Genomic DNA, 57,671 nt, shown 5'->3' with positions numbered 1-57,671 from the left:
TCACTGATCGCACTAATGAAAACCTGGGCGTTGGTTTCTTTTAACCGTTGCGCTAACAGCGCACGCCGATGGCTATCCAGCTCGGAAGCAAAATCATCAAGAAGGTAAATACACTGTTTGCCCGTTGCTTCTGTTAGATGAAGTCCTTGCGCTAAACGTAATGCGCATACCATCAGTTTAAGTTGTCCACGCGACAACACATCTTCAACAGGCGTACCAGCCACCTTCATTCGTAAATCAGCCTTATGCGGACCATTTACGGTATAGCCAAGCTGACAATCACGCTCAAAATTACGTTTTAGCAGCTCAGCATAAGGGGTTTCTTTCTCCCAACCACGGTAATAAGACAACTGGATTTCATACTCAGGTAAAAAACCTTGGCAGATTTCAGCCGCTTTTTGTTTTACCGCAATAAGGTATTCGTCTCGCCATACACTGATTTCTTCAGCTAACACTGCTAACTCTTGATCCCAATAACTGAGTTCACGGTAGCTGCGTGCTGTTTTTAACAATGCATTGCGTTGTTTGGTGAGTCGCTTAATACGGCTCCAAGCATTATAGAACTTCGGTTCTATATGAAACACACCCCAATCAATAAAAGATCGACGATATTTCGGCCCACCAATCAAAAGCTCAAACCCTTCAGGTGTGATCAATTGCAGGGGCAATACTTGGGCTAATTGCGATAGCTTTTGACCACTTTCACCAGAAACTTTCACTTCCGTTGTGCCATCACGTTTTTTATTGATGCCCAGCGGAAGTTCTAATTGATTGTCAGTCAGTACGCGCCCATGAATAAACAACTCTTGTTGCTCATGACGAATAACACGACTGGTAAGGTGGCTTCGGAACGAACGACCATGTCCCAGATAATGGATAGCTTCCAATACACTGTTTTTTCCACTGCCGTTCGCGCCAACCAAAAAATTGAAGCGTGGTGACAAAGCTAAGTCACACGCTTCAATGTTTCTGAAGTCTTTAACGATTAAACGAGTAAGTGCCATGCTTTATAATCTAATTGGCATCACAACATACATCGCTTCATCATTGGCGCAATCTTCAACTAATGCACTGGCATTAGCATCGGTTAGCGACAAACGTACTTGGTCACATTTTAAGGTGTTAAGCACATCCAATACATAGCTAACGTTAAAACCGATTTCTAGGTCATCTCCCTGATAATCAACATCAAGAAACTCTTCCGCTTCTTCTTGCTCAGGGTTATTGGCGGTTATACGCATTTCACCTTTTGACAAGTTAACGCGCACACCTCGGAATTTTTCGTTTGATAAGATAGCAGCACGTGAAAATGCTTTACGCAATTCGTCACAACTTGCTTCTACAAACTTATTGCTGCTTTGTGGCATAACGCGGCGGTAATCAGGAAAACGCCCATCCACTAGCTTCGAGGTGAATACAAAATTATTCACGGTTGCTCGGATATTCGAATTACCAATTTGGATATCAACCATTGCTTCGGCGTTATCTAGCAAGCGTACCAATTCCAATACGCCTTTACGCGGCACAATAATCTGCTTAGTTGCTAGTTCTTGCGCTAAGTCGATCGCGCATACCGCCATACGGTGGCCATCTGTCGCAACCGATCGTAAATGGCTGCCGTCAGTTTCAAATAACATGCCATTTAAGTAGTAACGTACATCTTGATGTGCCATTGAAAATTGCGTGCTTTGGATAAGTTGGCTCATGCGACCTTGCGGTAACGTGAACTCAACTTCACTCTGCCAATCTTCAATATTAGGAAAATCAGCGGCAGGCAATGTCGATAGTGAGTAACGACTACGACCAGAACGGATTAAAATACGATCGCCTTCAAGCGTAACGGCAATCTTGGCGCTATCAGGCAAGCCACGACAAATATCGAGAAACTTACGAGAAGGCACAGTCACTGCACCAATTTCAAAATCAGCTTCTAGTGCTAATTTTGCAATCAGTTCGACTTCTAAATCGGTTCCTGTCATCGACAGGTATCCCTCTTCCACTTTAAGCAGAATGTTACCTAAGATAGGTAAAGAAGGACGACCGCCTAAAGCACCAGATACCTGCTGCAAAGGCTTTAATAAATGTTCGCGTTCGACGGTAAATTTCATATCAGGTCGATAATGTTCTTATTAGGTTTGAATAATCTTCTTTTATATCGTGGCTTTCTTCACGCAACTGCACTATTTTTCGGCAAGCATGTAAGACTGTGGTGTGATCTCGCCCACCAAAAGCATCACCGATTTCAGGAAGACTGTGATTAGTTAATTCTTTTGCCAGTGCCATCGCCATTTGACGCGGTCGCGCCACGGAACGTGAACGACGCTTCGACAGCATGTCTGACATCTTTATTTTATAGTATTCAGCAACAGTCTTCTGAATATTATCAATGGTAACAAGCTTTTCTTGCAGCGCGAGTAAATCACGTAAGGCTTCACGCACAAAATCTATCGTAATTGCACGACCCGTGAAGTTGGCATTAGCGATAACACGATTCAATGCGCCTTCAAGCTCACGTACGTTTGAACGTAAACGCTTAGCAATAAAGAATGCCACTTCATCGGGCAGTCGAATATTATGATTTTCAGCCTTCTTCATTAAGATAGCGACCCGAGTTTCTAACTCTGGTGGCTCAATCGCAACAGTTAATCCCCAACCAAAACGTGATTTCAAACGATCTTCTACCCCATTGATTTCTCTAGGGTAACGGTCGGATGTCAAAATGATCTGTTGGTTACCTTCAAGCAAAGCATTAAAGGTATGAAAAAATTCTTCTTGTGAACGTTCTTTATTAGCAAAGAATTGAATGTCATCAATCAATAATGCATCAACACTGCGGTAATAACGCTTAAATTCTTCAATGGCGTTATTTTGCAGGGCTTTCACCATATCTTGAACAAAACGTTCAGAGTGCATGTAAACCACGCGCGCATTGGGCTTACGATCAGCAATCGCATTGCCAACCGCATGTAATAAGTGCGTTTTACCCAACCCCGTGCCGCCATAAAGAAACAATGGGTTATACGCAGCACCAGGATTATCAGACACTTGACGACACGCAGCCAAACCCAGTTGATTCGATTTACCTTCAACAAAATTATTAAAATTATGTTTAGGGTTCACATTCGAACGATAACCTGATTTCGATTCAGGTTGCACGGGTGATGGTGCCGGCTCCCATGAGCGTGATGGCGCATCATCTTGCAATATTTTCGTTGCAGGTGATGGTTTTCGCACTAACGTCACTGCTGGTGCGGCTGGTGCGATGTTTTGAGAAGGTGGTACAACAACTTGTCGGCTGCCCACTTCAAAACGCAAGATCGGTATATCCGTCCCACAGAATTCATTCAGTAGACGGTTAATATTATTAAGGTACTTATCCCTTACCCAATCGAGAACAAAACGATTAGGCGCAAAAAGGGTCAGCGTATTATCGTTTAACTCAGCTTGTAGGGGTCGCACCCACATGCTGAATTCTGTCGCAGGTAGCTCTTCTTGAAGACGTTGAAGGCACTGCAACCATAGCGAAGATGACAAGTTCGACTCCACACTGAGTAACAAAACACAAAAAGGGATATAATTTTATACCTGCTGGCTCTGGATCACCAGCAAAGAGATCGCAGATCCAGTGAATAAGATCAGACTTATTCACACAAACTGCACAATCAAGCATTGGATCAACACAATTTACCCAGACATTACCCACAATACTATTAACATTGAGCTAAGATCCATCAAACCTAACTCTACGTTATGTAAAATAACTCTAAGTTATTTAAAAAAACCGAAGCCTACCAAGTAGGATGGCAGAAATAGATAATGATGTAAGCCATACATGGAGTAAACAGGATGAAAAGCTGGGTAAAGACAACATTTACAGCGGTAGCACTAACTTTAGCGGCAAGCCAAACAGTAATGGCGGCAACAGATGTTAAAGTTGGTATGTCAGGACGCTATTTCCCTTTTACTTTTGTAAAGATGGATCAACTTCAGGGTTTTGAGGTCGATTTATGGGATGAAATCGGCAAACGTAACGATTATAACGTTGAATATGTTACCGCAAGCTTCTCTGGTTTATTTGGCTTACTAGAAACGGGACGTATTGATACCATTTCAAACCAAATCACGATTACTCCCGAACGCCAGGCTAAATTCCTTTTTGCTGAACCTTACGTTATTGATGGTGCGCAGCTGGTAGTACGCAAAGGCAATAACGATATTAAATCGACAGCTGATCTTGCAGATAAAACAGTCGGGGTCAACTTAGGTTCTAATTACGAACAGCTATTGCGTCAGCTTGATAATGCCGCACAAATCAACATCAAAACCTACGATGCGGGTATCGAGCACGATGTTGCTTTAGGCCGTACCGATGCATTTGTAATGGATCGCCTTTCTTCAATTGAGTTGATTAAAAAAGCGAATTTACCACTAGAATTAGCAGGTGAACCATTTGAGACAATTGAAAATGCGTGGCCTTTTGTGAAAAATGAAAAAGGCGAGAAGCTACGTAATGAGGTCAATACAGCACTAAACGCAATGCGTGAAGATGGCACACTGGCTGACATTTCAGTGAAATGGTTTGATACAGATATCACCAAATAATATGTAAAAAGTTAAGCTTCAATTCATTTATCGCTAATAAGGCTCACCAATGGTGAGTCTTTGTGTCTCTGACAACATCCACAATCAACGGACAAGTAGCCATCATGGGTTTCGATTTCAATTATATGCTTTCTCTGATGCCAATCTTGATGAAGTACCTTGGTACAACACTATCGATGGCAGTATGGGGACTAGGATTTGCACTAATCATCGCGATAACGTTGGCGTTAGTACGAGTTTATAAGCTGCCAGTATTAAACCAGCTGAGCCAGCTTTATATCAGTTTCTTTCGCGGAACCCCCTTGCTTGTGCAACTGTTCCTACTTTATTACGGTTTGCCCCAAGTCTTTCCGATATTTATTGGTTTAGATGCTTTCAGTGCATCGGTTATCGGATTGAGCTTACACTTCGCTGCTTATATGGCAGAAAGTATTCGAGCAGCCATTATTGGGGTCGATCGCAGCCAACGGGAAGCAAGCCTTGCCATTGGCATGACAGAAATGCAGGCAATGCGCCGTATTATTTTACCGCAAGCTACTCGTATCGCTTTGCCGTCTCTAATGAATTATTTTATCGATATGATTAAATCAACCTCACTCGCCTTCACGCTTGGGGTCGCTGAGATTATGGCAAAAGCACAAATGGAGGCATCTTCTAGCTTTAAATTTTTTGAAGCATTCTTGGCTGTTGCCTTTATTTATTGGGGATTAGTGCTTGTACTAACGCAAGTACAAAATTGGGCTGAAGCAAAACTCAATAAGGCGTATGTACGATGATAGACATAAAAAAACTCACCAAACGCTTTGGCGATAGCACCGTCTTTTCAGATCTAGACTTAACTATCACCAAAGGTGAAATTGTGGTGGTGATTGGCCCATCAGGTACCGGAAAATCCACGTTATTGCGCTGTATTAATTTTTTGGAAACCGCGAATCAAGGCAAAATCACCATTGATGGTGTGACGGTTGATACAACTCAAGCCAAAAAGAACGATATTTTAGCGTTACGACGTAAAACAGGCTTTGTTTTTCAAAATTATGCGTTATTTGCTCATTTAACGGCACGGCAAAACGTGGCAGAAGGTTTGATCACCGTAAAAGGCTGGAAAAAAGACACGGCTTACCTGCGAGCTCAACAAATTCTTGATGATATTGGGCTTGGTGATAAAGGAGATGCCTTTCCGGCAGCACTTTCTGGTGGTCAGCAGCAACGAGTGGGGATCGGACGCGCAATGGCATTAGAAGCCGAATTATTGCTATTTGATGAGCCAACATCCGCTTTAGACCCTGAATGGGTCGGTGAAGTGCTTACATTAATGAAAAAATTGGCAACTCGTCATCAAACCATGTTAGTGGTTACTCACGAAATGCAATTTGCACGCGAAGTTGCTGATAGAGTGATCTTTATGGCCGATGGTGAATTCGTAGAACAAGGCAAACCAGAGCAGATCTTCACCACTCCAAACGATCCAAGATTAAAAAAGTTCTTAAATCAGGTCGGGATCAGCGAAGGATCCTTGCGCTCTGGCTCACAAAAAGTATAATTCACCGCCCATACGACAATATGGGCATAATTATTGACTCTTTGGCAGTCAGTGATTACAATTCCGCCTCTTTGTTAGAGGTCGAGGATATTTTTATATCCGAAACTAAATAACAAACTTAAAAACTGATCAGTTAATTTAAGGTAATACCAATGAAACGCACTTTTCAACCTTCAGTTCTAAAGCGCAAGCGCAGCCACGGCTTTCGTGCTCGCATGGCAACTAAGAACGGTCGCGCAACAATCAATGCACGTCGTGCAAAAGGCCGTAAGCGCCTTTCTAAGTAATCTCTGATTATTTTGAATAAGCTAGCCTTCTCTCGGGAGTTACGTTTGTTAACTCCCGAGCATTATAAAAAAGTCTTCCAGCAAGCTCATCGTGCTGGCTCTCCTCATTTAACTATTCTAGCCCGTCCTAACGACCTCAATCATCCTCGTCTTGGTCTTGCTGTTCCCAAAAAACAAATTAAAACTGCCCCAGGTAGAAACCATTTCAAACGTATTGTTCGAGAAAGTTTCCGCTTAAAGCAACATGATTTGCCAGCAAACGATTTCGTCGTGATTGCAAAGAAAAGTGCCAGTGAGTTGAGCAACGAAGAGTTATTTAAGTTGTTGGATAAATTATGGCATCGCCTGTCTCGCCCTTCGCGTGGCTAGCCATCCGGCTGGTCCGCCTTTACCAACTGATAATAAGTCCGCTACTTGGACCTCGTTGTCGTTTTACTCCTACATGTTCTCAATATGCTATTGAAGCAATAAAAATGCATGGAGTCGTAAAAGGTTGTTGGTTCGCGGCGAAACGTCTATTAAGATGTCACCCTTTAAACAACGGTGGTTTTGACCCCGTTCCGCCAACCAAGCATAACGACAGAGATAATTAACGATGGATTCCCAACGCAATATTCTGTTAATTGCCCTACTGTTTGTCTCTTTCCTACTGTTTCAACAGTGGAATATGGACAACAGCCCACAGCCGCAAGGCCAGGGTACAGAGCAACAAGTTAACAATAGTGGTGATGTCCCTTCACATTCAGGTGATGGTCAACCAATTCCTGATCAAGAAACAACATCTAAAGACGTAATCACTATCAATACCGATGTACTGGCTCTTTCTGTCGATACGCTAGGTGGTGATGTTACTGAAGCTAAGTTATTAGCTTACGATAACGAATTAGATTCAGCTGACCCATTCATCCTTCTTAAGGACGAGGCTGGTCACAGCTATATTGCACAGTCAGGTCTAATCGGTGCTAATGGTATTGATTCCGCTAACGGTCGTGCACAATTAGCTGTAACAGCAAAAGATTTTACGCTGGCTGATGGTCAAGACGAACTACGTGTACCAATGACATACGTAAAAGATGGCATTACATACACCAAAACATTCGTTCTTAAACGCAACAGCTATGCTGTTGATGTTGAATACACCATTGATAACCAATCAGCTTCTGCAGCAAGTGTACAAATGTATGCACAGCTCCGCCAGAACCTGATGGACGATGGCAGTAGCCTTACGATGCCAACGTACCGTGGTGGCGCATATTCAACAGATACAACCAACTATAAGAAGTACAGCTTCGATGACATGCAGGACAAAAGCCTGAACATGACAACGACGAATGGCTGGGCAGCAATGCTGCAACACTACTTCGTATCAGCTTGGATTCCTCGTTCAGAAGAAGCATCAAACCTATTTACTCGTGCTAGCAATGGCCAGGGGTATATTGGTGTCCGTCTACCAACCACAACAATTGCAGCTGGTACAGAGCAAACCATTACTTCTACACTTTGGGTCGGTCCTAAACTGCAGAAAGAAATGGAAGCAACAGCAGCTAATCTAAACCTAACAGTTGATTACGGTTGGTTATGGTTTATCGCAAGCCCGTTACATAAACTACTGTCGTTCATTCAGAGCATCGTAGGTAACTGGGGTATCGCGATCATGATGCTTACTTTCATCGTTCGTGGTGCGATGTACCCGCTAACTAAAGCGCAGTACACCTCTATGGCTAAAATGCGCATGCTTCAGCCTAAGCTGACTGCAATGCGTGAGCGTCTAGGCGATGATCGTCAACGCATGAGCCAAGAAATGATGGAACTGTACAAGAAAGAGAAAGTTAACCCGTTGGGTGGCTGTCTTCCTATTGTATTACAGATGCCAATTTTCATTGCATTGTACTGGTCACTGATGGAATCAGTTGAATTGCGCCACTCACCGTTCTTCGGTTGGATTCACGACTTGTCAGCACAAGACCCGTACTACATCCTGCCATTGTTAATGGGTGTGTCGATGTTCATGATTCAGAAAATGAGCCCGACAACTGTAACGGATCCTATGCAGCAGAAGATCATGACATTTATGCCTGTTATGTTCACATTCTTCTTCTTATGGTTCCCATCCGGTCTAGTTCTATACTGGTTAGTATCGAACGTAGTTACCTTGATCCAGCAAACGTTAATTTATCGTTCTCTGGAAAAGAAAGGTCTACACACCAAATAGCATGACCAGCTAAGTTATTGAAAGGCGACCTAAGGGTCGCCTTTTTTATTGGGCTATTGGTCATAATCCCCTCTTTCCACCTATATTCTAAGCTATTGCCATTATGCGGTAAGTCAGCAATTACTAGGCTTTCCTATCGACTCTGTTTACAATTACTGCGAATTTTTTAAGCCAAGCCAAAGATATGAATGAACATACAGATACCATCGTTGCTCAAGCTACACCTCCTGGTCGAGGTGGTGTAGGCATCATTCGCGTTTCAGGTCCAAAGGCTAAAGAGGTTGCTCTTGCTGTTGCTGGTCGTGAATTAAAAACGCGTTACGCCGAATATCTTCCTTTTAAAAATGAAGATGGCACCGCTCTGGATCAGGGCATCGCACTCTTTTTTAAAGCTCCTAACTCCTTCACCGGTGAAGACGTCCTTGAATTACAAGGACACGGCGGCCCTGTTCTGATAGATATGATGATTCGCCGTATCCTGAAGCTTGATGGCATTCGCCCTGCACGTCCGGGGGAGTTCTCTGAACGCGCCTTCATGAACGATAAGCTTGATTTAACCCAAGCAGAGGCTATTGCAGACTTAATTGATGCCAGTTCAGAAGAAGCGGCTAAAAGTGCCTTCAAATCTCTTCAAGGAGTATTTTCAACCAAAGTGAATGAGCTGGTGGAAGCCGTTATTCACCTACGCATTTATGTTGAAGCTGCTATCGACTTTCCAGAAGAAGAAATCGACTTCTTGTCTGATGGTAAAGTAAGTAATGACTTACATGCCATCATCGATACTCTTAAAGCTGTACGCCGAGAAGCGAATCAAGGTTCAATTATTCGCGAAGGGATGAAGGTTGTTATTGCTGGTCGTCCTAACGCAGGCAAATCAAGCTTACTGAATGCACTATCAGGTAAAGATTCCGCAATTGTTACCGATATTGCTGGTACAACACGTGATGTACTACGTGAACACATTCATATCGATGGCATGCCATTACACATCATCGATACCGCCGGTTTACGTGAAGCATCCGATGAAGTGGAGCGCATTGGTATTGAACGTGCTTGGGAAGAAATTCAACAGGCAGATCGCGTATTGTTCATGGTCGATGGCACCACAACCAACGACACCGACCCGAAAGATATCTGGCCAGATTTTATTGAACGCCTACCAGCAAGCATGGGCTTAACCGTTATTCGCAATAAAGTGGAATTAACAGGGGAAGCTGCAGGAATTTGCCATGTCAACAACCCTACACTTGTCCGTCTATCTGCCCTTACAGGTGAAGGCGTTGATAGCCTACGTGAACATTTAAAAGAATGTATGGGCTTCTCAGGTACAACTGAAGGGGGCTTTATGGCACGCCGTCGTCACCTCGAAGCACTGGAGCAAGCCGCTCAACACTTAGAAATAGGTAAAGAACAGCTAGAAGGTTTTATGGCTGGCGAAATACTGGCAGAAGAACTTCGTCTTGCTCAGCAATATTTAAGTGAGATCACTGGTGAGTTCACCTCTGATGATCTTCTAGGAAGGATCTTTACTTCTTTCTGTATTGGTAAATAATTCGATCACACCCCGATCATGTCCATAGGGTATTTATTGCCCTGTGGATGCTTTTCTCCATACGTTATTTCACTCAATTCCCTACATTTAGTCTCTTTTATCTCCCTCACTAAACAGTACAATCAAGGTCATTATCTCCAATACAGAGGACAGTATGAGCAATATAACCTTAATCACAGGCAGCACATTAGGTGGCGCTGAGTACGTCGCTGACCATTTATCAGAGCTATTAGAGCAAGATGGTCATAGTACTGAAGTCGTTAATCACGCTAATTTGAGTGAACTCAATACCGATTCAATCTGGTTATTAGTCTGTTCAACGCATGGAGCGGGTGATTTCCCAGACAATATACAGCCCTTTATTAATCAGCTCACAGCGCAAAAACCAGACTTATCAGCCCTGAAATATGGCGTAATAGGTTTGGGAGATAGTAGCTACGATACGTTCTGTGCGGCGGGAATTAACATCGATAATTTACTGAATTCTCTCTATGCAGTGAAGCTTGGTGAACGATTAGATATCGATATTTCACAACACTCTGTACCTGAAGATGCAGCTGAAAGTTGGTTCGTCGAGTGGAAAAAACACCTTTGTAGTAAAAATTAGCCTCAAAATTACCCAATATTTAGGCTGATTTGAAACTATTTTCTGTGGATAACTATAGATCTAAACGGTGATCAACCCATAGTTATCCATTGAATAACTTTATCCCCATTCTACCCCTGTGTATAAGTAGTCGTTTTGATCCCAGCTAATCCTTATGATGATCAAAGCTACTCCACAACTAATGATCTACAGTAACACCATGATCATTAGGATCATTTATCGGTTATCCACACGATCGGGCGATCCTAATAATAGATCTAATAGAAGATCTCTAAATAAGATCTTATATATAATAAGCAAACCACTTTGAGCTGATCAAATGATCTTCACTAAAGATTCTTTCTTCATCAGAAAAAGGATAGAATAATCCCCCTTTTGCTCGTAGTAACTCACTGGCTCTTTGATTACCTGAGGTAGTTTCATGTTTTACCAGGAAAATTTTGATGTCATCGTTGTTGGTGGGGGTCATGCCGGCACTGAAGCCGCATTAGCCGCAGCCAGAATGGGACAAAAAACCTTACTTTTGACACATAACATCGACACGTTAGGTCAAATGTCTTGTAACCCAGCAATTGGCGGGATCGGGAAAGGACACCTGGTTAAAGAAGTGGATGCCCTTGGCGGTTTAATGGCCAAAGCCACCGACAAAGGCGGGATCCAATTTAGAACGTTAAATTCGTCAAAAGGTCCAGCTGTTCGTGCCACACGTGCACAAGCAGACCGCGCACTTTACAAAGCCGCTGTACGTGAAGCACTTGAAAACCAACCAAATTTAATGCTTTTTCAACAAGCTGTTGATGATTTGATCGTTGAAAATGATCGTGTTATCGGTGTCGTTACTGAGATGGGATTAAAATTTCGGGCGACATCGGTTGTATTAACCGTGGGGACATTCCTGGGTGGTAAGATCCACATTGGATTAGAAAATTACAGCGGCGGTCGTGCTGGTGATCCACCTTCGATCGCACTGGCATCACGTCTGCGTGAGTTACCTTTCCGTGTTGATCGTTTAAAAACAGGAACGCCACCACGCATTGATGCTCGAACGGTCGATTTTAGTCGCCTTCAAGCGCAGCACGGTGATAATCCAATTCCCACTTTTTCGTTTATGGGTAAAACGTCGGATCATCCACGTCAGATCCCATGTTATATCACTTATACAAACGAAAAAACGCACGATGTTATTCGCAATAATCTAGATCGTAGCCCAATGTATTCTGGGGTAATTGAAGGTATCGGCCCGCGTTACTGTCCGTCAATTGAAGATAAAGTCATGCGTTTTGCTGACAAAAATAGTCATCAAATCTTCATTGAACCAGAAGGGTTAACGACTCACGAATTATATCCAAACGGTATTTCAACCAGTTTACCGTTTGATGTTCAGATACAAATTGTGCGTTCAATGGATGGTTTTGAAAATGCTGCCATCATGCGTCCTGGTTATGCGATTGAATATGATTTCTTTGATCCTCGTGATTTAAAGCAAACATTTGAAACGAAGTTTATCGACGGTTTATTCTTTGCTGGTCAAATAAATGGTACAACCGGCTACGAAGAAGCGGCTGCACAAGGTTTACTTGCCGGTATGAATGCAGCCCTTCAGTCGCAAGGCAAAGAAGGTTGGTGTCCTCGTCGTGATCAGGCCTACATGGGTGTATTGATTGATGACTTGTCTACCATGGGTACCAAAGAACCGTACCGTATGTTCACATCTCGCGCGGAATACCGTTTGTTGCTGCGTGAAGACAATGCTGATTTACGTTTAACTGAAATCGGTCGTGAACTTGGTTTAGTGGATGATGATCGTTGGGCTCGCTTTAACCAAAAAGTTGAAAATATCGAACAAGAACGTCAGCGTTTAAAAGATATTTGGATCAACCCAAACTCGGATCATGTTGATGAAATCAATAAGATCCTTAAAACACCGATTGCACGAGAAGCTAATGGCGAAGATCTTTTACGTCGCCCTGAGATAACGTATAAATTATTAACGCAACTTGAAGACTTTTCACCTGCTCATATTGATACACAAGCCAGTGAGCAAGTTGAAACTCAGGTGAAATATCAGGGTTATATTGATCGCCAGAAGGATGAAGTTGAAAAGTCACTGCGTCATGAAACCACAAAATTACCCTTCGATTTGGATTACAGTATCGTCAAAGGCTTATCAAATGAAGTCATTGCAAAGTTAACCGATGCAAAACCAGAAACAATTGGTATGGCTTCTCGTATTTCAGGTATTACCCCTGCTGCAATCTCTTTGTTGCTGGTCTACTTGAAAAAGCACGGTATGCTGAAAAAAGGCGAATAGGAATTATCAATGAAACAACGTTTAGTGCAGTTAATCGCACAAACTGAATTACAAGTCACAGAACAACAAGTTCAACAGCTTGTTGGTTATGTAGAACTGCTTCATAAATGGAATAAAGCGTACAATCTAACATCTGTGCGCGATCCTCATGAGATGTTAGTGAAACATATCATGGATAGTATTGTGGTAAGTGCTCACCTTCAGGGCGAGAACTTCATTGATGTTGGTACGGGACCGGGATTACCGGGTATTCCGTTAGCGATTATGTGTCCAGAGAAAAACTTTACGCTACTTGATAGTTTGGGCAAGCGTATTCGTTTTATCAAACAAGTGGTACATGAGCTAAATATTGCCAATGTAACCCCAGTGCAAAGCCGCGTTGAAGAATTCCAACCGGAACAAGGTTTTGATGGAGTGATCAGCCGCGCATTTGCATCAATGAATGATATGGTATCTTGGTGTCACCATTTACCAGCGGAAAATGGACATTTTCTGGCTTTAAAGGGTCAATTTAGTGAACAGGAAGTGGCAGAGTTACCTGAGTGGTGTTCTGTGACTGAAGTCAAATCTTTGCAAATCCCTGAACTAGAAGGGGAGCGTCATTTAGTTATTTTGACAGCAAAAGAATAAAGGATGAGGTTTTTTCGTGGGAAAAGTCATTGCTATAGCAAATCAGAAAGGAGGCGTGGGTAAAACCACGACTTGCGTTAATTTAGCTGCTTCATTAGCGGCAACGCAACGAAAAGTCTTAGTTATAGATTTAGATCCGCAAGGTAATGCAACGATGGCGAGCGGCGTTGATAAATACCAAGTGGATGCAACGGCATATGAACTTTTAGTCGAAGAAACCCCGTTTAACGATGTAGTCATTACTGATACCACTGGGGGCTATCATTTGATAGCTGCCAATGGTGATGTTACGGCGGCAGAAATTAAGCTGATGGAAGTATTTGCACGTGAAGTCCGCTTACGTAATGCTTTAGAGGTAGTTCGTGATAACTATGATTTCATATTTATTGATTGCCCTCCTGCCCTTAATCTTCTTACAATCAACGCTATGACTGCTGCTGATTCTGTTTTAGTGCCTATGCAATGTGAATATTTTGCATTGGAAGGTTTAACGGCATTAATGGATACCATCAGTAAATTGACAGCCGTTGTGAATGCAGATCTTAAAATTGAAGGTTTGTTGAGGACAATGTTTGATCCTCGAAATAGGCTGTCAAATGAAGTATCTCAACAGCTTAAGAAGCATTTTGGTGATAAAGTGTATCGTACTGTTATTCCGCGTAATGTACGTCTTGCTGAAGCACCGAGCCATGGTCGCCCTGCAATGTATTACGATAAATATTCAAGTGGTGCAAAAGCTTATTTAGCCTTAGCCGGTGAAATGATTCGCCGTGACGAATTGGCACATAACGCAGATGCTATCAACGCATAAGGGTTGATCATGAACATGAGTAAACGAGGTCTAGGAAAAGGCCTTGATGCATTGCTAGCAACGAGTTCTGTTGCGCAAGCAAAACAGCAAAATGCGGAAAAAGCACAATCATTATCAGTAGATGGTACGTTAAGAGAACTGCCTATTCATCTGCTCCAGCCTGGAAAATACCAACCGCGTAAAGAAATGTCGGATGAAGCACTTGCAGAGTTAAGTGATTCTATTCGTGCGCAAGGTATTATCCAGCCTATTGTTGTGCGTAAATTAGCATCTCAACAGTATGAAATTATCGCAGGTGAACGACGTTGGCGTGCTTCTCGTCAAGCTGGGCTTCAGAGTATCCCTTGTATTGTTAAGGATGTTAATGACCGCGCAGTAATTGCCATCGCTCTGATTGAGAATATTCAACGTGAAGATCTTAATTCGATTGAAGAAGCGCAAGCATTAGAACGCTTACAAAGTGAGTTTTCTCTGACGCATCAGCAAATCGCGGAAGCGGTAGGTAAGTCTCGTGCAGCGGTGTCTAACTTGCTGCGTTTGAATCAGTTAGAAGCACCGGTAAAGCGTATGCTTGAGCTGCGTCAGCTTGATATGGGGCATGCACGTGCCCTTCTTAGTTTGGACGCTGATATGCAGTTAGAAGCTGCAGAAACCGTTGTGACTAAAATGCTGAGTGTGCGTGATACTGAAAAGTTAGTAAAAAAACTGCTTAACCCGGTTATTGAACGTGTTAAACCTGCTGATAATTTAGAGGTTAAAGAACTAGAAAATAGTTTAAGTGAACGATTGGGTACTCAGGTAGCAATTAACCACCAAAAAAATGGTAAAGGCAAGATTGTTATCAGTTTTGATGAAGCGCACAAATTTAAGCAACTTATTGCAATCTTTGATCGGGAAGTGTGATCTTCGATGTGTGTATTTTGTTGCAAATTTTACAACGACGTGATCAAGTTATTGTGTTGTAAAATCTTACTCTTTTTTTTGCTGCTATTAGATTGCATTCAATCTAATGAGCCGTATAATTTTCGCAGTTTTCCCAGCACGACAATTGTGTAGTGGAATGGACTCGAGGAACGAATACATGGTATCGGCGCTAGTTAGACCAGGACGCCAATTGGCGAAGCGGTTACTGTTATTGCAAGCTGGCGTCGTTTTAACAACGGCATTAATGGCAGTATTTGCTGTCAGTGTTGACTGGGGAATCTCGGCATTAATTGGTGGTGGCATCTTTGTGATAGCCAACACGGTTTTTGCCACGTGTGCTTTTCTCTTTAGTGGTGCTCGCAAGGCACGACTGGTGATGGCATCATTTTTTGGTGGGGAAGTGTTAAAAATCCTTATCACAGTCATCCTATTTGCCATTGTTTACCTGTATATGGAGGTGGAACTTGTTCCCCTCAAGCTGACCTATTTGCTGGTTCTTGGAATTAACATCTTTGGGCCAGTTTTATTTATTAACAGCAACAAATAGGATGAGTTATGGCTGCGCCAGGTGAAGCGCTAACGCCGTCAGGCTACATTACTCACCACCTGACCAATTTGGCAGTGGGTGATGGTGGCTTCTGGACGGTGCATATAGATAGCCTATTTTTCTCTGTATTGACTGGCCTTATCTTTTTAGGGCTTTTCCATTCAGTAGCAAAAAAGGCGACATCAGGAGTTCCAAGTAAGTTACAGTGTTTTGTGGAAATAATGGTTGAATTCGTTGATAACAACGTTAAAGATACTTTTCATGGCCGCAACCCATTAGTAGCACCTTTGGCACTTACTATTTTCTGTTGGATTATGCTGATGAATATCATGGACTTAGTTCCAATTGATTTTCTTCCGTATGCCGCAGAACATGGTCTGGGTATTCCTTATCTTAAGGTAGTACCAACTGCAGATGTTAACATCACCATGGCAATGGCGCTGGGCGTATTCGCATTGATGATTTATTACAGCATCAAAGTGAAAGGTCTGGGCGGCTTTGCTAAAGAACTGGCTCTTCATCCGTTCAATCACCCAATTATGATTCCGTTCAACTTGCTTCTTGAGATTGTTTCGCTACTAGCGAAGCCTATTTCACTTGGTATGCGTTTGTTCGGTAACATGTTTGCAGGTGAGGTGGTGTTTATCCTGATCGCGGCATTGATGCCGTGGTGGGCTCAATGGCTAGGTTCGGTACCGTGGGCAATTTTCCACATCCTAGTCATTACGATTCAAGCATTCGTATTCATGATGTTGACTATTGTGTACCTGTCTCAGGCACATGAAGACAATCATTAACAATAACGATTATTTGTAAATTTTTTTGTTCAATTTTTTACTGGCATTTTAGCCGACAACTATAAACTGGAGATAGTGATGGAAACTTTACTAAGCTTTTCTGCAATTGCCGTGGGCATCATTGTAGGTCTTGCTTCCCTTGGTACAGCGATCGGCTTCGCACTTTTAGGCGGTAAATTCCTTGAAGGTGCTGCACGTCAGCCTGAGATGGCACCAATGCTACAAGTTAAGATGTTCATCATCGCCGGTCTTCTTGATGCGGTTCCAATGATCGGTATCGTAATCGCTCTACTATTCACATTCGCAAACCCATTTGTTGGTCAGCTAGCTGGTTAATCAATAGCTGTTTTTAACCTTATGGTTTATTACAGTCGCAAATGGACCCATAGCAACCCTTTTTAAGGAGATGCGTTGTGAATATGAATGCAACTTTGCTGGGTCAGGCTATCGCTTTTTTCTTATTTGTCGTGTTCTGCATGAAATATGTATGGCCACCACTTATGGAAGCGATTGAAGAACGTCAGACAAAAATTGCTGACGGTTTGGCTGCAGCAGATCGCGCAGCCAAAGACCTGAATCTAGCGCAAGCGAATGCTTCTGATCAATTGAAAGATGCGAAACGTACTGCGAGCGAGCTTATTGAGCAAGCAAACAAACGTAAAGCTCAGATCATTGATGAAGCGAAAATGGAAGCGCAAGCTGAGCGTAAGAATATTCTTGCTCAAGGCCAAGCTGAAATCGAAGCTGAGCGCAATCGCGCTCGTGATGATCTGAGAAAACAAGTTGCAACTCTAGCTGTGATTGGTGCTGAGAAAATCATTGAACGTACGATTGATAAAGACGTTCATGCTGATCTTCTTAACAAAGTCACTGCAGAACTGTAATTAAAGGGGCAAGCACATGTCGGATATGACTACTATCGCACGCCCCTACGCTAAAGCAGCCTTTGATTTTGCGGTTGAGAATGGTGAGCTAGTCCAATGGGCTGAAATGCTTACTTTTGCTGGTGAAGTAGTAAAAGATGAAGCTATGCAAGATATCTTGGATAGTGGATTTGCTGCTGAAAAGCTAACTGAAATTTTTGTTTCAGTTTGCGGTGAGCAACTCAACGAATTCGGTCAAAACTTGTTAAAAGTTTTGGCTGAAAATGGACGCCTTAAAGTACTACCTAATATCTGTGACGAGTTCTTGTTCTTGAAAAATGAACATGAAAAAGTTATCGAAGCTGACGTGATTTCTGCGGTGGTTTTAGATGATGCTCAGCTTGCAGCTATTAGTGCGAAACTTGGTAAGCGTCTTGAACGTGAAGTGAAGCTGAACTGCAGTGTAGACGAGACCCTGATTGCTGGGGTCGTAATTAGAGCTGGAGACCTGGTAATCGATAACTCAGTACGCGGTAAATTAACCCGTCTGAACGATACTTTGCAGTCTTGATTTAGGGAATTGGAGCATGCAACTTAATTCCACGGAAATTAGCGAACTGATCAAACAACGTATTGAAAATTTCAATGTTGTTAGTGAAGCACGCAACGAAGGTACCATCGTTTCAGTAAGTGACGGTATCATTCGTGTCCATGGCCTTGCAGACGTAATGCAAGGTGAAATGATTGAATTACCTGGTGGCCGTTTTGCACTAGCACTTAACCTTGAGCGTGACTCGGTTGGTGCTGTTGTAATGGGTCCATATGCTGACCTTCAGGAAGGCATGAAAGTAACAGGTACTGGTCGTATTCTTGAGGTTCCTGTTGGTCCTGCGCTACTTGGTCGTGTTGTTAACACACTGGGTGAGCCGATCGATGGTAAAGGTTCGATTGATACAGATATAACTTCTCCTGTAGAAGTTATTGCACCAGGTGTTATCGATCGTAAGTCAGTTGATCAACCACTTCAAACTGGTTACAAAGCTGTCGATTCGATGATTCCAATTGGTCGTGGCCAGCGTGAGCTGATCATCGGTGACCGTCAAACAGGTAAAACGGCGATGGCAATCGATGCCATCATCAACCAGAAAGATTCTGGTATTTACTCTGTTTACGTTGCTATCGGCCAGAAAGCTTCAACTATTGCTAACGTAGTTCGTAAGCTGGAAGAACATGGCGCACTGGAAAATACTATCGTTGTAGTTGCATCTGCTTCTGAAGCAGCAGCACTACAATACCTTGCACCATACTCTGGTTGTGCAATGGGTGAGTATTTCCGTGACCGCGGTGAAGATGCGTTGATCGTATATGATGATTTGTCTAAGCAAGCAGTTGCTTACCGTCAGATCTCTCTACTTCTTCGTCGTCCACCAGGCCGTGAAGCTTACCCTGGTGATGTTTTCTATTTACACTCTCGCCTTCTAGAGCGTGCATCTCGTGTAAGCGAGCATTACGTAGAAAAGTTCACTAACGGTGAAGTTAAAGGTAAGACCGGTTCACTGACTGCGCTTCCAATTATCGAAACGCAAGCTGGTGACGTATCGGCATTCGTACCGACGAACGTAATCTCCATCACTGATGGTCAGATCTTCCTACAGAAAGAGCTGTTTGACGGTGGTCTCCGTCCAGCTGTTGACCCAGGTATTTCTGTATCTCGTGTAGGTGGTTCTGCTCAAACCAAGATCATTAAGAAACTGTCTGGTGGTATTCGTACTGCTCTTGCACAGTATCGTGAACTAGCAGCATTTGCTCAGTTCTCGTCTGACCTTGATGCGGCAACTAAAAAGCAGCTTGATCACGGTCAGAAAGTGACTGAATTGATGAAGCAAAAGCAGTATGCACCTATGTCTGTATTTGAACAGGCTGTGGTTATCTTTGCTGCTGAAAAAGGTTATTTGAATGACATCGAGCTGACTAAGCTTGCTGACTTCGAAGCTGCGTTGCTTTCTTATGCTAAAGGTCAATTTGCTGAGCTAGTATCTCAGGTTGATGAAACGGGTGCGTGGAACGGTGAAGTCGAAGCTCAGTTCGTTAAACTGGTTGAAGATTTCAAAGCTACCCAAACTTGGTAATTGGTTGGTGATCGCGTTTGCGATCACCTACTAACGGAGAGTAACGATGGCCGGCGCAAAAGAGATTCGTAACAAGATCGGTAGTGTTAAAAACACGCAAAAGATCACTAAAGCGATGGAGATGGTTGCAGCGTCTAAAATGCGTAAAACGCAAGGCGCAATGGAATCATCACGTCCATACGCACAAACTATGCGCAAAGTGATCGGTCATATCGCCCTTGGTAGCCTCGAGTATAAGCATCCTTATCTTGAGGAGCGTGAAGCCAAGCGTGTAGGTTATGTCATTATTTCTACAGACCGTGGTTTGTGTGGTGGTTTGAACATTAACTTGTTTAAGCGTGCTATGGCAGATATGAAAACGTGGTCTGATAAAGGTGCAGAAGTGGATCTAGCGTTAGTTGGCGCTAAAGCTACAGCATTCTTTAATAGCTACGGTGGCAACGTTGTCGCTCAGGTTTCAGGTTTGGGCGATAGTCCAACAGTTGAAGAGCTGATCGGTACTGTTGGTGTCATGTTAAAGAAATATGATGAAGGCCAATTGGATCGTCTGTACTTAGTTTACAACCAGTTTGTAAACACCATGGTTCAGGAACCAGTGATCGATCAATTGCTACCTTTGCCTAAGTCAGAAGACGAAGAAATGCAGCGTAGCCACTCTTGGGATTATATTTATGAGCCCGAGCCTAAACCTCTGCTAGATACTTTACTGGTTCGCTATGTTGAATCACAAGTGTATCAAGGCGTGGTTGAAAACCTTGCGAGTGAGCAAGCGGCTAGAATGGTTGCGATGAAAGCTGCAACAGATAACGCTGGAGATATTATTAACGATCTACAGCTTGTGTATAACAAAGCCCGTCAAGGTGCTATTACACAAGAACTGTCAGAAATCGTTTCTGGTGCATCTGCTGTTTAAGGCAAAGAATTAATAAGTTTAGAGGATTAACGATGGCTACAGGTAAGATCGTACAGATCATCGGTGCGGTAGTCGACGTAGAGTTTCCACAAGACTCCGTACCACGGATCTATGACGCCCTTAAGGTTGATGCGAAAGAGAACGGTATTTTAATACTGGAAGTTCAGCAGCAACTTGGTGGCGGTGTTGTTCGTGGTATCGCAATGGGTACTTCTGATGGCCTACGTCGTGGTTTGTCTGTTGAAAATACAGGCCGCCCAATTGAAGTTCCAGTTGGTACTGCGACTCTAGGACGTATCATGAACGTTCTAGGTCAGCCAATTGATGAGTGTGGTGAGATCGGTGAAGAACAGCGTTACGCTATTCACCGTGAAGCACCAAGCTATGAAGAACAGTCTAACGCGACTGAACTGCTAGAAACTGGCGTTAAAGTTATCGACTTGATTTGTCCATTCGCTAAGGGTGGTAAAATCGGCTTGTTCGGTGGTGCTGGTGTAGGTAAGACTGTCAACATGATGGAACTTATCAACAACATCGCACTTCAGCACTCAGGTCTATCTGTATTTGCAGGTGTAGGTGAGCGTACTCGTGAGGGTAACGACTTCTACTTTGAAATGCAGGAAGCGGGTGTTGTAAACATCGAGAACCCATCGGAATCAAAAGTTGCGATGGTTTACGGCCAGATGAACGAGCCTCCTGGTAACCGTTTACGTGTTGCTTTGACTGGTCTAACGATGGCAGAGCGTTTCCGTGACGAAGGTCGTGACGTACTACTATTCATCGATAACATCTATCGTTATACCCTTGCGGGTACTGAGGTTTCGGCTCTACTAGGTCGTATGCCATCAGCGGTAGGTTACCAGCCAACATTGGCTGAAGAGATGGGTGTACTTCAGGAACGTATCACGTCAACGAAGAGTGGTTCTATCACGTCTGTTCAAGCGGTATACGTACCTGCGGATGACTTGACGGATCCATCACCAGCAACAACGTTTGCGCACTTGGATGCAACGGTTGTACTTTCTCGTCAAATCGCTTCTTTGGGTCTATACCCAGCGATCGATCCATTGGATTCTACATCTCGTATGCTAGATCCATTGGTTGTTGGTCAAGAGCACTATGATATTGCCCGTGGCGTTCAAAGCTTGCTACAGCGTTATAAAGAGCTGAAAGACATCATTGCAATTCTAGGTATGGATGAGCTATCAGAAGATGATAAGCAAGCCGTATCTCGTGCACGTAAGATTGAGCGTTTCCTAACTCAGCCTTACCACGTTGCTGAAGTATTTACTGGCGACCCTGGTATCTACGTATCACTTAAAGATACGCTACGTAGCTTCAAAGGTCTTCTTTCAGGCGAGTACGATGACATCCCAGAACAGGCATTTATGTACTGTGGTGCTATCGAAGACGCATTGGAAAACGCGAAGAAACTTTAAGCTGAGTAGGAGGCGACATGGCAGCGATAACCTTCCACCTTGACGTTGTAAGCGCAGAGAAAAAATTATTCTCTGGTCGAGCTCAAAATGTTCAGGTGACCGGTAGCGAAGGTGAACTGGGTATACACGCAGGACACACACCGCTGCTGACCGCTATCACGCCGGGTATGGTTCGAATCACCAAGCAGAATGACGAGGAAGAAGTTATTTATCTTTCTGGTGGTATGCTTGAAGTTCAGCCAAGTACAGTAACTGTACTTGCTGACACCGCTATTCGTGGTGAAGATTTGGATGCTGCTAAGGCTGAAGAAGCGAAACGCCAAGCTGAGGAGCGAATCCACAATCAGCATGGTGATATCGACTTTGCTCAAGCGGCCAGTGATCTGGCTAAAGCAATCGCTCAGCTACGAGTAATCGAGCTGACGAAGAAAATGCGTTAATTCAACGCATGGCAAAAAAAGCGACCTTAGGGTCGCTTTTTTTATATCTAATATTTATCTCACAGGTATTTTTAGACCAATTCTTTGAGCTTATGAGGTGTTATATGCGTCAAAATACCGTTAATACTTAGAGAAAATTAAGAGATTACTCTTAAATCTCATTAATTAGAGCGCTACAATGCTTGCAGTTTCGATTTCATATATGCATCAAAAAGGATAACTATCATGAGCTTTAGCGCTGTGATTCTAGCTGCGGGAAAAGGCACCCGCATGTATTCAAACCTGCCTAAAGTACTTCACACGCTTGCTGGTAAGCCTATGGCAAAGCACGTCATTGATACTTGTAGTGATCTTGGTGCCAGTCATATTCATTTAGTGTATGGCCATGGTGGCGATATGATGCAGCAAGTGCTCGCTGATGAGCCAGTAAGCTGGGTACTGCAAGCAGAGCAACTCGGTACTGGTCACGCGGTTAATCAAGCTTCTTCTGGTTTAGCTGATAATGAAAAAGTACTGATCCTATACGGTGATGTACCCTTGATTAGCGGTGATACATTAACTAACTTACTCGATGCTCAGCCTGACGGCGGTATTGCGCTGCTGACTGTCGTTCTTGATAACCCGACAGGTTATGGTCGTATTGTTCGTCGAAATGGTCCGGTTGTGGCGATTGTTGAACAAAAAGATGCAAGTGAAGAGCAAAAGTTGATCAAAGAAATTAATACCGGTGTGATGGTCGCAAATGGTGGCGACCTGAAGCGTTGGTTAGGTCAGCTGAAAAATGAAAACTCACAAGGTGAGTATTACTTAACTGACATTATTGCGATAGCGCATGATGAAGGCCGTGCTGTTGAAGCTGTCCATCCTGTGAATCCAATTGAAGTTGAAGGTGTTAATAACCGGATTCAACTGGCCCGACTAGAGCGCGCATATCAAGCTATGCAAGCTGAACGTCTATTAGAGCAAGGCGTAATGCTACGTGATCCGTCACGTTTTGATCTTCGTGGTAAGTTGCAATGTGGTACGGATGTTGAAATTGACGTTAACGTGATCATCGAAGGTAACGTTTCAATCGGTAACAATGTACTTATTGGTGCGGGCTGTGTGCTAAAAGACTGTGAGATTGATGATAACAGTGTTATTCGACCTTACAGCGTGATTGAAGGTGCGACTGTCGGTGAAGATTGTACCGTGGGTCCATTTACTCGCTTGCGTCCTGGTGCCGAGCTGGTGGGTGACTCTCACGTGGGTAACTTCGTTGAAATGAAGAAATCACGTCTTGGGCGTGGCTCTAAAGCAAACCATCTTACGTATTTAGGTGATGCTGATATCGGTGATCGAGTCAATATCGGCGCTGGTACCATTACCTGTAATTATGATGGTGTGAATAAGTTTAAGACTGAAATTGGCGATGATGTCTTTGTTGGCTCTGATACCCAATTAATCGCTCCTGTTAAAATTGCCAAAGGAGCTACTATTGGGGCTGGTGCAACGATTAACCGTGATATTGGCGAAGGTGAGTTAGTCATTACTCGCGCTCCAGCCCGTACTATTAAAGGTTGGAAACGCCCAGTAAAGCAAAAATAATATAGTCACTGTATCGTTACAATGAAAAAAGGCAGATTTCTATCTGCCTTTTTTTCGTCTGTTGCTCCCCGTGTTTCGTGATAGTAGCCACAAAGCAGTCTCTTCTGATTTAATAAATACGGCAATATTCCTTCTTCGTATTGATCTTATTTGTTTTGTTTTGCTATTATTAAGTTTCAGTTCGAAACCTAATACTAACGAATCAAAACATAATGTCTAAAAGAAACACTCAGCAACGTCGCCACACTATTGTGAGCTTAGTTAATGAAAAAGGTGAAGTTAGCGTTGATCAGCTCGCGACTTTCTTTGCTACTTCAGAAGTTACCATCCGTAAAGACCTTACCGCATTAGAAACTAATGGCTTATTGCTACGCCGCTATGGTGGTGCTATTGCGATGCCTTCAGAAATAGTTTCTGCCAGTGTTGAAGACAATGTTTCGATTCGTAAGTTAGCCATTGCTAAAGCGGCCGCTTTACGTATTCGAGACCATAATCGCATCATCATCGACAGTGGTAGTACTACCGCCTCGCTCATTAGTTTATTAGGCAGCAAACAAGGTTTAATTGTAATGACGAATTCGTTGAATGTGGCGAATGCCTTAAATGAGCTTGAAAACGAACCTACATTGCTGATGACGGGAGGCACGTGGGATCCCCATTCAGAAGCTTTTCAAGGTCAAGTGGCGGAATCAGTATTGCGGTCATACGATTTTGATCAGTTGTTTATTGGTGCTGATGGCATTGATATTGCTCGTGGTACTACAACGTTTAATGAATTGATTGGCTTGAGCCGAGTCATGGCCGACGTTTCCCGTGAAGTTGTCGTAATGGTTGAATCTGACAAAATTGGTCGAAAAATTCCCAACATGGAATTGCCGTGGAGCAATATCAGTACGCTGGTGACTGATGATGGTTTAAGCGCTGAAGCGAAAGAACAAATAGAACATCAAGGGGTACAGGTTATCTGTGCCTCAGTTGAATAAAATTTAGGAGATAAAGATATGTGTGGGATTGTTGGTGCAGTAGCACAACGTGATGTGGCTGAAATTTTAGTTGAAGGTTTACGTCGTCTTGAATACCGTGGTTATGATTCAGCTGGTGTTGCTATTCTGGATACAGAGTGCAATTTGCAACGTGTTCGTCGCTTAGGCAAAGTAAAAGAACTGGCAGATGCTGTTGACAGTAATCCAATTACTGGTGGTACAGGTATTGCTCACACTCGTTGGGCTACACATGGCGAACCGTCAGAAGCGAATGCTCACCCACACGTATCTGGCGAAAATATTGCGCTGGTGCATAATGGAATTATCGAAAACCACGAAGAATTACGTTCATTACTTACTGAGCGTGGTTATTCTTTTGCATCTCAAACCGATACTGAAGTGATTGCTCACCTTGTTGAGTGGGAATTACGCAGTGCTAAAACATTGCTAGAAGCGGTACAGAAAACTGCAGCTCAATTAGAAGGCGCATACGGTACCGTAGTGATGGACCGTCGTGATCCTGAACGTTTAGTTGTGGCTCGTTCTGGCAGCCCATTGGTTATTGGTCTAGGTATTGGTGAAAACTTCTTAGCGTCTGATCAATTAGCCTTATTAAATGTGACCCGCCGCTTTATGTTCCTTGAAGAAGGTGATGTAGCTGAGATTACACGCCGTGAAGTGAATATATTTGACCTAAATGGTGAGCCTGTTGCACGTGAAGTACATGAGTCTAATTTGCAGCAAGATGCGGCAGATAAAGGTCAATACCGTCACTTTATGCAAAAAGAGATCTACCAACAGCCAAGCGCATTGATTAACACCATGGAAGGTCGTATCAGCAATGACACGGTAATTGTTGAAAGTATTGGTGCTGGTGCTGCTGATATTTTACGTAACGTAGAACACGTACAAATTGTGGCGTGTGGGACCTCATATAATGCGGGTATGACTGCACGTTACTGGTTTGAAGCATTAGCCGGTGTTAGTTGTGACGTAGAGATTGCCTCTGAGTTCCGTTACCGCAAATTTGTAACTCGCCCAAATAGTTTACTGATCACCTTATCGCAATCTGGTGAAACTGCAGATACGTTAGCGGCATTACGTTTGGCGAAAGAGAAAGGTTACATGTCAGCAATGACAATTTGTAACGTCGCAGGCTCGTCGTTAGTACGTGAATCTGATCTGGCATTTATGACACGTGCCGGTACTGAGATTGGTGTGGCATCAACCAAAGCCTTTACCACCCAGCTAGCAACAATGTTGATGTTCGTAACGGCGCTGGGTAAACAGAAAGGTGTCATTGATCCGAAAAAAGAAAAAGAGATCGTTACTTCTCTTCATCAGTTACCTGCTCAAATTGAAAAGGCATTGGCGTTTGATAAGCCGATTGAACAACTTGCAGAAGATTTTGCCGATAAGCACCATGCTTTATTTTTAGGTCGTGGCGAGTTTTACCCGATCGCAATGGAAGGTTCTTTGAAATTAAAAGAGATCTCTTATATTCATGCTGAAGCGTATGCTGCGGGTGAGCTTAAACATGGTCCTTTAGCACTGATTGATGCTGATATGCCTGTGATTGTAGTTGCACCGACCAATGATTTATTAGAAAAGCTTAAATCAAATATTGAAGAAGTGCGTGCGCGTGGCGGGTTGCTGTACGTGTTTGCTGATAGTGACGCTGGTTTTGAAGAGTGTGAAGGCATGAAAATTATCACTATGCCAAAAGTGGATGAATTCATCGCACCGATTTTTTACACGATACCAATGCAGCTATTGTCTTACCACGTAGCATTGATTAAAGGCACTGATGTTGATCAGCCTCGCAACTTAGCGAAAGCGGTTACTGTTGAGTAAAAGCACTTATCAATAAGTGTTTCACTATTGAGAAAAAGGCGCCAATTATGGCGCCTTTTGTCGTTTCTAAGCCCGTATAAATATGCTGGGTCTATTCTCTAATACATCAGTGACGCATTTATTGCGAAATGAAAATACCATAATGTATTTTTACTTTCTGCAATCCAATATAAGAATAAGTTGCTGATTTTTTAATTAAGTCTTTGATTTGTTAGGTTGGTAAATCAATCTGCAAGTTGGCTTACTACATGCAAGTGTTGTCATGGTTGCTAGGCATTCTTCATTTATTTTTGTATTGGAGGTTAGGCATGACAGATTCTAAAGCCAAGATCGCTGCGCGTATAAAAGAAGCACGAGAGTGGAAAGGATTAACACAAGTTCATATGGCTCAACAATTACAGGTTGCTCGTCAGACTTACCTTGATCTCGAAACCGGTAAAACGGAACCAAAAGTACGTTTACTATCAGAAATTTCTGAAATAACCGAGCGTCCGTTAACCTGGTTTGTTTACGGGGATGAAGGCATTGAAATTTTAGAAAGTGAATATAAAGAAGAGATTGATCGTTTGTTGCAATATTTTAGCCGATTACCTCATTCTGCTCGTAACATTATTTTGCAGCAGAGCATTAATTTAGCTGGCTTTATGGCGGAATATACCAAGGCACTAACCCACAAACGTAAGTAGTCTATTTTTATACAGCTAACGATTGAACAAGCATCTATATTGCATGTTATTGTAGGCTTTTATTTGCTTTAAATGTACACCTAGGTAGGCATGCGCGGGTCGAACTCACATATTAACTGCACATAGGGTGATGATAATTCTATCAACGTCATACTGGTCTAATATGTAAGTCAATAATGCAACGGTCGGCTGATTTATGGCGCTATTTGAACGGCCTGTTGTAATGTTTAATGGATGATACTTGGGTGGAAAACGTAAAATTACGGACAGCGACTAAAATTCGAGAAGCGAGAGAGCGAAAAGACATTACCCAAGTTGCGATGGCAAAGGCATTAGGGTTGGCTCGTCAGACGTATCTCGATCTTGAATCAGGGAAAACAGAGCCTAGAATATCAACATTGGTAAGTATTGCCGATATAACAGGACGACCACTAATTTGGTTTATCTATGAAGATGAGGGACCAATATCATCTGAAGATAAAAATGACATTCAAGTGTTACTCGATCTATTTGCACAAGTGCCTCGTTCGATGCGCTCGAAGTTAATTGAACATAATCTGAGCTTTGTTTCTTGCTGGATTGATTATGTTGCCTCAGTAAAACGAAAATAAAAAAAGCAGCCAATGGGCTGCTTTTTTGTTTGCTCATTATTCATGTCGCTATTGGGCAAGAAAAAACTTATACGCTGGGTTTTCAGTTTCATCTTTCCATTGGTAGCCTAATTCACGTAGGTGGCTAGTAAAAGACAGGAGATCTTTATCTTCCAGCTCAAAGCCACATAATACTCGACCATAATCAGCACCATGGTTACGGTAATTAAATAGACTGATATTCCAATGTGTTCCTAACGTCTTAAGAAACTTTAATAGTGCGCCAGGGTACTCTGGAAATTCAAAGCTATATAAACGTTCTTTTAGTGGCTTTGATGGACGCCCACCAATCATATAGCGCACGTGAACTTTTGCCATTTCATCATCTGATAAATCGACAACGGGGTAGCCCCCTTTTCGAAGGTCGTGAATGATGCCATCCAACTCTTCTTGCCCTTGCATTAAGCGCACACCCACAAATACATTAGCCAGTGCATCGTCATTGTAGCGGTAGTTAAACTCAGTAACTGCTCGGCCACCTAATATATGGCAAAAATCAAGAAAAGCCCCTGGACGTTCAGGCACTGTTACTGCTAAGAGGCCTTCTCGTTTCTCACCTAATTCACAACGTTCTGACACATAGCGTAGACCATGAAAGTTGAGGTTAGCTCCCGATAAAATGGATGCTAGCTGCTTATTTTGTAGCTGGTGTACCTCAACATATTTTTTGAGTCCCGCTAAAGAGAGTGCTCCAGATGGTTCAGCAATGGCTCGGGTATCTTCAAAAATATCTTTAACGGCAGAGCAAATTTCATCGCTGCTAACGGTAATAACCTCATCGAGGTACTGTTGGCATAAGCGGAATGTTTCTTCACCAATGCGTTTTACAGCGACACCGTCAGCAAACATGCCAACTTGGTCGAGTGTAACCGGACAGCCCGCATCAAGCGCGGCTTTCAAGCAGGCTGAATCTTCAGCTTCCACACCGATGATTTTAATGTTCGGCATTAACTGTTTAAGTAATACCGATATTCCAGCTGCTAAACCGCCGCCCCCAACAGGGACAAACACATAATCAAGATGCCCATTTTGTTGGAGTAGCTCCATGCCAATGGTGCCCTGCCCTGCAATCACAGATGGGTGATCAAAAGGTGGGATGAAGGTATAACCATATTGTTGTGCTAATTCTTCAGCGTGGGCTTTGGCTTCATCAAAATTATTACCATGCAAAACCACTTTGCCACCAAAGCTTCTTACCGCATCGACTTTAATCGCTGGTGTAGTCAGTGGCATGACGATGGTAGCACTGACATCAAGCTTATGACCGGATAATGCTAATCCTTGGGCATGATTGCCCGCAGAGGCTGCAATAGCCCCCGCTTTACGTTGCTCAGGAGTTAGCTGAGACATCATATTGTAAGCACCACGCAGTTTAAACGAGTGAACTGGCTGGCGATCTTCTCGTTTTAACTGGATGCGATTGCCGATCCTTGCTGACAATCGATCCATATCTTGGAGAGGCGTAACTTGTGCCACTTCATAGATGGGTGCGCGAAGAATATTGCGAAGGTAATCGGCTCCGCTTAATAGCTCTACATCCTTGGCCTGTGTTACTTCGCTCATCATTATTATCCTTCGAGTTTAGATTTGTCACGGATAGCGCCTTGATCGGCACTGGTGGCAAGTAATGCGTACGCACGTAATGCATAAGATACTTCACGTTGACGGTTAACAGGCTTCCAACCTTGCTGATCTGCCAGTGCACGACGTTGGGTAAGCTCTGTGTCATCAACTTGTAATTCAATACTGCGGTTAGGAATATCGATATTAATGATATCGCCATCGTTCACGAGACCAATCGTACCGCCAGCAGCTGCTTCAGGTGAAACATGACCAATAGATAAGCCGCTTGTGCCGCCAGAGAAGCGACCATCAGTAATTAAGGCACATTCTTTGCCTAAACCAATTGATTTAAGGTAAGTGGTTGGGTAAAGCATTTCTTGCATTCCCGGCCCCCCCTTAGGACCTTCGTAACGAATAACAACCACATCGCCTGATTTCACTTTACCACCAAGAATACCTTCAACAGCAGTATCTTGGCTTTCGAAAACCACGGCTGGTCCGCTAAAGGTTAAGCTGTTTTCATCAACGCCTGCGGTTTTAACAATACAGCCTTTGAGTGCGATGTTGCCAGAAAGGACTGCGAGCCCGCCATCTTGGCTAAATGCATTTTCTTTACTGCGAATACAGCCATTGGTGCGATCGTCATCTAAGGTATCCCAACGACAGCTTTGCGAGAAGGCTTTGGTGGTGCGAATACCAGCAGGGCCAGCACGGAAGAAATCTTTCACCGCTTGTGATTCAGTTACTGCTATATCGTATTCAGCCAGTGATTCAGCAAAGGTTTGACCAAGTATATTATGGGTATCGTTGTGTAGCAGGCCAGCGCGATTGAGCTCACCTAAAATACTGTAAACACCACCAGCACGGTGTACATCTTCCATGTGGTATTTCGGTGTTGAGGGAGCCACTTTACAAAGGTGCGGTATAAGACGAGACATACGATCGATGTCGTCCATATCAAAATCAATGTCACCTTCTTTTGCTGCGGCTAATAGGTGCAATACGGTATTGGTTGAGCCACCCATTGCGATATCGAGCGCCATTGCATTTTCAAAGGCTTTTTTATTGGCAATATTACGCGGTAATGCGGTGTCATCATCGTTAAGGTAATAACGTTTAGTCAGATCAACAATACGCTTACCCGCATTGATAAATAGTTGTTCGCGGTCGGCGTGAGTCGCCAGCATTGAACCATTACCAGGTTGGCTTAATCCTAATGCTTCTGTTAGGCAGTTCATTGAGTTCGCGGTGAACATTCCTGAACATGAACCACACGTAGGACAAGCAGATCGCTCTATTTGTTCGCTTTGTTCGTCAGACACCGTAGGATCTGCGCCTTGAATCATGGCATCAACAAGATCCAGCTTTAGGATCTGATCAGACAGTTTTGTTTTACCGGCTTCCATCGGTCCACCAGAAACAAAGATCACAGGAATATTGAGTCGCAGTGAAGCCATTAGCATGCCAGGGGTGATTTTGTCACAGTTAGAGATGCATACCATTGCATCGGCACAGTGTGCATTAACCATGTATTCCACTGAGTCAGCAATGAGCTCTCGTGACGGAAGCGAATACAGCATGCCGCCATGGCCCATTGCGATACCATCATCAACGGCAATAGTATTAAATTCCTTGGCAATACCGCCCGCTTTTTCTATTTCCCCTGCTACTAGCTGCCCCATGTCTTTTAGGTGAACATGACCAGGTACAAATTGCGTAAAAGAGTTAACGACGGCAATGATCGGTTTACCGAAATCTTCATCTTTAACGCCAGTCGCACGCCATAATGCGCGGGCTCCGGCCATATTACGACCGTGGGTGGTGGTGGCTGAACGATACTTAGGCATAACAGTAAAAATCCTTTTATTGCGTTGCTCATCTTGCCGTTCTAACTGGTGTGGCAAGATGAACGAATAATATGATGTACTTAATTGGCGTGTTTACTTGTCAGATTTAGGGTAAACGTAATCTAACCAACCCCATTTATCTTCTGTCGTCCCATTAAAGAGACCAAAGTAAGCGGTTTGAATTTGTTGTGTAATAGGGCCGCGTTTACCTTCACCTACCGAGATTTGGTCAACACTACGAACTGGCACAATCTCTGCTGCAGTACCCGTCATGAAGACTTCATCTGCGAGGTAGAGTGCTTCACGCGCGATATTCTCTTCACGCACTTCGTAGCCCATCTCTTTGGCTAGTACCATGATTGAATCACGCGTGATGCCAGGTAAGATTGCGCTTGTTGCTGGTGGGGTAGATAGGATGCCATTACGAACCACAAAAATATTCTCACCAGCACCTTCAGACAGGTAACCATCAACACTCAGTGCGATGCCTTCTGCATAACCGTGGCGTCGCGCTTCACTACCGACTAATAATGATGAAAGGTAGTTACCGCCCGCTTTTGCGGCGGTTGGAATGGTATTAGGCGCTGCGCGATTCCAGCTTGAAATCATGGCGTCGACACCACTTTCTAATGCTTCCTCGCCAAGGTAAGAACCCCAAGGAAAAGCCGCAACAATAAGATCCATTTCAGTATCAACCGGCGGGCAAACGCCTAGACCGACATTACCGACATAGCCTAATGGACGAATATAAGCAGATTTTAGTTCGTTGACGCGAATCGTCTCGCGACAAATTTCCATTAATTCTTCAGATGAGTATGGAATTGGGAAGCGGTAAATCTTTGCTGAATTTTTTAAACGATCCATGTGTTCTTTATGACGGAAAACAATGGGACCATTAGGGGTGTTATAGCAGCGAATACCTTCAAAAACCGACGTACCATAGTGCATAGCATGAGTTAAGACGTGAACATTTGCCTCAGCCCAAGGAACCATTTCACCATTAAACCAAATGTAATCTGCTGTGTTTGCCATCTCGTGTACCTTCCTTCTGTACTAATCTCGGTTTTCTAATAATGTGGTTTTGACGGTGCGTATATCCCAAAGCTTTTCTATTTGATTGATCAGCGTTGTAATCGGACGGTCACTGTCGACGATAATTTCTACACTTGCTATTTTACTCTCGTGATTCTGTGTTGCATTAACTTGTTTAATTATAAAACCACGGTGGCGAATAACGCGCAAAACCCGCTCTAGTAATACTGGTTTATCATCCGCTTTGATATCGAGTAGGTATCTTTCCATTAGGTATTCTCCAGCATATCTTGGTTCGCAGCACCGGGTGGCACTAATGGCCATACATTTTCTTCTTCAGAGATAAGTACATGCAGCAAATAAGCGGTTTTACTTGCTAGCATTTCTTTTAGCGCTGGCTCTACTTCTTCTTTCTTGGTAATTGTTTTGCCTGGAATACCAAATGCACTGGCTAATACGACAAAGTCAGGGTTGTCATCTAAGATCGTTTCACTGTGTCGGCCATCAAAAAACAGTGATTGCCATTGTCTTACCATGCCAAGGCGTTGGTTATTGATCAGCACCATTTTTACGGGAATTTGCTTACGCTTTAACGTGCCAAGCTCTTGAACATTCATCATGAATGAACCATCCCCCGATATTAGGATAGATTCATCGTTTGGCCTGGCGACTTTCGCGCCCATAGCTGCGGGTAAGCCAAAGCCCATCGTACCTAGGCCGGCAGACGTGATGTAATTTTGTGGTTCACGAGGTTGAATATGTTGTGCTGCCCACATCTGATGTTGGCCGACATCTGTCGAAATTACCGAGCTGTCGGGCATCATATCGGATAACTGCTTCATCAATAGTGGTGCATAAATCAGATCGCCAGGGTGGTTATAACGCCATTTGAAATCAGAACGTAATGTTTCACTGTGCTGTACCCAGGCTGAGATGTCTTGTGACAGTTCTAATTGCGGTAAGATCACATTGATATCACCGCGTAGTGGCGCGTTTGCGATACGTAATTTATTAAATTCAGAGGCATCAATATCAAGGTGAATGACTTTTGCATGCGGTGCAAAGGTATCAAGCTTGCCAGTTACGCGATCATCAAAGCGGGCCCCCACTACAATCAATAAATCAGATTCTTGAACGACTAAGTTCGCCGCCTTAGTGCCATGCATACCCAGCATGCCTAAATAATGGGGGTCGTGACGCTCGACTGTGCCCAGCCCTTTCAGTGTACTTACCGCTGGCATTGGGTTTAGTTTTAAAAAAGTACGTACGGTGTCGGTTGCTTTCGCTAGTTGAACACCACCACCAACATACAATACAGGGCGTTGGCTGGCGGCTAGAAGACGCTGAGCTTCAGCGATTGATTCTGACGTTGCAACTGGAATAGCTGGCTCTTCAATAAAAGGTAGTCGTTCAACAGGTGCTTGGGCGAGTTGTACATCTTTAGCAATATCAACAATAACTGGGCCAGGTCGACCAGCTTTGGCAACAATAAATGCTTCAGCTAATGTGGGGGCGAGATCATTGATGTCGGTAACAAGATAGCTGTGTTTGGTACAAGACAATGACATGCCAATCACATCCATTTCTTGGAAGGCATCGGTGCCAATATGCGAGCTGGCTACCTGTCCGGTAATGGCGACCATAGGCACAGAATCAAGAAAAGCATCGGCTAATCCTGTTACCAGATTAGTGGCTCCTGGACCGGATGTCGCCATGCATACAGCAACATCTTGAGTGGCTCTAGCCATACCAATCGCAGCCATTGCAGCACCTTGCTCATGACGGCAAAGAATATGTTCGACGCCACCATCATAGAGTGCGTCATAGATTGGCATAATTGCGCCACCAGGATAACCAAATATCGTGGTTATCCCTTGTTGCTGCAGCGCGTGTACAACTAACTCTGCCCCTGTCATTGCTGCTCCTTAAAAACGTGCTTCCGCATTGCTTTTTATTGCTGATTTTGAATATTTAAAAAAGCCCCCGAACCTTTCAGTGCGGGGGCTTATGCGTTTGTTATGTTTCTTGCTACCTAACGCCTAGCACTCCCCTCGTGGTGACATAATCACCACGATGACGATAATAATGAGTTGTAGGGCTTTAGCGTTAAATGGCATTTATTGTCTGTCCGATTTTATTGATTATTTGTCGCTCTACCTAAGTGGTAACACAGACATGACTCGCATGACAAGAAAAAACTTATGATTTCTTTGCAAACAATCTGCATAAATAGGCTTTTTGTGAAACGAAATAGAAGCGTTTCATTAACTTACCCGTATGTAATCTAAACAGGACGATTAAGAATGACTCTTGCGATTGTTCACAGCCGAGCATGTGTAGGTGTTGACGCGCCTGCGGTTACCGTTGAAGTGCATTTGAGTAACGGAATGCCAGCCTTCAATTTAGTTGGGTTGCCAGAAACCACGGTCAAAGAAGCGCGAGATAGGGTTCGCAGTGCCATTGTAAATGCGAATTTTGAGTTCCCTTCCAAGCGTCTAACAGTCAACTTAGCACCGGCCGATTTACCCAAAGAAGGGGGGCGATTTGATTTGCCAATTGCGCTGGGTATTTTGGCTGCATCGGGACAAATCCCGATGAATAAATTGCACAAATATGAATTCCTTGGTGAGCTCGCATTATCGGGCGATTTACGTCCGGTTAAAGGGGCGTTGCCAGCAGCGTTGGCATCAACGAAGGCGGGACGATGTTTAATTGTTCCTGATGATAATGGCGATCAAGTTGCACTGGTGGGAAAAGATAAACATCGATCTGCTGGCGATTTACTCGCTGTCTGTGGGCATTTATGTGGCCAACAACAATTGCAGTTACATCATCGAAACGAGGCTGAAATAGCCCAAGTTCGCTCTGAAAATGATCGCGATATGCAAGATATTATCGGTCAGCAGCAGGGTAAGCGTGCGTTAGAGATTGCTGCGGCTGGAGGACACAACTTATTGTTTTTAGGCCCACCAGGTACGGGGAAAACCATGCTGGCTTCTCGCTTGTGTGATTTATTGCCTGAAATGGGGCACGCAGAAGCCCTAGAAACGGCATCTGTTGCTTCATTGACTCAGCAGTCATTGCATGAAGGTAACTGGCTTAAACGGCCTTTTAGAACCCCGCATCATTCAAGTTCGATGGCAGCTTTAGTTGGGGGGGGATCTGTGCCTAAACCGGGTGAAATATCTTTGGCACATAATGGTATTCTGTTCTTAGATGAAATGCCTGAGTTTGGGCGAAAGGTCTTAGATTCACTGCGCGAGCCGCTAGAGTCCGGTGAGATTGTGATCTCTCGTGCAGCCAGTAAAACCTGTTTTCCTGCTCGTTTTCAATTGATTGGTGCTTTAAATCCCAGCCCAACGGGTTATTACGAAGGTAATCAGTCGCGAACTAACCCACAAGCGATATTACGCTACCTTAGCCGTTTATCTGGCCCGTTACTGGATCGATTCGATATGTCGATAGAAATCCCAGGCCTACCACGTGGTACATTGGCTGAAGGTGGCGATCGGGGTGAGACCAGTGCCGTTATCCAACAGCGAGTTCATCATGCAAGAAAGGTGATGTTAGCCCGTGGCGGCAAGGTTAATGCCTTATTGTCTACTCGTGAGCTAGATATTCACTGTGCGCTAGTCAAAGAGGATGCAAAATTTCTAGAAAGCGCATTACATCAACTTGGTTTATCTATTCGGGCTTACCACCGAATCATTAAAGTGGCGCGAACGATTGCCGATCTAGCGGGAAAAGACAGGATAGAGCGTGGACACCTTGCCGAGGCATTAGGTTATCGTTCGATGGATCGACTATTAAAGCGTTTAACTGCTCAAGTGGTTTGATCAAACTGAAGTGGGTGTGGCTTATGAATCAAGGATAGCGTCTAAGATACTAACTTGGTTTTCACTGAATACTTGAACGCCCATTTTTGTTAGTGCTGCTGTGGTTAAACCTTGCCCGGTAATCTTTGTACCATTGAATTGTCCATTGTAAATAAAATGACTGCCACATGAGGGGCTATTTTCTTTCAAGATCGCGAACTTGATATTATGTTGCTGGCACAGTCTAACGGCTTGATGTGCGCCTTGTAAAAAGGCGTCAGTAACATCGATATTGTTCTTGGTTCTGATGATTCCGTCGGCTTGAATTTCTGCTGGTGGCCGAGGTGTGGGTAACCCGCCAGAGACTTCTGGACATAATACGATTAACCGATCTTGTTGTTGCCACTGCTGTAATAAGCTATCGGTCAGCAGGTTATCTTTTCCATCATAACGTACTGGCAAGCCATATAAACAGCCGCTGATGAGGATCTTATCCATAAAAAGTAGTACCTAATGTGAGATAAAAAGAAGGGGCATATAAGCCCCTTTTTGTACTGCTGTGTATTTGCTTGAATGTTACTTTTTAAGTAAGAAATTCACTAACTCGAAGTACTCATCAGAAGATTGTATTTTACCTGTTTGTACTAGGTATTTATTGTTAACGATAACGGCTGGAACACCTGTTAGACCACTATCTTGGAAGCCTTTATCAAAACGATTAACCATCGAATTAACGGCAAAGCTATTGTAGGCACCATCGAAATCTTCTGCTTTAACACCTTCATCAACGAAGATTTGACGTAATTCTGCATCATTACGTGGCGGCTTTTTCATCCCATGAATGCGGTTGAAAAGTACAGGTGTCATCTTGTTATCTATACCGAGAACGATAGATGTCGCGAAAGCTTTACTCATGGATTTACCCATAGAGCCACCCATGAAAGAAACATGATTCTTCTGGAATTTAGCATTATCTGGCAGTTGCTTTTTTAGTTCCTGAATCATTGGCTCAAAGCTATTACAGTGTGGGCAATAGAAAGAGAAAAATTCTGTAACGATCGGGCTGCTTGATTTAGGTAATTCAAGTACTTTGTAGTAATCACCTTCAGTAAACTTGGCTGCTTGAACGGAAAAAGATAATAGTGCTACGCTCGCTAGAGCCAAAAGTTTCTTCATCATGTTGCGGTGTACTCCCTGAGTTTTAAGAAATAGCTTTTAGCTACTTTCCATTGTTCTATTTATGTTGTGTTATTTTCTAGATGATTACCACTGTGGCATTAGCTGCAATGGTGGTTCATTTAATGTCGCGAGTTGCTCTTTAAATGATAGCACTTGTCCTTCCCAGTATTTTGCATCAGCAAACCATGGGAATGCACGGGGAAATGCAGGATCTTGCCAGCGTTTTGCCAGCCAAGCCATGTAGTGAACCATTCTAAGACCGCGTAAAGGCTCAATAAGTTGCAATTCTTTTGGATTGAAATCAGAAAACTCAGTGTAAGCTTCTAACAAGGTATCAAGCTGTGCGAGTCGGTCATTACGATCGCCATTTAATAGCATCCATAAATCTTGGACTGCAGGACCATTACGCGCATCATCGAGATCGACGAATAAAGGGCCATCGCGCCATAAAATATTACCAGGGTGACAATCGCCATGTAAGCGAATCGATTGCCAATCAGAGTGCCAACGTTGGTCTAGCTCTTTAATGAGCAGATCGAGATCTGAGAAAAAAGTTTTTTTGAGATAGTCAGGAATAAAATCAGCATTCTCTAAAACTTTACGTGGTTGATAAAGGTACTCATCAAGGCTCATTGTGGAACGATGAACAAAGTTTTTACTTTTTCCTATGTTATGGATACGCCCTAGATAGCGACCCACCCACTCAAGTTGATCAATATTATCAACTTCATACTGACGACCACCCATACTTGGAAATAAGGTAAAACGATGACCTTTAAAATGCGTTAAAGTCTCACCCGAAAATGCGATAGGCGCCGCAACTGGAATTTCTTGATCTGCTAACTCGAGTGTAAAATCATGTTCTTCTTGAATCTGCTCGTTAGTCCAACGCTGTGGACGATAGAACTTTGCCACATAACGGGCGCCATCATCAGCTTTAAACTGATAAACCCTATTCTCATAACTGTTTAGCGCCAGTAATCCTGATTCGGCATACACACCCACGCTGTCGAGCGCATCGAGTAATAAATCAGGTGTGAGATCTGAAAAACTAAAGCTTTGTTGAGTCATTGTGGCAACATCCAGAACCAAATTAGTGATGTATCTTATACCATCATAATAAAAAAGGGCCCTGTTCTGGCCCTTTTATTGATATTACTGATTAAGTGTAACTAGCGTAGTTCACCAATAAAACGACTTTCAGTGTGCAATGTCGTTTCATTCTCGCCTGTACCTTTATGTAAAATAAAGGTGATATCGGCAATTGGCGCTTTCATAACATAAGGGTCAACGCCTAAGCTGATTGGTAAGGTATAGATTTCACCTGCAGACACTTTTACTGTTTGATTGCCATACCATTCAATGTCTTCTAGCCCTTCGACGGATAGTGAATAGGTGGTGTCTTGCTGGGTTTTATTCAGAATTTTTAAGGTATAGGTGTTTTCAACCAGCCCTTCATTATTGATTCTAAATAGCTGACTCCTATCACGAAGTACATCCAGCCCCATAGGTTGAACCGAGGCAATCAAGTAGAAAAATAATCCCCCCATTACCAACATGACTGCGCCATAACCGATTAACTTAGGGCGCATTACATGGGTTTTATGGCCTTCTAGCTTGTGTTCAGTGGTATAGCTGATCAGCCCTTTTTCATAGCCCATACGATCCATGGTTGTGTCACATGCATCGACACAAGCACCACAGTTTATGCACTCATATTGCAATCCATCTCGAATATCGATGCCCGTTGGGCAAACCTGAACGCATAAATCGCAGTCAATACAATCGCCTAAGCCTAGTGCTTTTGGATCTTTCTTGCGTGAACGAGGGCCACGGGCTTCGCCTCGTTCCTCGTTGTAACCGACAATATAGGTGTCTTTATCAAACATAGCGGACTGGAATCGTGCATAAGGACACATGTGAATACACACAATCGATCGCATCCAGCCAGCGTTGGCGTAGGTACATACTGCAAAGAACAGTACCCAAAAACCGGCCCAGAAGCTGACATTAAACGTGAAAAAATCGATCACTAAATCTTTAACGGGGACAAAGTAACCGACAAAAGTAAGCCCTGTTGCGAGTGCCACCGCCCACCATGCGATATGCTTGAGGATTTTTCTACCCAGTAGTTTTTTGGTTAGCTTGAGTGAATCTTGCTTACGACGTTTATTGGCCGAGCCTTCTAGTTTTTCTTCGAACCAGATATAGATAAAGGTCCAGACTGTTTGTGGACAGAAATACCCACACCAAACACGCCCTAAAAAGGTGGTAACAAAAAAGAGTGCGAACGCGGCAATCATGAAAAACGATGCCAGAATGGTGAGATCTTGTGGCCATAATGTTGTACCAAAGAAATTAAATTGCTGCTGACCGATATCTAACAATATTGCTTGTCGGTCACCATAAGGAATCCAAGGTACGCCCATAAAGAGCACCATTAATAGCCACCCCATCCGCTGGCGAAGTTGCTGATAAACCCCTTTTACGGCACGAACATAAATTTGGTTGCTTGGATTAAAACGATCTGATGTGCCTTTATGTGTTTTGGGGTTAAATTGTTGAGGTGTGACATCCTTTATTTTAATTTTCTCTTGGCTCATGACATTACTTTCCTTGGATTTCCTTGCACTGACACAGCAAAAGGATCGGTTCAGATACGTTGCCTGACCGTTAATGTAAATAATTACCGATAGATGTTATCAGTTGATTATATAACAGTCATTTTTCTGATTACTCTAACAAGGTCATAGTTTCAGCAATAGGTGCAGATGACAGCCCAAAAGGGTGTAACAGATGAGAGGTTAAAATAGGCTGATCTGATGTTCAGCCATATATGATGGGAATTCCGGGGTTACTTGATAATGCCACGTGCACGAAGAATGGCGGTTTTGAAGTCATTCTCACAATCTTTAGCGATGCCTGGGATCATGGCATTTTCGTCGCTATTACGCATTTTTAGATGGTAAATCAGGATATCGTCGGTTAAGTCCTCTAATTTACCTTCATACTTTGCTTCTTCTGCTAGTTTCAGTAGAAATTGAACTAAATTTAGGTCTGAATTTTTTTTCCATTCAGGGTGGATTAACTCGATAAGCTCGTTTACACGATGCGTTTTCATTACTTTCTCCAAAATTAAGGCTGAGCGAATATTGTCATAATTTTATTGTGGATTAATTATATCAAATAATGCGTTGATTCAAACTGGAGATAATGACGGAATTGGCTTATTGGAAAGTAGATTCGATTAGATAAACAAAAGGCAGTGAAATGATCACTGCCTTTGAGTTACATCATGAATACTTACGCAGCTTGTTCATCAGTAACCGGATTGGTTAAAACGGGCTGAGAGGTTGGTATTGCATGAATATCAGCGGTGCTTTGCGGTACATTTTTAGGTTTAAATGTCGGCGCATGCGCGGTGCTGCGTAAACGTGATGGACTGCGAGGGGTATTTCTTACATACCTGACGGGAGATGCGGGTCGCATGATTCACCAATAGTCAGGCTCATCCGTGGCCAAAAAGAATAAACAATCATTAAGCAGGGGTATCCCCATAGGCAAAGCCCATCCAGAACAAAATGACCGGGTTGTTTGGTATTATTTTCGGCGCTGAGAATAGCAGCAAGGTGCCGATAAGTCGAGCGATGCATCAACGGAAGATGATGGTAATTATGCTGATATTTGGCTGAAAATAGAGAATGCGTTGTTATGTGTAGCAACTGTGAAGATAAGCGGTTCCAGCACCGTGACTTTGTGATGTAATGCGCAATATAAAAATTGGCAACTATTATAAAAATAGCCGTAGAGGGAACATTGATGGAACAGCAGAAAAGTGTACTTAATCGTAACTTGTCTTATAAGTTAGCAGAATCGATTGGTCGAAGTATTTTACAAGGGGAAAACGCCCCTGGTGATATTTTACCGGGTGAAATTGAACTTGGTGAAATGTACGGTGTGAGCCGTACTGCGGTACGTGAGGCGATTAAAATGCTTGCTGCTAAAGGTATGGTACATCCTCGCCCCCGTATTGGTACGCGTGTATTACCGAAGCGTAATTGGAATTACTTGGATCAGGACTTACTGGCATGGTTAAATTTTAGTGAGCATTCAGAGCTGGTTGCAGAATTTCAACAGGTTCGTATGACATTAGAGCCAGAAGCAGCAGCATTAACAGCATTAAATGCGAGTGATGCTGATCGTGAAGAGCTGCAGTATTTAATGCAAGAAATGCACTTGCTAGGGGATGATTTTAATCAAGATAAATGGATTGAAATTGATACTCGTTTTCATCAGTTAATTTATTTTGCATCGGGTAATCATTTTATCAGCCCATTTGGTAACTTGTTTAAAGCTGTATTTGAAAATTATTTCCGCATTATTACTCGAGAGCGCTTACTTAAGTTAGATATCCACCAGCGAATTGTTGATGGCATTATTGCTTGCGATCCCGAGCGTGCTCGTCAAGCAACTGTCGACTTACTTAAGTAATCAATAACCTTGTTGGTATTAGTTACCTCAAAAATAACAATGAATTTTTAAAATACTTGCGGTTTTGTTTTTACCTTTGCAAGATAAACAAACTGATTTCATATAATTCTTCAACCGTTTCATTGTCACTTTAACAGGAGTTTACATGTCTTTCTTTCGTAAGAGTTTTGCAAGTTTAGGGATTGGTGCTGCAAAAGTTGATACAGTTTTAAAGCATGATGTGTTGATTCCTGGTGAACAGCTGCCTGTGGTGATTCATGTTCAAGGTGGATCAACAGAGCAGCAAATAGATAATATTAATGTGCAACTATGCTGTCGTTATATTGATGAAGTGCCAGTCAGCCGTGGTGACAGTGAGCGCCGCAAAGAAAAAATTCCGCAAACCTGTGTTTTAGCGACATGGTCATTGCCTGAATCATTTGTCATCGGTGTTAACGAAGAACGCGAATTTGATGTTGATTTTGAGTTGCCATTTAATACTCCGGTGACAATTGGTGACGCTAAAGTGTGGCTCGATACCTACCTTGATATACCGATGGCGCGAGACCCTAAAGATACTGATACGTTGACTGTGCGGCCAGATCCCTTGATGGATGGTGTTTTTACCGCATTAGAAAATGCGGGATTGCGTATTCTTCAAGTCGAGTGTGAAGCTGCCTCAGGGTTTGATTTACCGTTTGTACAAGAATTTGAGTTTGTACCCGTATCTGGACCGTATCATGGCCTTTGGCGTGAATTGGAAGTTGTCGCTTATCGAGATAACGATGGGTTACAGCTATGGTTTGAACTCGATCGTCGTTTAAACGGTATTTCAGGAATGTTATCTGGGTTTTTAGGCCGAGGTGAGCTAAAACGTCATTGTCATATTTCAGCGCAATGCACACCAGCTGAAGCTGGCCAACAAGTGCTCGATTATCTCGAACAAACAACATAATATTGGGTTAGCCTTTCTCATAAATAGCAGTGTCAGCTGTGTTGATATTTATGAATGGCAAATTCAGCTTACACGTGTACTCTGAAGTGTGTCATACTGCTTTTGTATCGAGCATTAACTCTATCGGGAGCTGAGAATGGTAAAGAGTGTCGCGCTGAAGCAAGGCTATTCAGTGGCAGAAGAAATCGCAAATAGTGTTAGCCATGGTTTAGGTTTAATTTTCGGTATTGTAAGTTTGGTACTGTTATTGAATCAGGGCAACGCTGCTGATGCTGATTTTATGAGTATGGCGAGCTTGAGCATTTATGGTAGCAGTATTATTTTACTGTACCTAGCTTCAACGCTTTACCATGCGATTCCTTATGAACGTGCCAAGCGGGCTTTAAAAACATTTGATCATTGCGCCATCTTTTTATTAATTGCTGGTACTTATACCCCTTTCTTATTGATCTCTTTACGTACCCCTCTGGCCATTACCTTAATGTCTGTTATATGGGGACTTGCCATTATCGGCATTGCTCTCAAAATTATCTTTGTGTACCGGTTTAAGCGCTTATCTTTGATTACTTATCTGACGATGGGTTGGTTATCTGTGATTGTGGTCTATCAGTTAGCGATCTCAATTTCGACTGGTGGCTTAGTATTATTGGGTTTAGGCGGTGTTATTTATTCGTTAGGGGTGTTTTTTTACGTGAATAAACGCATTCCTTATAACCACGCGATTTGGCACATGTTTGTTTTAGGTGGAACGGTCTGCCATTTCTTTGCCATTTATTATTACGTTAAACCGATTTAATGACTCCAAGTAGCCTTAGCCCCTTCTCATTCTCGCTGAAATAGCACCTTGAGTTAAGTTATTCGGCATATACGCTTTGGTACAGATAGAAAAAGAGAGCATATATGCTCTCTTTTTCATTGGTAACAGTATGTTAGTCACGCCAAAACGCAGGAAAAAAGACCACGAGCACGGTGAGTATTTCCAAGCGTCCCATTAACATTCCAATGCTTAATGTCCATTTAGCCATATCGGGTAAGCTGGCAAAATTACCCGTTGGGCCAATAATATTACCCATTCCTGGGCCTACATTGGCAACGGCGGTAACTGCACCTGTAATGCTGGTAACAGGATCTAGGCCAAGTATGCCTAATATCGCTGCAATAACCACAATGGTCAGAATAAAAGTCAGGGCAAAGGCGACAACTGAACGTACGATGCCATCAGTGACTGGGCGACCGTTATAGCGTTGGATAAAGACACCTGAAGGATGAACCAGCTGCATCATCTGTTTGCGTAACAAGGCAAAAGCGACTTGAAAACGGAAGATTTTAATACCGCCCGATGTCGATCCTGAACACCCACCCACCAACATAATGAAAGCAAAAATGATGCTGGGTAGCGGCCCCCATGAAGTGAAGTCATCAAGACCAAACCCTGTTGTCGTCACCACCGAAATGATATTAAACAGAGATACACGCAACGCATCAAGAAAGTTGTAGTCCAGCTTCCACGTTAACCAAAGTGCGACAATGAACCCTGCAGATAGTACTAATAAAGTGAAGCCTCTTACTTGGGCGTCTGCAAATAGAGCTCCTGGGCTTCTTTTACGCAGTGCTTGGACAAATAAGAGAAATGGCAAACCACCCGCGAACATAAAGAAGGTTGCGACCCAATGTGTGCTGTGGGAGAAGTTATTCATTGAGCCATCAGAGGTTGAATAGCCACCAGTTGATAAGGTGGTAAAAGCATGGTTTATCGCATCAAACGTATTCATGCCTGTCATTACAAAACCTATGATGCACAATACAGTTAAGGTTATGTAAACATTGACTATATTTTTTGCGACGCTTTTGGTTCTCGGTGAACTTTTCTCTGACCAATCTGATGATTCGGTTTGGAACAGTCGCATCCCCCCCACGTTTAACATGGGTAGAATGGCTACGCCCATTACAATAAATCCAATGCCACCTAACCATTGTAATGTTGAACGCCAAAGCAGAATACTGGGTGCCATATCATCTAATCCACTGAGCACCGTTGAGCCCGTTGTCGTAATTCCCGACATGGTTTCGAAGTAGGCATCGGTAAAGCTGATGTGGTTGATGAAGACAAAAGGCAGTGCCGCAAAGGCGCTGGAAATTGTCCATACTAAGGTTGTGATCAGGAACATCTCCCTGACCCCTAACTTAAACTCTTTGGTTTTACCAAATGTTAGACATAGAAAAGCCACGGTATGAGTAATAATAACCGCGGTGGCGAAATCGATGAACCCACCAGTACCTGTAAAAAAGGCAACAAGGGTTGGGATGTACATGAAAAGGGCTATTTTAGATAAAACCAGCCCGATCACGAACATTATGGGACGGAAATTAACCATAAATTATAGGAAAAATGGACTAGGTTGGAAGAGACGTTCAACATCAGGGATGTATTTTTTGTCGACGAGGAACATAACAACATGATCATCTTGTTCAATCATGGTTCGATCGTGAGCTATTAATACTTCATTACCACGGACGATCGCACCAATGGTAGTGCCTGGTGGTAGCTTAATTTCACCAATGGATCGACCAACTACTTTTGAGGTAGTTGAATCACCATGAGCAATCGCCTCAATAGCTTCAGCTGCTCCGCGACGTAATGATGATACATTTACAATATCGGCTTTTCGTACGTGAGTTAATAGTGCTGAGATCGTTGCTTGCTGTGGCGATATTGCTATATCAATCGCTCCGCCCTGTACTAAATCGACATAAGCCCCGCGCTGAATAAGCACCATGACTTTCTTGGCACCCATGCGTTTAGCAAGCATGGCAGACATGATGTTTGCTTCATCATCGTTAGTCACTGCAATAAACACATCAATTTGTTCGATGTGCTCTTCACTTAATAACTCTTGATCGGATGCATCACCACAGAAAACGATAGTGTTTTCGAGCATTTCAGACAGGCTTTCAGCACGCTCAGGATTACGTTCAATGAGCTTAACACTATAAGCCTGCTCTAATCGACGGGCGAGACCTGCACCAATATTACCGCCACCGACGATCATTAAACGCTTATAAGGTTTTTCTAGACGCTGAAGTTCACTCATCACCGAGCGAATGTGATTGCTGGCTGCAACAAAGAATACTTCATCATCGGCTTCAATAATGGTGGTGCCTTGAGGACGAATCGGTTTGCCTTGGCGAAAGATAGCCGCAACACGAGTGTCTATATGTGGCATGTGCTCACGTAATGCTGACAATGCATTACCGACTAATGGCCCACCGTAATACGCTTTAACGGCAACTAAACCGACTTTATCTTCGGCAAAACCGACAACCTGCAGTGCGCCAGGGTATTCAATTAAGCGTTCGATATACCCTGTTACTAGCTCTTCTGGGGCAATCAAGTGATCGACAGGAACTGCATCTGATTGGAATAAAGAATCTTTTTCTTTGAGGTATTCCGGAGAGCGGATACGAGCGACGCGGTTAGGGGTATTAAATAAAGAAAATGCAATTTGGCAGGCAATCATATTGGTTTCGTCAGAATTGGTGACCGAAACTAACATATCAGCATCCTGAGCCCCTGCTTCACGTAGAGTACGTGGATGGCTCGCAAAACCCTGTACAACCCGAAGGTCGTATTTATCTTGCAGTTCTCGCAGACGTTCTGGGTCTTTATCAACAATCGTTATGTCGTTGTTTTCACCGACAAGGTTCTCTGCCAGTGTGCCACCGACCTGACCTGCGCCGAGAATGATGATTTTCATAGCATGTGCCTGATTAAAGTATTCTGTGTAGGTTACTACGCTTCTAACTCAAGAGCATAATGATATGTCTTGAGTCAGAACGATTTAGGTTTTTAGGCGACGCTTTGGTGCTAGCTTTTTTGCAGAACAGCGTAGTAGAAACCATCCATATCAGATTCACCCGGTAAGATCTGACGACCAGGTTGTTCCACATCACTATCGGCTTCTTGTCCACGATTGATCAAGGTTGCATCGGCTGTGCGGGCAAGGAATGCTTTCACTTGTTCGCTGTTTTCTTGTGGTGTAATCGAACAGGTCGCATATACCAAGGTGCCACCAGATTTCAGCTGTAACCACATAGCATCAAAAATCTCAGCTTGAAGGATTGCGAGCGCTTCAATGTCGCTTGCTCGACGCAACCATTTAATATCTGGATGACGACGAATAACCCCCGTGGCAGAACAAGGTGCATCGAGTAAGATGCGGTCAAATTTTTCACCGTGCCACCAATCTGCAGGGTAACGAGCATCGGCACACAATACTGTTGCATCAAGCTTCAGGCGGGCAAGGTTTTCATGAACGCGGGTTAAACGGCGTTCATCACAGTCAATGGCAACCACTTTAGCCGTTGGTTGACGCTCCATGATATGTGCAGTTTTACCACCAGGCGCTGCACAGCAATCAAGAATCAGTTCGTCAGCTTGTGGTTGTAAGAAATCGACGGCTAATTGGGCGGCACCATCTTGTACTGATGACCAGCCATCAGCAAAGCCAGGTAGCTTGCTCACATCGCAAGGTGACAACAAACGAAGTGCATCAGCGGCTTCTGGGTGTAAGCCTGTCTCGATGCCAACATCATTAAGTAATGCACGGTATTCATCGCGCGTATGGTGTTGGCGGTTGACGCGTAACCACATTGGGGCTTTGGTGTTATTAGCTGTAACAATCGCTTCCAACTGCTCAGGATAGCTAGCTTTCAGCATTTTTAATAACCAACCTGGATGGCCATATTTACCGGCATCGTGGCTGACTGATTGTGCATCTAGCTGTTCTTGTTGGCGCTGGTAGTTACGTAAAATGGCATTAATTAAGCCACGTAGCTGGGTTTTCTTGAGATCTTTAGTGGCATTAACTGTTTCGGCGACAGCAGCATGAGCGGGAATACGCATATGACCTAGTTGGTATAAACCCACTAAAATCAAATGGTGGAAAACACGTTGCTTACCTTTTAAAGGCTTGTCCATTAGGTGAGTAGTAATCGACTCTAAACGGGGTAACCAGCGTAATACGCCGTAGCAAATCTCTTGCAGCAAAGCATGATCACGTTCTCGAATGTTCTGCTGGGCTGCTGGTAGTGCAGCTGAAAGGGATTGCCCCTGATCAACAACCTGAAAAACAACCTGGGCTGCTGCGGCTCTTACGTTCATGCGTATTTCCTGAATTTATTTTTAACGACGTGGAAAATAAAAAGCCAGTGATTGGGCACTGGCTTTAACATTACAGTTGAGTGCCAGGTTCAAACCACTCTCGGCGCGAGTTTAAAATATCTTGCGCTTTCATGGCTTTCTTTCCTGGAGGTTGAAGCTCGATAAGGCGAAGTGCACCTTTACCTGTCGCAACCGTGATGCCTTGTTTATCGGCTGATAAAATTGTTCCCGGTGTTTTACCTTGGTTGTCAGCTTCAACAACGGCATGCCATACTTTGACATTTTGTTCAGCAACAGCAAAGTAGCTCATTGGCCATGGGTTAAATGCGCGGATACAACGCTCAATCGCGGTTGCTTCCATTGCCCAGTCAATTTTAGCTTCTTCTTTATTCAACTTCTTTGCGTAATTAGCAAGTTCATCATTTTGCTTTTTAGCAATGGCAGTGCCTGCCGAAATCTCAGATAGACAGTCAATTAAAGCATTAGGACCTAATCCCGCCAGCTTGTCATACATCGTCGCACTGGTATCTGTTGGCTCGATAGCTAGTGTGGCGATAGTTAGCATATCACCCGTATCAAGGCCTTCATCCATTTGCATGATGGTTACACCGGTTTCTTCATCGCCAGCCCAAATTGAGCGTTGGATCGGTGCAGCACCACGCCAGCGTGGCAAAATAGAGCCATGTACATTGATACAACCCAGTTTAGGCGTATCTAACACAATTTTAGGCAGTAGTAGGCCATAAGCCACGACGATCATGATATCGGCATTTAACGCCGAAAGTTCTTGTTGCGCGTCTTCATTGCGCAATGATGCCGGTTGATACACGGGCAGATCATTTTCTAACGCGATATTTTTAACCGGGCTCGCGGTTAATTTTTTACCACGACCAGCAGGACGATCTGGTTGGGTATATACGGCGATAACTTCATGCTGTGAAGACAACAACGCCGCCAGATGACGGGCGGCGAAGTCAGGTGTACCAGCAAATACAATACGTAACGGTTTGCTCAAGGTAACCTCGGATTAATTAGTCTTTGTCGTTAAAACGCTTCATTTTCTCTAGTTTCTGTTTAATACGCTGACGTTTTAAAGGCGACAGGTAATCAACAAACAACTTGCCAGCTAAGTGATCAAGTTCGTGCTGTACACAGATTGCAAGCAGATCATCGGCTTCGAATGAGAACGGGTTACCATCACGATCAAGTGCTTTAACAGAAACTTCTGCCGCACGAGGAACCAATGCTCGAGAGCCTGGTACCGATAGGCAGCCTTCTTCAATCCCATCTTCACCACGTTTATCTGTGATTTCTGGGTTGATCAGTACCATTGGTTGGTCACGCTCTTCAGAAATATCGATCACCACAATACGTTGATGAATATCAACTTGGGTTGCGGCTAAACCGATACCTTCTTCGTCGTACATGGTTTCTAGCATGTCATCGACGATGTTCTGGATTTCTGGTGTTATTGCTTCAACTGGCTTAGCAATAGTACGCAGGCGTTCATCAGGGAATGTTAATACTTGCAATAGAGACATAGATACTCGAAAAAATTAAACTGTGTTGAAAATGAAAATTACTTACTTGTTCTAATTCTAGTCATTTTAAAGATCAAATAACAGCATTGGCTGCATAACATTGTAAGCGATAACGATAGGTGGCAACGATTCTTTGCATTATTGGTGAATAGAATGAACACAATGTAATGCCGTAGATTGGAGGCAGTCAGCAAACTTGCTCGGTATCTGATGTATACGAACGAATAAAAGTTGAACTGTGCCTAAAACCGCTCCCTCCTGATTAGGTTGCTTTGGACATCTTTTAAAACGAATGCCACCGTTGCTTCTTGTATTAATATGATTCTGTAATCATCGACAAGGAAGGCACAACATGAGGCTGGGCGTCTTATTGTTTATTCTGATATCTGCATTACCAGTTCGTTGGGCAAACGCTGAGTTACCTATTGTTAATAAAAATATTCCTGAAATTTATATTGTTAAAAAAGGCGATACGCTATGGGATATCTCTGCCTACTTTCTTGATAATCCTTGGTTGTGGTCTCAACTTTGGCAGGCGAACGATTATATTCAAAACCCTCACTTAATCTATCCTGGTGATAAATTACATCTGGTATGGATAAATGGTCGTCCGCAATTACAGTTAAAAAAGACCGTTGTGCTATCACCTCAGATCCGGATTAAGCACTCTGCTATTACCACGCTACAAGAAACATTACTCTTTCCTTATTTAGCTGAAAATAAATTGATCACAACCAAAAGCGCAGCTCAACTTCCTCGGGTTTTGGGGGCAAGTGATAAGAAGGGATACATGTCACCTGGTGACAGGATATGGGTCGATACCGAGTTATTGTTAGGCACTGAGTGGTGGGTATATCGTGTTGAAACTGATTTTACCCGTAACGATGAGACCAAAGCGAAAGTCGTGTCACTCAAAGAGATTGCTAAGCTGAGAACGTCAGAAATACAAGAGAATATGAGTTTGATGATGGTGGAATCTTTTCGTCAAGAGATCAGTCAGAACGATATTTTGTTGCCTGCACCATTAGATAGTGCAGCTGTTGATATGAACTTTTCACCATCAACAGCACCTGCCGAGATTCAAGCCAGTGTGTTAGGGCACTTAGAAGGACATGAGTATATAGCGACATCTCAAGTTGTTGTACTTGATCGTGGTCATTTAGATAACCTCGCGGCAGGCAATGTATTACAGCTATTTAGACCTGGCGCGAAAGTAACAGGAGATAAAGGTAATTATGCGTATAAAAAAAAACAAAATTGGTTATCGGCAAAACGACAACTCAGTAATCTGCATATTGGCGAAGTAATGGTTATCCGCCCATATGAGTATTTTAGCTTAGCAGTCGTAACACGTAGCCTAGAGCCCTTTCGTGCTGGTGTGCTTGCGTTACCTCCATATTTAGTTGAATGATGACAACATTAGAAAGTTGGCTAATTCTAGCTGCGGTCCCATATTTAGGTGGTTGTAGAATTAGCAAATTATTGCAATATGCGACGCCGATAGAATTAATCGAAATGCCCGCCGAGCAACTTCGTGCCATTGGTTTATCATCAGCGCAAGTTGCAGCATTGCATAACCCCAAACGGCAACGTATTGATCATGCACTTATATGGGCAGAGCAAAATAATCACACCATTCTTACCTTAGACTCTCCTTTTTACCCTGCTTTATTAAAAGAAATAGCATCTGCCCCGCCTTTGCTGTTTGTTCGTGGTGAAGATCGTTGGTTACGTGAACCCCAACTGGCCGTTATTGGCAGCCGTTCTGCCAGTCTTGATGGGCGTGAGGCGGCGTATGATTTCTCTGCGGCATTGGTTGCCGCTAATTATGTTGTTACCAGTGGCTTAGCATTAGGCATCGATGGTCAAGCGCATTATGGTGCATTAAAAAATGGTGGTGCGACAATTGCAGTATTAGGTTCAGGACTTAATCATATTTATCCTGCGAGTCATCGAACCCTTGCCAGTCAAATTATCGAGCAAGGTGCTCTGGTTTCTGAGTTTTGGCCCGATGAAAAACCGCGGCCACAAAATTTCCCTCGTCGTAATAGAGTGATCAGCGGGCTGTCGGTTGGTGTTCTTGTTATAGAGGCTGCAGAGCGAAGTGGCTCATTAATTACGGCACGCTATGCTTTAGATCAAGGACGAGATGTTTTTGCCTTACCCGGTTCGATTCATAATCCTGGCAGTCGAGGTTGTAATGCCTTGATAAAATCTGGTGCTAAACTGGTAGAAAGTCCGGTCGATATATTTGAAGAGGTAGGTGCGCTGACGGAATGCGCAATAAATAGCCAAATGAACTTGTCGTTGCCACAACCTGAAAATGAAGAATTGCCATTTTCAGCCGTGTTGGCTACCGTAGGCAAAGAAGCAATACCCGTTGATGTGGTTGCTGAACGCTGTAAACTGCCCATACATGAAGTTATGATGCAATTACTAGATTTAGAATTGCAAGGCGTTGTGAGTACAGTGCCCGGTGGTTATATCAGAACGAGGAGGGGCTAGTCATGATGGATATTCTTATGTACCTGTTTGAAACCTATATCCAAAGCGACGTGGAGCTATTGGTTGATCAGGATGAACTTTCAGATGAGCTTAGTCGTGCCGGATTTCATCAAGATGATATCTACAAGGCATTAAACTGGCTTGAAAAGCTTGCTGCTCTGCAAGAAACAGAAACCATACCGTACATGAATAATAGTGCGATAACGTCTATTCGTGTTTATATTCCACAAGAGATGGCTCGAATGGATGTAACATGTCGCGGATTTTTGACCTATTTAGAGCAAATTCATGTATTAAGTGCCGATACGCGTGAGATGGTTATTGATCGTGTGATGGAACTAGAAACAAGCGACTTTGTATTAGATGATTTGAAGTGGATTATTTTAATGGTGCTCTTTAACGCACCTGGTAATGAAAATGCTTACACTCAGATGGAAGAACTGCTTTACGGAGCAGAAGATGGATACATTCACTAATTATCGATAACCCTGCCCTAGCGAGTAATATGTAGTATGGCCGGCAAAGTTCACGACCAGTTATTTGATGCCCATGAGCATGCGTTAGAGCAAGAAGAACCCTGCCCGACCTGTGGTGGTCAATTACAAACGCGTTATGGCAAGCGCGGTCCTTTTCTTGGGTGTTCAAATTACCCTGAGTGTGACTTTATTCGTCCACTTAATCAGAACGACGGGCACATAGTGAAGCACCTTGGTAAGCCATGTCCTATTTGCGATAGTGAACTGGTTTTACGACAAGGTCGCTTTGGGATGTTTATCGGTTGTGCGAGTTTTCCTGATTGCCAGCATATTGAGCCCTTAGAGAAAAAAGCGGACGATACTCAAATTTTGTGTCCAGATTGTCACAAAGGGCACCTCGTTCAACGAAAGTCTCGTTATGGCAAAGCATTCTTTGCTTGCGACCAATATCCAGCATGTCGTTTTGCTGTAAACAATAAGCCTGTCGCACAGCAATGTGAAACTTGTGGTTTTCCTTTATTAATAGAGAAAAGTTTTGCAACTGGCATCAAGTTGCAATGTGCAGATAAGAAGTGTCACCACATTCAACAATAATCGCTATCGATCTATTCAAAATTTCCTTTATAATACTGACGCAAACGATTACGTCACTTAAATATGGAAGGAAAGATGATGACTAAGCCATTTGTAGCTGTTTTGATGGGCTCAGATTCAGATTTGCCAGTAATGCAGGCAACGCTTGATGTTTTAAAATCTTTTGAAATTACTACTGAAGTGAAAGTTACTTCTGCTCACCGTACACCAGTAGCAACGCATAGCTATGTGACTGATGCTGAAGCGCGTGGTTGTGGCGTATTTATTTGTGCCGCAGGCTTAGCTGCTCACTTAGCTGGTGCTGTTGCAGGTATTACAACATTACCTGTTATCGGTGTGCCAATTGATGCCGGCCCTCTACAAGGTATGGATGCATTGCTTTCAACAGCAATGATGCCTGGTGGTGTGCCTGTTGCTACTGTTGCAATTGGCAGTGCTGGTGCAAAAAATGCTGGTTACTTAGCGGCTCAAATTCTAGCGACTGGCGACAAAGAGCTAGCATTAGCAGTAAAAGCTGATCGTCAAAAGAACGCTGAAGCAGTTATTGCGAAAGATGCTGCTTTACAAGAGCGTCTAAAGGGCTAAATAATAGCCATTGAATTTAAGAGGCGCTCTCTTTAGAGCGCCTTTTTTATTGCATTTAATATGGTTATTTACGAGGTCGATATGGACAACTTGCAGCAAGTTGTATCTGCGTTACAAAGCGGAGAGGTCATTGCTTACCCGACAGAGGGTGTATTTGGTGTTGGGTGCGATCCTGATCATTCACAAGCTATCGAAAAGCTACTTGCTTTAAAACAGCGTCCGATCGAGAAAGGTTTGATTTTGATTGCGGCAAATTATCAACAACTACAGCCGTATATTGATGATACCCAGCTTAGTGATTTACAAAAGCAGAAAATATTTTCGACCTGGCCTGGGCCTGTTACCTGGGTGATGCCTGTGAAGAAAGGTGTTTCCCCTCTTCTGACGGGTAAATTTACATCCATCGCAGTTCGAGTGAGTGATCACCCTTTAGTGCAAAAGCTTTGTCATCAGTTTGGTAAACCTATCACCTCCACCAGTGCGAATTTAACAGGCTTACCACCGTGTAAGACTGTGGCTGAAGTACATAGTCAGTTAGGTGAGCACTTAAGTGCTATTTTAGAAGGTGAGACTGGTGGACGTGAAAACCCAACAGAAATTCGAGATGCATTTAGTGATACTGTACTGCGTCAGGGTTAGTGGTTAGCTAGAACAAGGATAAATAATGGAACATGTTGATAAACACGCAGTGAAAGCTTTTTTATTGTCGCTTCAAGATCAAATATGCCAAAGCTTGGAAAACCAAGACAAGGGGGCAGTATTTGAACAAGATGAATGGCAACGTGAACAAGGTGGCGGTGGCCGTAGCCGTGTTCTTCGTCAAGGAAGTGTGTTTGAGCAAGCTGGCGTTAATTTCTCCCATGTTTTTGGTACTAAAATGCCAGCTTCTGCTACTGCTCACCGTCCTGAACTCGCAGGTCGTAGTTTTGAAGCGATGGGCGTGTCATTAGTTATCCATCCTAATAGTCCCTATATCCCGACATCTCATGCCAATGTACGTTTCTTTATTGCTGAAAAAGAAGGTGAAGCACCAGTATGGTGGTTTGGTGGTGGTTTTGACTTAACCCCTTTTTATCCTTTTGAAGAAGATTGTCAGCATTGGCATAACACAGCTAAGCATTTATGTGCCCCATTTGGTGATGATATTTATGACCAGCATAAAGCATGGTGTGATAAATACTTTTTCTTACCTCACCGTAATGAAACGCGCGGTGTCGGTGGTTTGTTTTTCGATGATTTGAATGAGTGGGGCTTTGAACAAAGCTTTGCTTATACACAAGCGGTTGGTAACGGCTTTATTGACGGGTACTTGCCTATTGTTCAACGTCGCCAAGATATCCCTTATGGTGAGAGAGAACGTGAATTTCAGCTATATCGTCGAGGGCGCTATGTTGAATTTAACTTGGTGTATGACCGAGGCACGCTGTTTGGATTGCAAAGCGGTGGTCGTACCGAGTCAATCTTAATGTCAATGCCACCGCTTGCTCGCTGGGAATACTGTTATGAGCCTAAGGCCGGATCAGCGGAAGCTGATTTGTATGAAAACTACCTTCAGCCGCGAGAATGGTAGCAGTACGAACTGTTTGAGCTTCATTTAATGCAGTGATAGGGTCGATTTATCGGCCCTTAATTGACTTCAAGTTTTTTGGATTACGAGCACATGGATAAGTACGTTGTTTTTGGCAACCCTATAGCACAAAGTAAATCACCTTTCATTCATACATTATTTGCCCGTCAGACATCGCAAAAGATGGAATACACGGCAGAGCTAGCACCAGCTGATGGTTTTAAATCTGCTGCGGATAACTTTTTCTCTGCGGGAGGGCGAGGCTGCAATATCACGGCACCTTTCAAAGAGGACGCATATCAATATGCGACTCAACTTTCCGAACGCGCTAAATTAGCCGGTGCTGTCAACACGCTCAAGAAGCTAGATGACGGTGGTATCTTAGGAGATAACACTGATGGTGAAGGTCTAGTTCAAGATTTATTACTCAATCAAGTTGAATTGGCTGGTAAGCGTATTTTGCTAGTTGGAGCTGGTGGAGCTGCACGTGGTGTTATTTTACCTTTGCTTGCTCAAAATCCTGCCGAGTTAGTAATAACTAATCGCACATTATCTAAAGCACAGCAGCTGGCTGAACTATTTGCGTCTTTTGGTTCTGTTTCGTCGGCTGCAATCGATACACTGAATCAACCGAATTTTGATGTGATCATTAATTCAACTTCTGCAGGATTAAGTGGGCAGTTGCCTGGCTTGCCAGAAAGTCTGATCAAACATGATATGGTTTGTTATGACATGGTTTATAGCGCTCAAATTACCGCGTTCAATTTATGGGCTAGAGATTTAGGTGCTGGAAAAGTAGTTGATGGGCTAGGTATGCTTGTTGGTCAAGCTGCAGAAAGCTTTATGTTATGGCGAGGGTTACGCCCTGGTGCCAAGCAGGTATTGCGAGAGTTACGCCGTATGCTTCAGGAGTAATGAGAACGAGATGAATCAAAATATTTTATTTTCCGACCTTCAAAGCTGGGATGGTGACAAGCAAGCCGTCAACTTCCCTGCCCAGCAAGGTGGAGCGTTGACTACTTGTTGGGTAAGTCTTAAATGGCTGCAGCAACATACCTTACAGCCACTAGTCACTGAATCTGAGATCCTCGCTGCCTTCTCTGCCAATCGATTTGATTTAGAGGAGCTGGCAGAAGAGCAAATAGAAGATGAAGAGTTTGATAGTGAAGGTTGTATCTTTATTGGTTAAAGATTTTCACTTTCAGCTAAGTACTCATTTTTAAGCCTGACATAGTTATTAGCTGACGTTGGAAGAAAGGCGCGTTCGTTATCAGTTAATGGGCGCGCTTGTTTAACAGGGCTACCTATATAGAGGAAACCACTTTTAAGTACTTTGCCTGGTGGTACTAAACTTCCCGCTCCAATAATGACGTCATCTTCTATAATGGCGCCATCTAATAGAATTGCACCCATTCCGACTAATACACGATGACCAACATGGCAGCCATGTAACATTGCTTTGTGCCCTATTGTCACATCCTCACCAATAATTAAAGGGTGACCTGTGGGATTATCGGGTGTTTTTCGTGTGACATGTAAAACAGCCCCGTCCTGTACATTACTTCTTGCGCCAATTTTGATGTGGTTTACATCGCCTCTTGCTGCCACCAAAGGCCAAATACTGGCATCAGCGTTTAATTCAATGTCCCCTATGAGAACTGCCGAGCTGTCGACATAAACATTTTCATTAAGGATGGGTGTTATTCCCTTATAAGATCGTAGTGCTAAGTGCATAAGAGCTACCTTTATTGAATCCATTACATAAGAGAATAGCTAGGTTATGGTGCGATTTACATCGATAAATTGACCATTCGAACGATAAATAGACATCTAAACAAATATGAGTGTTTTATTTCAATATACCCCTTGCCAATGTGATCGAAGTCTCTATAATGCGACCTCACTGACACGGAGCACGGCGCTTAGCCAGCAACCTAGTCAGTATGTTCTTTAACAATTTGACCATGCAATCTGTGTGGGCACTCGTGAAATTTTAAGTCGAAAGATTTATCAA

The 57,671-nt window shown here is 43.3% G+C and carries 59 protein-coding genes and 1 pseudogene (1 of these 60 running past the window's edge); 40 read left to right on the top strand and 20 right to left on the bottom strand.

The window, feature by feature from the left end; translation table 11 throughout:
- The 3 genes in view from recF to dnaA are tightly spaced (at most 3 nt apart) and all read right to left on the bottom strand, a layout consistent with a single transcriptional unit that may run on beyond the window.
- A protein-coding gene (recF, locus tag C9J48_RS25470) for a DNA replication/repair protein RecF (protein WP_006233343.1) crosses the window boundary here: on the bottom strand, window positions 1-1,004 show its 5' portion. Its footprint begins 76 nt before the window's first position; the window shows 1,004 of its 1,080 coding nt (coding positions 1-1,004); its start codon is at window positions 1,002-1,004; its stop codon lies beyond the left edge, outside the window.
- Between the two features lie 3 nt (window positions 1,005-1,007).
- The gene (dnaN, locus tag C9J48_RS25465) at window positions 1,008-2,108 is read right to left on the bottom strand and encodes a DNA polymerase III subunit beta (protein ID WP_006233344.1); all 1,101 of its coding nucleotides are present in this window, start codon (window positions 2,106-2,108) and stop codon (window positions 1,008-1,010) included.
- Window position 2,109: 1 nt separating this feature from the next.
- Window positions 2,110-3,534, bottom strand: a complete 1,425-nt coding sequence (dnaA, locus tag C9J48_RS25460; RefSeq protein WP_006233345.1) for a chromosomal replication initiator protein DnaA — start codon at window positions 3,532-3,534, stop codon at window positions 2,110-2,112.
- A gap of 312 nt (window positions 3,535-3,846) precedes the next feature.
- Here dnaA and C9J48_RS25450 point away from each other — a divergent pair, with 312 nt between their 5' ends.
- The 27 genes from C9J48_RS25450 to C9J48_RS25320 all read left to right on the top strand — a co-directional run bounded on the left by C9J48_RS25450 (window position 3,847) and on the right by C9J48_RS25320 (window position 28,328).
- Window positions 3,847-4,602 (top strand): amino acid ABC transporter substrate-binding protein, encoded by a 756-nt coding sequence (locus C9J48_RS25450; RefSeq protein ID WP_006233346.1) that lies wholly within the window; start codon window positions 3,847-3,849, stop codon window positions 4,600-4,602.
- 104 nt (window positions 4,603-4,706) lie between these two features.
- Complete coding sequence (locus C9J48_RS25445; protein ID WP_006233348.1) at window positions 4,707-5,378, top strand: amino acid ABC transporter permease; 672 nt, start codon at window positions 4,707-4,709, stop codon at window positions 5,376-5,378.
- Window positions 5,375-6,145, top strand: coding sequence for an amino acid ABC transporter ATP-binding protein (locus tag C9J48_RS25440; protein WP_006233349.1), 771 nt, complete (start codon window positions 5,375-5,377; stop codon window positions 6,143-6,145). Before C9J48_RS25445 ends, C9J48_RS25440 begins: the two co-directional genes overlap by 4 nt.
- A 152-nt stretch (window positions 6,146-6,297) precedes the next feature.
- Window positions 6,298-6,432 (top strand): 50S ribosomal protein L34, encoded by a 135-nt coding sequence (gene rpmH / locus C9J48_RS25435; protein WP_006233350.1) that lies wholly within the window; start codon window positions 6,298-6,300, stop codon window positions 6,430-6,432.
- A gap of 12 nt (window positions 6,433-6,444) precedes the next feature.
- The gene (gene rnpA, locus C9J48_RS25430) at window positions 6,445-6,801 is read left to right on the top strand and encodes a ribonuclease P protein component (RefSeq protein ID WP_006233351.1); all 357 of its coding nucleotides are present in this window, start codon (window positions 6,445-6,447) and stop codon (window positions 6,799-6,801) included.
- Complete coding sequence (gene yidD, locus C9J48_RS25425) at window positions 6,768-7,025, top strand: membrane protein insertion efficiency factor YidD (RefSeq protein ID WP_006233352.1); 258 nt, start codon at window positions 6,768-6,770, stop codon at window positions 7,023-7,025. Before rnpA ends, yidD begins: the two co-directional genes overlap by 34 nt.
- Before the next feature lie 2 nt (window positions 7,026-7,027).
- Window positions 7,028-8,644 carry a membrane protein insertase YidC gene (gene yidC / locus C9J48_RS25420; RefSeq protein ID WP_006233353.1) on the top strand — a complete coding sequence of 539 codons (1,617 nt, stop codon included), beginning with the start codon at window positions 7,028-7,030 and terminating at the stop codon, window positions 8,642-8,644.
- A 184-nt stretch (window positions 8,645-8,828) separates the two neighbouring features.
- The gene (gene mnmE / locus C9J48_RS25415; protein WP_006233354.1) at window positions 8,829-10,196 is read left to right on the top strand and encodes a tRNA uridine-5-carboxymethylaminomethyl(34) synthesis GTPase MnmE; all 1,368 of its coding nucleotides are present in this window, start codon (window positions 8,829-8,831) and stop codon (window positions 10,194-10,196) included.
- Between the two features lie 154 nt (window positions 10,197-10,350).
- Entirely contained in the window at window positions 10,351-10,803 is a 453-nt protein-coding gene (gene mioC / locus C9J48_RS25410) for an FMN-binding protein MioC (RefSeq protein ID WP_006233355.1), read from the top strand.
- Between the two features lie 421 nt (window positions 10,804-11,224).
- Window positions 11,225-13,114 carry a tRNA uridine-5-carboxymethylaminomethyl(34) synthesis enzyme MnmG gene (mnmG, locus tag C9J48_RS25405; protein ID WP_006233356.1) on the top strand — a complete coding sequence of 630 codons (1,890 nt, stop codon included), beginning with the start codon at window positions 11,225-11,227 and terminating at the stop codon, window positions 13,112-13,114.
- Between the two features lie 9 nt (window positions 13,115-13,123).
- Window positions 13,124-13,744 carry a 16S rRNA (guanine(527)-N(7))-methyltransferase RsmG gene (gene rsmG, locus C9J48_RS25400; RefSeq protein ID WP_006233357.1) on the top strand — a complete coding sequence of 207 codons (621 nt, stop codon included), beginning with the start codon at window positions 13,124-13,126 and terminating at the stop codon, window positions 13,742-13,744.
- A 16-nt stretch (window positions 13,745-13,760) separates the two neighbouring features.
- Complete coding sequence (locus C9J48_RS25395) at window positions 13,761-14,555, top strand: ParA family protein (protein WP_006233358.1); 795 nt, start codon at window positions 13,761-13,763, stop codon at window positions 14,553-14,555.
- Window positions 14,556-14,564: 9 nt separating this feature from the next.
- Window positions 14,565-15,458 (top strand): ParB/RepB/Spo0J family partition protein, encoded by an 894-nt coding sequence (locus C9J48_RS25390; protein WP_006233359.1) that lies wholly within the window; start codon window positions 14,565-14,567, stop codon window positions 15,456-15,458.
- A gap of 178 nt (window positions 15,459-15,636) precedes the next feature.
- Window positions 15,637-16,026 carry a F0F1 ATP synthase subunit I gene (locus C9J48_RS25385; RefSeq protein WP_006233360.1) on the top strand — a complete coding sequence of 130 codons (390 nt, stop codon included), beginning with the start codon at window positions 15,637-15,639 and terminating at the stop codon, window positions 16,024-16,026.
- An 8-nt stretch (window positions 16,027-16,034) separates the two neighbouring features.
- Window positions 16,035-16,823 carry a F0F1 ATP synthase subunit A gene (gene atpB / locus C9J48_RS25380; protein ID WP_006233361.1) on the top strand — a complete coding sequence of 263 codons (789 nt, stop codon included), beginning with the start codon at window positions 16,035-16,037 and terminating at the stop codon, window positions 16,821-16,823.
- A gap of 78 nt (window positions 16,824-16,901) precedes the next feature.
- Window positions 16,902-17,159: a F0F1 ATP synthase subunit C gene (gene atpE / locus C9J48_RS25375; RefSeq protein WP_005372317.1), complete on the top strand. Its 258-nt coding sequence runs from the start codon at window positions 16,902-16,904 to the stop codon at window positions 17,157-17,159.
- Window positions 17,160-17,236: 77 nt separating this feature from the next.
- Window positions 17,237-17,707, top strand: a complete 471-nt coding sequence (atpF, locus tag C9J48_RS25370) for a F0F1 ATP synthase subunit B (RefSeq protein ID WP_006233362.1) — start codon at window positions 17,237-17,239, stop codon at window positions 17,705-17,707.
- Between the two features lie 16 nt (window positions 17,708-17,723).
- Window positions 17,724-18,257, top strand: coding sequence for a F0F1 ATP synthase subunit delta (gene atpH / locus C9J48_RS25365; protein WP_006233363.1), 534 nt, complete (start codon window positions 17,724-17,726; stop codon window positions 18,255-18,257).
- Window positions 18,258-18,273: 16 nt separating this feature from the next.
- Window positions 18,274-19,815 carry a F0F1 ATP synthase subunit alpha gene (atpA, locus tag C9J48_RS25360; protein WP_006233364.1) on the top strand — a complete coding sequence of 514 codons (1,542 nt, stop codon included), beginning with the start codon at window positions 18,274-18,276 and terminating at the stop codon, window positions 19,813-19,815.
- Between the two features lie 46 nt (window positions 19,816-19,861).
- A complete protein-coding gene (gene atpG / locus C9J48_RS25355; protein ID WP_006233365.1) occupies window positions 19,862-20,728 on the top strand; it encodes a F0F1 ATP synthase subunit gamma in 867 nt (288 codons plus the stop codon).
- 32 nt (window positions 20,729-20,760) lie between these two features.
- Entirely contained in the window at window positions 20,761-22,167 is a 1,407-nt protein-coding gene (gene atpD, locus C9J48_RS25350) for a F0F1 ATP synthase subunit beta (protein WP_006233366.1), read from the top strand.
- A gap of 17 nt (window positions 22,168-22,184) precedes the next feature.
- Window positions 22,185-22,607 (top strand): F0F1 ATP synthase subunit epsilon, encoded by a 423-nt coding sequence (locus C9J48_RS25345; protein ID WP_006233367.1) that lies wholly within the window; start codon window positions 22,185-22,187, stop codon window positions 22,605-22,607.
- A 225-nt stretch (window positions 22,608-22,832) separates the two neighbouring features.
- Window positions 22,833-24,194, top strand: a complete 1,362-nt coding sequence (gene glmU, locus C9J48_RS25340; RefSeq protein WP_006233368.1) for a bifunctional UDP-N-acetylglucosamine diphosphorylase/glucosamine-1-phosphate N-acetyltransferase GlmU — start codon at window positions 22,833-22,835, stop codon at window positions 24,192-24,194.
- A 212-nt stretch (window positions 24,195-24,406) separates the two neighbouring features.
- On the top strand, window positions 24,407-25,177 hold the full coding sequence (locus C9J48_RS25335) for a DeoR/GlpR family DNA-binding transcription regulator (protein WP_006233369.1): 771 nt from the start codon (window positions 24,407-24,409) through the stop codon (window positions 25,175-25,177).
- Window positions 25,178-25,195: 18 nt separating this feature from the next.
- Window positions 25,196-27,031, top strand: coding sequence for a glutamine--fructose-6-phosphate transaminase (isomerizing) (gene glmS, locus C9J48_RS25330; RefSeq protein WP_006233370.1), 1,836 nt, complete (start codon window positions 25,196-25,198; stop codon window positions 27,029-27,031).
- 308 nt (window positions 27,032-27,339) lie between these two features.
- Window positions 27,340-27,717 carry a helix-turn-helix transcriptional regulator gene (locus C9J48_RS25325; protein ID WP_006233371.1) on the top strand — a complete coding sequence of 126 codons (378 nt, stop codon included), beginning with the start codon at window positions 27,340-27,342 and terminating at the stop codon, window positions 27,715-27,717.
- Between the two features lie 230 nt (window positions 27,718-27,947).
- Entirely contained in the window at window positions 27,948-28,328 is a 381-nt protein-coding gene (locus C9J48_RS25320) for a helix-turn-helix transcriptional regulator (RefSeq protein WP_006233372.1), read from the top strand.
- A gap of 48 nt (window positions 28,329-28,376) precedes the next feature.
- Here C9J48_RS25320 and ilvA read toward each other — a convergent pair whose 3' ends face one another.
- The 5 genes from ilvA to ilvG form a co-directional block, all read right to left on the bottom strand.
- The gene (gene ilvA / locus C9J48_RS25315; protein ID WP_006233373.1) at window positions 28,377-29,930 is read right to left on the bottom strand and encodes a threonine ammonia-lyase, biosynthetic; all 1,554 of its coding nucleotides are present in this window, start codon (window positions 29,928-29,930) and stop codon (window positions 28,377-28,379) included.
- Window positions 29,931-29,935: 5 nt separating this feature from the next.
- The gene (gene ilvD / locus C9J48_RS25310) at window positions 29,936-31,777 is read right to left on the bottom strand and encodes a dihydroxy-acid dehydratase (RefSeq protein WP_006233374.1); all 1,842 of its coding nucleotides are present in this window, start codon (window positions 31,775-31,777) and stop codon (window positions 29,936-29,938) included.
- Between the two features lie 93 nt (window positions 31,778-31,870).
- Entirely contained in the window at window positions 31,871-32,809 is a 939-nt protein-coding gene (locus C9J48_RS25305) for a branched-chain amino acid transaminase (RefSeq protein WP_006233375.1), read from the bottom strand.
- A gap of 21 nt (window positions 32,810-32,830) precedes the next feature.
- Window positions 32,831-33,079, bottom strand: a complete 249-nt coding sequence (gene ilvM, locus C9J48_RS25300) for an acetolactate synthase 2 small subunit (protein WP_006233376.1) — start codon at window positions 33,077-33,079, stop codon at window positions 32,831-32,833.
- A complete protein-coding gene (gene ilvG, locus C9J48_RS25295; protein WP_006233377.1) occupies window positions 33,079-34,725 on the bottom strand; it encodes an acetolactate synthase 2 catalytic subunit in 1,647 nt (548 codons plus the stop codon). Before ilvG ends, ilvM begins: the two co-directional genes overlap by 1 nt.
- A 387-nt stretch (window positions 34,726-35,112) precedes the next feature.
- On the opposite strand from ilvG, the gene C9J48_RS25290 reads away from it, so the two are divergent.
- Entirely contained in the window at window positions 35,113-36,645 is a 1,533-nt protein-coding gene (locus tag C9J48_RS25290) for a YifB family Mg chelatase-like AAA ATPase (protein ID WP_006233378.1), read from the top strand.
- Between the two features lie 21 nt (window positions 36,646-36,666).
- On the opposite strand, the gene C9J48_RS25285 is transcribed toward C9J48_RS25290, so the two are convergent.
- The 6 genes from C9J48_RS25285 to C9J48_RS25260 form a co-directional block, all read right to left on the bottom strand.
- Window positions 36,667-37,122 carry a 2-thiouracil desulfurase family protein gene (locus tag C9J48_RS25285; protein ID WP_006233379.1) on the bottom strand — a complete coding sequence of 152 codons (456 nt, stop codon included), beginning with the start codon at window positions 37,120-37,122 and terminating at the stop codon, window positions 36,667-36,669.
- A gap of 78 nt (window positions 37,123-37,200) precedes the next feature.
- Complete coding sequence (locus C9J48_RS25280) at window positions 37,201-37,803, bottom strand: thiol:disulfide interchange protein DsbA/DsbL (RefSeq protein WP_006233380.1); 603 nt, start codon at window positions 37,801-37,803, stop codon at window positions 37,201-37,203.
- An 84-nt stretch (window positions 37,804-37,887) separates the two neighbouring features.
- A complete protein-coding gene (locus tag C9J48_RS25275; protein WP_006233381.1) occupies window positions 37,888-38,874 on the bottom strand; it encodes a serine/threonine protein kinase in 987 nt (328 codons plus the stop codon).
- 101 nt (window positions 38,875-38,975) lie between these two features.
- Window positions 38,976-40,406 carry a cytochrome c oxidase accessory protein CcoG gene (gene ccoG / locus C9J48_RS25270; RefSeq protein WP_006233382.1) on the bottom strand — a complete coding sequence of 477 codons (1,431 nt, stop codon included), beginning with the start codon at window positions 40,404-40,406 and terminating at the stop codon, window positions 38,976-38,978.
- 251 nt (window positions 40,407-40,657) lie between these two features.
- The gene (locus C9J48_RS25265) at window positions 40,658-40,924 is read right to left on the bottom strand and encodes a YihD family protein (protein WP_006233383.1); all 267 of its coding nucleotides are present in this window, start codon (window positions 40,922-40,924) and stop codon (window positions 40,658-40,660) included.
- Window positions 40,925-41,106: 182 nt separating this feature from the next.
- Window positions 41,107-41,292, bottom strand: a complete 186-nt coding sequence (locus C9J48_RS25260) for a hypothetical protein (RefSeq protein ID WP_081450130.1) — start codon at window positions 41,290-41,292, stop codon at window positions 41,107-41,109.
- A gap of 330 nt (window positions 41,293-41,622) precedes the next feature.
- Here C9J48_RS25260 and C9J48_RS25255 point away from each other — a divergent pair, with 330 nt between their 5' ends.
- The 3 genes from C9J48_RS25255 to trhA all read left to right on the top strand — a co-directional run bounded on the left by C9J48_RS25255 (window position 41,623) and on the right by trhA (window position 44,024).
- Window positions 41,623-42,294: a FadR/GntR family transcriptional regulator gene (locus C9J48_RS25255; protein WP_006233384.1), complete on the top strand. Its 672-nt coding sequence runs from the start codon at window positions 41,623-41,625 to the stop codon at window positions 42,292-42,294.
- 145 nt (window positions 42,295-42,439) lie between these two features.
- Window positions 42,440-43,228 (top strand): sporulation protein, encoded by a 789-nt coding sequence (locus tag C9J48_RS25250; protein WP_006233385.1) that lies wholly within the window; start codon window positions 42,440-42,442, stop codon window positions 43,226-43,228.
- Between the two features lie 136 nt (window positions 43,229-43,364).
- On the top strand, window positions 43,365-44,024 hold the full coding sequence (gene trhA / locus C9J48_RS25245; protein ID WP_006233386.1) for a PAQR family membrane homeostasis protein TrhA: 660 nt from the start codon (window positions 43,365-43,367) through the stop codon (window positions 44,022-44,024).
- Window positions 44,025-44,157: 133 nt separating this feature from the next.
- On the opposite strand, the gene C9J48_RS25240 is transcribed toward trhA, so the two are convergent.
- The 5 genes and pseudogenes from C9J48_RS25240 to def all read right to left on the bottom strand — a co-directional run bounded on the left by C9J48_RS25240 (window position 44,158) and on the right by def (window position 49,930).
- Window positions 44,158-45,603, bottom strand: coding sequence for a TrkH family potassium uptake protein (locus C9J48_RS25240; RefSeq protein ID WP_006233387.1), 1,446 nt, complete (start codon window positions 45,601-45,603; stop codon window positions 44,158-44,160).
- Window positions 45,604-45,606: 3 nt separating this feature from the next.
- Window positions 45,607-46,992, bottom strand: a pseudogene (gene trkA / locus C9J48_RS25235) (Trk system potassium transporter TrkA); the annotation flags it as partial.
- A gap of 101 nt (window positions 46,993-47,093) precedes the next feature.
- Window positions 47,094-48,389: a 16S rRNA (cytosine(967)-C(5))-methyltransferase RsmB gene (rsmB, locus tag C9J48_RS25230; protein WP_006233389.1), complete on the bottom strand. Its 1,296-nt coding sequence runs from the start codon at window positions 48,387-48,389 to the stop codon at window positions 47,094-47,096.
- A gap of 70 nt (window positions 48,390-48,459) precedes the next feature.
- Complete coding sequence (fmt, locus tag C9J48_RS25225) at window positions 48,460-49,404, bottom strand: methionyl-tRNA formyltransferase (protein WP_006233390.1); 945 nt, start codon at window positions 49,402-49,404, stop codon at window positions 48,460-48,462.
- Window positions 49,405-49,420: 16 nt separating this feature from the next.
- Complete coding sequence (gene def, locus C9J48_RS25220; RefSeq protein ID WP_006233391.1) at window positions 49,421-49,930, bottom strand: peptide deformylase; 510 nt, start codon at window positions 49,928-49,930, stop codon at window positions 49,421-49,423.
- Window positions 49,931-50,282: 352 nt separating this feature from the next.
- On the opposite strand from def, the gene C9J48_RS25215 reads away from it, so the two are divergent.
- The 9 genes from C9J48_RS25215 (at window position 50,283) to C9J48_RS25175 (ending at window position 56,846) form a co-directional block, all read left to right on the top strand.
- On the top strand, window positions 50,283-51,341 hold the full coding sequence (locus tag C9J48_RS25215) for a LysM peptidoglycan-binding domain-containing protein (RefSeq protein WP_006233392.1): 1,059 nt from the start codon (window positions 50,283-50,285) through the stop codon (window positions 51,339-51,341).
- Window positions 51,338-52,435: a DNA-processing protein DprA gene (dprA, locus tag C9J48_RS25210; RefSeq protein ID WP_036804277.1), complete on the top strand. Its 1,098-nt coding sequence runs from the start codon at window positions 51,338-51,340 to the stop codon at window positions 52,433-52,435. The genes C9J48_RS25215 and dprA overlap by 4 nt, the downstream gene beginning before the upstream one ends.
- 2 nt (window positions 52,436-52,437) lie before the next feature.
- On the top strand, window positions 52,438-52,911 hold the full coding sequence (locus C9J48_RS25205) for a DUF494 family protein (RefSeq protein ID WP_006233394.1): 474 nt from the start codon (window positions 52,438-52,440) through the stop codon (window positions 52,909-52,911).
- 36 nt (window positions 52,912-52,947) lie between these two features.
- On the top strand, window positions 52,948-53,505 hold the full coding sequence (locus C9J48_RS25200; RefSeq protein ID WP_006233395.1) for a DNA topoisomerase family protein: 558 nt from the start codon (window positions 52,948-52,950) through the stop codon (window positions 53,503-53,505).
- A gap of 75 nt (window positions 53,506-53,580) precedes the next feature.
- Complete coding sequence (gene purE / locus C9J48_RS25195; RefSeq protein ID WP_242610876.1) at window positions 53,581-54,090, top strand: 5-(carboxyamino)imidazole ribonucleotide mutase; 510 nt, start codon at window positions 53,581-53,583, stop codon at window positions 54,088-54,090.
- An 81-nt stretch (window positions 54,091-54,171) separates the two neighbouring features.
- Window positions 54,172-54,729: an L-threonylcarbamoyladenylate synthase type 1 TsaC gene (gene tsaC, locus C9J48_RS25190; protein WP_181320838.1), complete on the top strand. Its 558-nt coding sequence runs from the start codon at window positions 54,172-54,174 to the stop codon at window positions 54,727-54,729.
- A gap of 25 nt (window positions 54,730-54,754) precedes the next feature.
- Window positions 54,755-55,660, top strand: a complete 906-nt coding sequence (hemF, locus tag C9J48_RS25185) for an oxygen-dependent coproporphyrinogen oxidase (protein WP_006233398.1) — start codon at window positions 54,755-54,757, stop codon at window positions 55,658-55,660.
- A 90-nt stretch (window positions 55,661-55,750) separates the two neighbouring features.
- Window positions 55,751-56,572: a shikimate dehydrogenase gene (gene aroE / locus C9J48_RS25180; RefSeq protein WP_006233399.1), complete on the top strand. Its 822-nt coding sequence runs from the start codon at window positions 55,751-55,753 to the stop codon at window positions 56,570-56,572.
- A 10-nt stretch (window positions 56,573-56,582) separates the two neighbouring features.
- Complete coding sequence (locus tag C9J48_RS25175; protein ID WP_006233401.1) at window positions 56,583-56,846, top strand: DUF1488 family protein; 264 nt, start codon at window positions 56,583-56,585, stop codon at window positions 56,844-56,846.
- Here the strand turns inward: C9J48_RS25175 and C9J48_RS25170 are convergent.
- On the bottom strand, window positions 56,843-57,391 hold the full coding sequence (locus C9J48_RS25170; RefSeq protein ID WP_006233402.1) for a gamma carbonic anhydrase family protein: 549 nt from the start codon (window positions 57,389-57,391) through the stop codon (window positions 56,843-56,845). The genes C9J48_RS25175 and C9J48_RS25170 overlap by 4 nt on opposite strands.
- Between the last annotated feature and the right edge of the window lie 280 nt (window positions 57,392-57,671).

This window comes from Photobacterium profundum (genome assembly GCF_003026285.1).
Classification (GTDB): Bacteria; Pseudomonadota; Gammaproteobacteria; order Enterobacterales; family Vibrionaceae; genus Photobacterium; species Photobacterium profundum.
Note: the sequence above shows the minus strand (reverse complement) of the source record. Positions and strands in the feature narration are given on the sequence as shown.

Coding starts and splice junctions, on each gene's coding strand:
- dnaN (WP_006233344.1), bottom strand. CDS start 2,108: ATGAAATTTACCGTCGAACGCGAACATTTATTAAAGCCTTTGCAGCAG.
- C9J48_RS25450 (WP_006233346.1), top strand. CDS start 3,847: ATGAAAAGCTGGGTAAAGACAACATTTACAGCGGTAGCACTAACTTTA.
- C9J48_RS25445 (WP_006233348.1), top strand. CDS start 4,707: ATGGGTTTCGATTTCAATTATATGCTTTCTCTGATGCCAATCTTGATG.
- C9J48_RS25440 (WP_006233349.1), top strand. CDS start 5,375: ATGATAGACATAAAAAAACTCACCAAACGCTTTGGCGATAGCACCGTC.
- rpmH (WP_006233350.1), top strand. CDS start 6,298: ATGAAACGCACTTTTCAACCTTCAGTTCTAAAGCGCAAGCGCAGCCAC.
- yidD (WP_006233352.1), top strand. CDS start 6,768: ATGGCATCGCCTGTCTCGCCCTTCGCGTGGCTAGCCATCCGGCTGGTC.
- yidC (WP_006233353.1), top strand. CDS start 7,028: ATGGATTCCCAACGCAATATTCTGTTAATTGCCCTACTGTTTGTCTCT.
- mnmE (WP_006233354.1), top strand. CDS start 8,829: ATGAATGAACATACAGATACCATCGTTGCTCAAGCTACACCTCCTGGT.
- mioC (WP_006233355.1), top strand. CDS start 10,351: ATGAGCAATATAACCTTAATCACAGGCAGCACATTAGGTGGCGCTGAG.
- mnmG (WP_006233356.1), top strand. CDS start 11,225: ATGTTTTACCAGGAAAATTTTGATGTCATCGTTGTTGGTGGGGGTCAT.
- rsmG (WP_006233357.1), top strand. CDS start 13,124: ATGAAACAACGTTTAGTGCAGTTAATCGCACAAACTGAATTACAAGTC.
- C9J48_RS25390 (WP_006233359.1), top strand. CDS start 14,565: ATGAACATGAGTAAACGAGGTCTAGGAAAAGGCCTTGATGCATTGCTA.
- C9J48_RS25385 (WP_006233360.1), top strand. CDS start 15,637: ATGGTATCGGCGCTAGTTAGACCAGGACGCCAATTGGCGAAGCGGTTA.
- atpB (WP_006233361.1), top strand. CDS start 16,035: ATGGCTGCGCCAGGTGAAGCGCTAACGCCGTCAGGCTACATTACTCAC.
- atpE (WP_005372317.1), top strand. CDS start 16,902: ATGGAAACTTTACTAAGCTTTTCTGCAATTGCCGTGGGCATCATTGTA.
- atpH (WP_006233363.1), top strand. CDS start 17,724: ATGTCGGATATGACTACTATCGCACGCCCCTACGCTAAAGCAGCCTTT.
- atpA (WP_006233364.1), top strand. CDS start 18,274: ATGCAACTTAATTCCACGGAAATTAGCGAACTGATCAAACAACGTATT.
- atpG (WP_006233365.1), top strand. CDS start 19,862: ATGGCCGGCGCAAAAGAGATTCGTAACAAGATCGGTAGTGTTAAAAAC.
- atpD (WP_006233366.1), top strand. CDS start 20,761: ATGGCTACAGGTAAGATCGTACAGATCATCGGTGCGGTAGTCGACGTA.
- C9J48_RS25345 (WP_006233367.1), top strand. CDS start 22,185: ATGGCAGCGATAACCTTCCACCTTGACGTTGTAAGCGCAGAGAAAAAA.
- glmU (WP_006233368.1), top strand. CDS start 22,833: ATGAGCTTTAGCGCTGTGATTCTAGCTGCGGGAAAAGGCACCCGCATG.
- C9J48_RS25335 (WP_006233369.1), top strand. CDS start 24,407: ATGTCTAAAAGAAACACTCAGCAACGTCGCCACACTATTGTGAGCTTA.
- glmS (WP_006233370.1), top strand. CDS start 25,196: ATGTGTGGGATTGTTGGTGCAGTAGCACAACGTGATGTGGCTGAAATT.
- C9J48_RS25325 (WP_006233371.1), top strand. CDS start 27,340: ATGACAGATTCTAAAGCCAAGATCGCTGCGCGTATAAAAGAAGCACGA.
- C9J48_RS25320 (WP_006233372.1), top strand. CDS start 27,948: ATGGATGATACTTGGGTGGAAAACGTAAAATTACGGACAGCGACTAAA.
- ilvA (WP_006233373.1), bottom strand. CDS start 29,930: ATGAGCGAAGTAACACAGGCCAAGGATGTAGAGCTATTAAGCGGAGCC.
- ilvD (WP_006233374.1), bottom strand. CDS start 31,777: ATGCCTAAGTATCGTTCAGCCACCACCACCCACGGTCGTAATATGGCC.
- C9J48_RS25305 (WP_006233375.1), bottom strand. CDS start 32,809: ATGGCAAACACAGCAGATTACATTTGGTTTAATGGTGAAATGGTTCCT.
- ilvM (WP_006233376.1), bottom strand. CDS start 33,079: ATGGAAAGATACCTACTCGATATCAAAGCGGATGATAAACCAGTATTA.
- ilvG (WP_006233377.1), bottom strand. CDS start 34,725: ATGACAGGGGCAGAGTTAGTTGTACACGCGCTGCAGCAACAAGGGATA.
- C9J48_RS25290 (WP_006233378.1), top strand. CDS start 35,113: ATGACTCTTGCGATTGTTCACAGCCGAGCATGTGTAGGTGTTGACGCG.
- C9J48_RS25285 (WP_006233379.1), bottom strand. CDS start 37,122: ATGGATAAGATCCTCATCAGCGGCTGTTTATATGGCTTGCCAGTACGT.
- C9J48_RS25280 (WP_006233380.1), bottom strand. CDS start 37,803: ATGATGAAGAAACTTTTGGCTCTAGCGAGCGTAGCACTATTATCTTTT.
- C9J48_RS25275 (WP_006233381.1), bottom strand. CDS start 38,874: ATGACTCAACAAAGCTTTAGTTTTTCAGATCTCACACCTGATTTATTA.
- ccoG (WP_006233382.1), bottom strand. CDS start 40,406: ATGAGCCAAGAGAAAATTAAAATAAAGGATGTCACACCTCAACAATTT.
- C9J48_RS25265 (WP_006233383.1), bottom strand. CDS start 40,924: ATGAAAACGCATCGTGTAAACGAGCTTATCGAGTTAATCCACCCTGAA.
- C9J48_RS25260 (WP_081450130.1), bottom strand. CDS start 41,292: ATGCGACCCGCATCTCCCGTCAGGTATGTAAGAAATACCCCTCGCAGT.
- C9J48_RS25255 (WP_006233384.1), top strand. CDS start 41,623: ATGGAACAGCAGAAAAGTGTACTTAATCGTAACTTGTCTTATAAGTTA.
- C9J48_RS25250 (WP_006233385.1), top strand. CDS start 42,440: ATGTCTTTCTTTCGTAAGAGTTTTGCAAGTTTAGGGATTGGTGCTGCA.
- trhA (WP_006233386.1), top strand. CDS start 43,365: ATGGTAAAGAGTGTCGCGCTGAAGCAAGGCTATTCAGTGGCAGAAGAA.
- C9J48_RS25240 (WP_006233387.1), bottom strand. CDS start 45,603: ATGGTTAATTTCCGTCCCATAATGTTCGTGATCGGGCTGGTTTTATCT.
- rsmB (WP_006233389.1), bottom strand. CDS start 48,389: ATGAACGTAAGAGCCGCAGCAGCCCAGGTTGTTTTTCAGGTTGTTGAT.
- def (WP_006233391.1), bottom strand. CDS start 49,930: ATGTCTCTATTGCAAGTATTAACATTCCCTGATGAACGCCTGCGTACT.
- C9J48_RS25215 (WP_006233392.1), top strand. CDS start 50,283: ATGAGGCTGGGCGTCTTATTGTTTATTCTGATATCTGCATTACCAGTT.
- dprA (WP_036804277.1), top strand. CDS start 51,338: ATGATGACAACATTAGAAAGTTGGCTAATTCTAGCTGCGGTCCCATAT.
- C9J48_RS25205 (WP_006233394.1), top strand. CDS start 52,438: ATGATGGATATTCTTATGTACCTGTTTGAAACCTATATCCAAAGCGAC.
- C9J48_RS25200 (WP_006233395.1), top strand. CDS start 52,948: ATGGCCGGCAAAGTTCACGACCAGTTATTTGATGCCCATGAGCATGCG.
- purE (WP_242610876.1), top strand. CDS start 53,581: ATGATGACTAAGCCATTTGTAGCTGTTTTGATGGGCTCAGATTCAGAT.
- tsaC (WP_181320838.1), top strand. CDS start 54,172: ATGGACAACTTGCAGCAAGTTGTATCTGCGTTACAAAGCGGAGAGGTC.
- hemF (WP_006233398.1), top strand. CDS start 54,755: ATGGAACATGTTGATAAACACGCAGTGAAAGCTTTTTTATTGTCGCTT.
- aroE (WP_006233399.1), top strand. CDS start 55,751: ATGGATAAGTACGTTGTTTTTGGCAACCCTATAGCACAAAGTAAATCA.
- C9J48_RS25175 (WP_006233401.1), top strand. CDS start 56,583: ATGAATCAAAATATTTTATTTTCCGACCTTCAAAGCTGGGATGGTGAC.
- C9J48_RS25170 (WP_006233402.1), bottom strand. CDS start 57,391: ATGCACTTAGCACTACGATCTTATAAGGGAATAACACCCATCCTTAAT.